Origin of the sequence: Nocardiopsis sp. CNT312 (assembly GCF_000515115.1) — a bacterium.
In the GTDB taxonomy this organism is placed as follows: Bacteria; Actinomycetota; Actinomycetes; order Streptosporangiales; family Streptosporangiaceae; genus Nocardiopsis.
In genome coordinates, this window is the sequence record NZ_KI911537.1 from 168,335 (window position 1) to 226,005 (window position 57,671).

The window sequence follows — 57,671 nt, forward strand, 5'->3', positions numbered from 1 at the left end:
TGATGCGGCGCCTGGACGAGGCGGGGATCGGGGTGCCCCGCACCTGGTCGGCCGAGGAGTGGCCCTCAGGTGCCGCGGCCTCCCCCGGCGGGTTCGTCGTCAAGCCGCGCACCGGCCGGGGCAGCCGCGGTGTGGCGGTCGCCCACTCCCCCGAGGAGGTGTCGCGTGTACTCTCCGAGAGCGGCTACGCGGCCGACGACCTCATCGTCCAGGAACGGATCGCCGGCCCCGAGTACACGGTGTCGGTGGTGGTGTGGCGCGACGGCGAGGTCCAGGCCGTGGTGCCCAAGGAGGTCGTCCTGAAGGAGGGCGTCACCCGGTACGCGGTGACCCGGCGCGTCCCCGAGGTCGCCGCCGTCTGCCGTAGGGTGCAGCAAGCCCTGCGCGCCGACGGCCCGTTCAACGTGCAACTGTGCCTGGACTCCGAGGGCCGTCCCCGGATCTTCGAGATCAACCCGCGCTTCTCCTCGACCACCGCGCTGACCGGCGCTTCCGGGGTCGACGAGGTGGCCGGGCTGCTGCGCCAGGCGCTGCACGGCGGCCCCCGGCTGACCGACGACTGGCACGAGGGCGTGGCCCTGGTCCGGCGGTGGGCGGACGAGTTCATCAGCGAGGAGGAGTTCACCTCCCACGGCCTGTCCCCCGCCCCCGCGGGCACCTCCCCCATCACCGCGGCGGACGCCGCCGTCCGGGCGGGGATCCAATGAGCACACCCGAGGACCTGCCCGGCGCGATGGCCGCCGCCGTCCGCGAGGTCGGTGCCCTGCTGCGGCGGTGGCGCTCGGACGCCGCCGCGCGCGAGGGCGTGTGGGAGGGCGGCCAGTTCAAGGCGCGGGCCGACTCCCTGGCCCACCGGGCGCTCGCCGAGCGCCTGACCGCGATCGACGCGGCGGTCTCCGTGGTCAGCGAGGAGGACCCGGAGTCGCTGGAGCGGGAGCGGCCCTCACGCTACTGGCTGATCGACCCCATCGACGGGACCGCCAGTTACGCGCACGGCTTCCCGGGCTACGTCACCCAGGCCGCCCTGGTCACCGACGGCCGACCGGAGGCGGCGGCGGTCTACGCCCCCGAGACCGACGAGCTGTACACGGCCGTGCGGGGCAAGGGCGCACTGCGCAACGCGCGGCCCCTTCCGGTGTGCGATCCCGCGCCACCCGGAGCGGGCGTGCTCACCGACAACACCCCCGAACCGCACGGGATCGCCCGCGAGGTCTATGAGCACTTCGGCTACCGGGGCTATCTGGAAAGCGGGAGCATCTCCCTGAAGCTGTGCCGCGTCGCCGAGGGCACGGCCCACCTGTTCGTCAAGGACGTGCCGGTGCGCGACTGGGACGTGGCCGCCCCGGCACTGCTCCTGGAGGAGGTGGGGGGCCTGCTCACCCGCCTGGACGGCACCGGTTTCCCCTACCGGGGAGGCTACGAGCACACCGGGCTGATCGGTGCGGCCGACCCGGCCACCGGCCGGGCGGTCGCCGCCTGGCTCTTCGGGTAGGGCCCGTTGCTCCGAGGGCGGCGGTCAGCCAGCGGCGTGCAGCCAGCGGACGGGGGCGCCGTCGCCCGCATACCGGAACGGCTCCAGCTCCTCGTCCCAGGAGCGGCCGGTGAGGAGTTCGACCTCCGAGGCCAGGTCCGTACCGCCGGCAGCCGCGCGCGCCACTGCGGCGCGCAGGCGCCCCTCGGGGACGAGTACCTCGCCCGCGGCGCTGGTGATGGCGGTGAAGATGCCCAGGGACGGGGTGTAGCTGTAGCGCGCCCCGTCGCATCCGGGTGAGGCCTCCTCGGTCACCTCGAAGCGCAGGCGCTGCCACGAGTTCAGCGCCGAGGCCATCTCCCCGGCGGTGCCCGGCCTGCCCTGCCAGTTCAGCTCGGCGCGGTGGTGGCCGGGGGCCGCCGGCTGGGCGACCCAGTCGAGTTTCACGGGTACTCCAACGACACCCGCGACCGCCCACTCGACATGCGGGCACAGCGCCGCGGGCGCTGAGTGGACGTACAAGACGCCACGAGCGGACACCGAACCTCCTGATACGAACGAGTGCGCTTCCCCGACGCTCTCGTACCACGAGAAGGTTGCAGACCCGCCTGGATACCTTCGGCCATTGTGCCCTAAAGGCACCCCGGTGACCACTGGTCACACCGCTTTGTGCAGTGTTTCCGCCATATTCGAGACGTCCAGAGACTAGCGTGGTCCCGGAACGGACAGGAAGTCCGATCATAGTGGGGGCCCGCGGTGCCAGACCAGTCATACGAGGAAGCGAACAGCCCTTCTCCCTCACGGAGAACCGTACTTTCCCGCATGCCCCGAGGTGGGACCGGCTCCCGGTTTCCGGTTCCACCAGGGTCGCCGACACCTCCCGCCGAGCTCTCCGACAGCGACCTCGTCCACGGTGCGCGCCGCGGCGACCCCCGCGCCTGGGAGGGCATCGTCGACCGCCACCTGCCCATGGTGAACGCGATCGCCCGTTCCCACCGCCTGTCGGCCGCCGACCGCGAGGACGCCGTCCAGACGGTCTGGCTCACCCTCAACCAGCAACTGCCCCGGCTGCGCTCACCCGAGAGCCTCCGCTCCTGGCTCCGCCGCGTCACCAACGACGTGTGCGGCCGACAGCGCAGGCAGGCGGCCCGCCACAGCCCCGTCGACCCCCACTCGCTCTCTCTCGCGGACCCCGGCCGCCTCCCCGACCCCGAGAGCCACGTCCTGGACCGGGAGGAACGCGAGGAACTGCACCGGGCGGTCGGGCGCCTGACCGACCCGCGCGACCGGAGCGCCGCCCTGGACTATCTCGGCCTCTCCCACAGCGGCCGGGACGGCCCCACCTCGGCCACGGCCGCCAACCAAAGGCGCCGTATGATCCGCCGACTCCGCCGCATCCTTGAGGAGAGCCCGTGAGCGGACGCGACGACGGTGCGATGGCCGGGCGCGCCGCCGCGCTGGCCGCCTTCGACCGCCGCGACGACAGAGCCGACCTGGCCGTGCTGACCGCCGAGGCCGCGCCCGCGGCGGAACCCTCGCGCGACCCCGGCGACGGACACCGCACGACCCTGCGGTTCGACCGCGACGGGCTGTCCCTGGACCTGCGGGTCCGCGCGCAAGGACCGCACCGCTCCCTCTCCGGTCTGGTCGGCGGAGACTTCACACACGCCGGGCTGGAGGTACGCCGACCCGGTTCCGTGGTGCGTGTGCGGGTGGGGGCCGACGGCACCTTCTCCGTGGAGGGCCTGGAGCGCGGTCCGCTCAGCATCGCGGTGCAACGGACGGGCCGCCGCCCCGTGGTGACGGGGTGGTTCACGGTCTGACACGGCGCCGACCGATGGAACCTTCCCAACGGTCACAGAACGGGTCGGCCCCAACCCCGGGTTCGGTCGGCACGGGAACCCGCCACCGGACACCCTTCTTCGCCCGCTTTCATCCGCCTTTCTCCCCCGAAGGTGCGAGCGGACCGGTGCCGGGCACTGCCGTCAGCACGCCCGCACTGTTATCACTGGTCTGGCGAAACCGAGCCCCCGACGAGAGGCGGCCGTAGGTGTCCTCCCAGTTGCGCAGCGCCCCCTTGCGGACCGGACCCGTGCACAGCGCGGCCCCACGGTCCGGCCACCGGATGCTGTCACAGGTCAGACACGGCGTCCTCCTGGCTCGCGCCGGACGGTTCGAGACCACCGCCGACCTGCTCGACGACATCCGCCACCGCATGCGCGGCCATCCCGTCGCCGAGGCGGCCCCGGTCCTTCCCGGGGTCCTGGCCAACCTCGGGCTGGCGCAGACGATGTGCGGCCGCTTCCCCCAGGCCGAGGACCACCTGGCCCGGGCCCACGCCCTCACCCGTGAGCGCGGACTGCGCATGCTGGGCCTGGTCACCCGGCAGAACCGTGGCTGCCTCGCCCTGTACCGGGGCGATGCGCCCACCGCGATCGACACCTTCCTCGGACTCCTGCCCCATCTGCCGGCCGGGCGCCGGGAGGCCCTGCACGTGGACCTGGCCGAGGCGTTCCTGGCGGAGGGGCTCGTGGAGGAGGCCGCGACGGCCCTCGACGACGGCCCTCGCACGGAACCGGGCTCGGCCACGGCCGGCGCCCTCCTGGTGGAGGCCAAACTGCGCCTGCTGGAGGGGGACCGCGCACGTACGGCCGAACTGACCCGCCAGGTCCGGGCCGTGTTCGGCCCCGGCTCGCTGTGGTACCGGCTTGCGGCCAGGCTCGAACACCTCGCCCTGCGCCCGGCCCGGCAGCGGACCCCGGCCGCCCGGGCCCGGGACCGCCTCGCAGTGCGCCTCCCGCTCGCCGCCCCCGCACCCGAGGCGCCCACCCCCGCCCACCGCGCCCTGGACGCCCTGGAGCGCGGTGCGCGCAGGGCCCCGGGCCCCTGGCTGGACGGGGCCGCTCACGATCCCCACGTGGTCCGTGCCGGTCTGGAGGGCTCCCTGGCGTCGGGGCGCCCCCGTGACGCACTGGAATGGGCGGAACTGACCCGCACATGGGCGCGGGGACACCTGCCCGGACCGCACGAACCCGCCACTCCCGCGCTCTCCGCGCTAGCGGGCGACTACCGCGCCGGGCTAGCCGGGGGCCGGGGGCCGGGCAGCGCATCCCGCGCCCTGGCCTGGGAGGCGGCCCGGTGGCGCGCCTGGCACGCGGAGGGAAGGCACCCGGACCCGGTGCCGCGGGACCGGATCTGCGACAGGCTCCTGGACCGCTTGGGGCCGGACCGGGGGTTCGTGCACTTCACCGCCGCCGACGGCACCGCCGTGGCACTGGTCGCGGCCGGGGGACGGGTCCACTCCCGCCCCTTGGGGCCGCTCACCGGTGCCGTCCGGGCGATCGCCCGGCTGGTCCACGTCCTCGCCGGGGACCGCGCAGGGTCCCCGCGGGTCCGCGCTGCGGCGGCCGAGGCCGCCCGGATCCTGCTGGGCCCCGTCCTGCCGCTGGTGGGCGACCGGCCGCTCGCGGTGGCCGCGGAGCCGTGTTTCGGTGATCCCCCGTGGGGGATGCTGCCCGCCCTGCGCGGGCGGCCCGTCCACCTCGTGTCCACGGCGCGCTCCTGGGTGGAGCGCGCCGACGCCCCCGACACGCCCGTCGGCCGGACGCTACTGGTGGCCGCCCCGGAACCGGAGGGGGCCCGGCGCGAGGTCGCCGCACTCGCACGCCTGTACCCCGGCGCGCGGGTGCTCAGCGGCGGGCAGGCGCGATGGGGCCGCGTGCTGGAGGAGGCCGCCGAGGCCGACTCGGTACACCTGGCCGGGCACGGCCACGTGCCGCGCCGCGCCCCCATGCTCGCCTCGGTCGGGCTGGGCGAAGAGCCCCTGCTCGCCCGCGACCTGGCCGGGCTCACCCGGGCGCCCTCATTGGTGACGCTCTCCGCGTGCTGGACGGGGCAGGGGTTCACCGCCGTGACCGGGGCACCGTCGGGCTTCGTGGGCGCACTGCACGCCCGGGGTGTGCGCACGGTGGTCGCCAGCCCCGTCCCGGTGGGGGACGCCGCGGTCGAGGCGGCCATGGTCCGGTTCCACCGCACGCTCGTCAGCGGGGTCCCGGTGGCCGAGGCGGTGGCCCTCCACCTCGGCCCGGTCGGCTTCTGCTGTTTCGGTGCCTGAGCGGCTACCAGCCGCGCTCGCGCCACTCCGGCAGGCTCGGGCGCTCCGCAGCCAGCGTGGTGTCGGCTCCGTGGCCTGGGTAGATCCAGGTGTCGTCGCCCAGCGCGCCGAACACGCGCTCGGACACGTCGGCGAGCAGGGAGCGGAAGTCCTCGTCGGACCAGGTGCGGCCGACCCCGCCGGGGAAGAGGCTGTCTCCGGTGAACAGGTGGGTGTGCCCGTCGGGGTCGTCGTAGCGCAGCGCGATGGATCCGGGGGTGTGGCCGCGCAGGTGGACCACGGTCAGGACGCTCTCCCCCACGGGGATGCGCCCGCCGTGCTCGACGGGCTCGTCCACAGAGACGGGGAGTTCCGCTCCGTCGGCGGGGTGGGCGACCGTGCGCGCCCCGGTCTGGCCGACGACCTCGGCCAGGGCCTGCCAGTGGTCCCGGTGGCGGTGGGTGGTGACCACGCGGGCCAGCCCGCGCTCACCGATGAGTTCGAGGATGCGGTCGGGCTCAGCGGCCGCGTCGATCAGCACACCCTCCCCCGTGGCCCGGCAGCGCAGCAGGTAGGCATTGTTGTCCATGGGGCCCACGGCCAGTTTGGCGATCGTCAGATGCGGAAGTTGGCGCAGGTCGGCGGGGCCACCGACCCTGGTATCTCCGGAGTAGCTCACCCCCCCATTGTGGCGTGTCGCCGAAAGGTGCGCGAACACACGCCGAGCACCGGGGAAAGGGGGGTCGGGGAAGAGGAAGGGCCGCGGCCGGAGGCCGTCCCTTGCGGGCGGTGTGGATCCGACATCGGGTGGTGTGATGTTCCCGGGAGAACGTCTCCGGGAACACCGGACCCTTGCCCGCGGTCAGGGCACCCAGCGGGGCTGGCGCTTGTCGAAGAAGGCGGCACGGCCCTCCTCGGCGTCGGCGCTCGCGAAGAACTCCGCCGACAGCTCCCCCATCCGGCCGAGCGCCTCCGACCGCTGTTCGGGCCCGGCGATCGCACCGGCCCCCAGCTCCCCCAGGAGTTCCTTGGTCCGCGACAGCGCGCGCGGGGCCGCCCCCCGCAGCCCTTCGAGGACCGCGTCCAGCGCGTGCGCCATCTCCCGGTCCGGGACTGCCTGCGTGATCAGCCCGGACTTGGCGGCGGCGGTGGCGTCGAACAGTTCCCCGGTGAGGAAGTAGCGGCTGAGCTGGCGCGAGTGCATCCTCGCGGCCACGGGAACGGAGATGATCGCGGGGACCAGGCCCAGACGCACCTCGGTGAAGGCGAACGTGGCGCTCTTGGGTGCCAGGGCGATGTCGGCGGCGGCCACCAGGCCGATCCCGCCGGCGCGGGCGGCCCCGTTGAGGGCGACGACGACGGGCTTGGGGGCGCCCATGATCTGCTCGAAGAGCTCGGGCATCCCCGGTGCCGGTGCCACCGGCTCCCCCCGCAGGGCCGCCCCCGCCTCCTTCAAGTCCGCGCCTGCGCAGAAGACCGACCCGGTTCCGGTGAGGACCACACCGCGGACGCTGTCGTCGGCCATGGCCTGGGCCAGGGCCTCGGACAGCTGCGAGCGCAGCCGCGCCGACAGGGCGTTGCGGTTGCCTGGGGAGTCGAGGGTGACCGTGGCTATGCCGCGGTCGACGGCCAGACGTACCAGGGGCGTGTCGACCGTGGGGACCGGCGACGTGTGCTGCGTCATCGCAGTGAGGCCTTTCTCCGTGTGAACGCGCGCGTCCCGGGGGACGGCGGGCACGCGCCCGGTCGGCGGCGGGCACGTCTTCACGTGTAGCGGTGTACGTGGATCCGGTTCAACTCTAGAGGGCCGGATTGTTAAGGCACCACACCTGTTCACACCGCGTTCGTTAAGTCCCTGTCACGCCCGTGTTTCGTCGAACTCACCGGTGCCGTCGCCCCCGCGTCAGTACCGTGCGGTGACCGCCGACAGAGCGTCGGCGAAGTGCATCATCGCCGCCACCGCGTCGGCGCCGTCGGCCGCCTCGCTCACCCGAAGCGTCAGGGGTTCGGCGGTGATCGCACCGGTGTACCCGTGGTCGAGTTCACAGGTCTCGTCGGCGCACGCCGCCGGTTCCAGGTCCACGTGCGCCACAGCGCCCCAGTTGGCAGACAGGTTCACGCTCAGTACCAGCTCGCTGGGCAGGCCGCCCGGCGTGTACTGGGCCGGGTTGGGGACCACGCGGGTGAGGGCGACCGACTGGACGTTGTCGATCTGGATGCTGTCGGTCGTGGTCGAGGCGTGCGAGACACCGCCCGGCTCGGTGGGCGGGTGCTCGTCGGTGTGGCAGACCACCAGCCGCGTCTCGGTCAGCAGCATCACGGTGATGTGCCGACGCATCTCCATGGCCGGGTCGAAGGTCGCCTCGTGGTGCACGATGAACGCCTTGACGCCCTCGCTTCCCAGGGTCGTGGCTACGGCGTCGATCACCAGCGCGGGATAGTACCCGCTGCGCTCGATCTCCAGCCGCCAGTCCGTGGACACGGCACGTGATTTCCTCATACCCCTATCCTGCCCTCTCCGTGCGGCACTCCGCGACCGGAAAGGCCGCGGCCGCCCGGCACCGCCCCCTGTTCAGTAGGTCACCCCGCGCAGCCGCCGCGGACCGGAGTCCGGCCGCACGTCGGGCGCCTCGCGCAGCCACATGCGCGCCCCCAGGACGTGCGCACCGGTGGCGTTGACCAGCACGGGGTCCAAGTCCACGTAGCCGATCTCGGGGAAGGCCTCCGCCAGGCGGGAGACCCGGATGAGCAGCTCCTCCAGAGCCTCCACGTTGGGCTGTTCGGCGAGCGAGGTCGCCCCCGCGGGCAGCCCGAACAGCAGGGGTGCCGCACGGACCGCGTGGATGAGGTCGGCGGCGTCCATGTCGGTGAGCGGTGCCAGGCGGAAGGAGCGGTCGTCGAGCAGTTCGGCGGTCACGTCCGCCAGGCCGAAGGAGACCACCGATCCGAAGGACTTGTTGTCACCCGCGCGGATCACCGTCGGCACGCCGGGGGCCGCCATCCGCTGCACGACCAGACCTGCCTCGCCGCCGAAGCGGTCGCTGAGGGACAGGTAGGCGCTACGGACGTCCTCGGGGGTACGCAGGTCGGCACGGACGAAGGTGCCCCCGGCACGGACCCGCAGGTCGGGGGCGTCGGCCTTGACCACCACGGGGTAGCCGAGCTCCCCGGCGACCCGGACGGCCTCCTCCGCCGAGGTGACGGCGAGGTCGGGGTAGGCGTCGATGCCGTAGCAGGCCAGCAGCTCGCGGGCGTCCTCCCCGGAGACCGCCGTCTCCTCGTCGTAGCGCCGTTCCCCGCCGAACCAGGCGACCTCGCGCGCGGTGCTCTCCGACTGCCGCAGGATCCGCGTGACGACGGCCCTCGCCCGGGCCCCGTCGATGTCGGGCAGCTCGGGGTGCCGCCCGGGCTTGCGGTCGCGCCAGATCGCGTACCGGGTGGCGTGGGCGAGAGCGCGCACCGCGTCCTCGGGCGCCGGGTAGGAGGGGACCGATCCGCGCAGGGTCTCACCCGTCTCCCCGACCACGCGCAGCTCCTCGGGGATCCCCTGGCGCGCCAGGTAGGTGGTGACGACCGGCTTGTCCGATCCCAGGGAGCGGGCGCGCAGCACGCGGGCGACATCGTCGCCGATGGGCTGGAGGGCGGGCACGAACACGACCACGACCGAGTGCACGTCGTCGTCGGCCAGGGCGGCCGCGAGCGCGGCGTCGAAGTCGTCGGCGGTGGCCTCGGGCCCCAGGTTGACCGGATCGTGCGGCTTGAGCCCCTGGCGGATCGCGGCGTCCTTGACCAGCAGCTCCAGTGAGTCCGAGTTACCGATGATCCCGATCCGCGGCCCCTCGGGCAGGGGCTGGTAGGCGAACACCTGGGCGGCGTCGAACATCTGCGTGATGTCGTCGACCCGCACCACGCCCGCCTGCTGGAAGAGCGAGGTGACCGCGTAGTCGGGCAGCGAGAGCCCGCCCGCGGCGTGCCCGGTGGGGGTGGCCTGCGCCGACCCTCCGCTGCGTACCGCCACCACCGGCTTCTGCTTGGCGAGGCGGCGGGCGAGCCGGGTGAACTTGCGGGGGTTGCCCAGGGACTCCAGGTACTGGAGGACCACCTCGGTGGCGGGGTCCTCCTGCCAGTACTGCATCAGGTCGTTGCCGGACACGTCGGCGCGGTTGCCCGCGGAGACGAACGTGGTCAGACCCATCCCCCGCTCGTCGACGCGCTGGAGGATGGCGCGGCCGAGGGCGCCCGACTGGGAGAAGAACCCGATGGGGCCGCGCGAGGGCATCTCCGGGGACAGGGTGGCGTTGAGGGAGACGGCCGGGTCGCTGTTGGCGATCCCCAAGCAGTTGGGGCCGACCACGCGCATGCCCGCCGCGCGCGCGGTGCGCACCAGTTCGTCCTGGCGGGCGCGGCCCTCGGGCCCCACCTCACCGAACCCTGAGCTGACCACGATGAGGCCGTGCACGCCCTTGTCCGCGCACTGTTCGACAACCTCGGAGACCGCCTCGGCCCGCACCGCGACCACGGCGAGGTCGACCTGGTCGGGGATGTCGAGCACGGAGGGGTAGGCACGCACGCCCACGACCGCCTTGGCCTCGGGGTGGACCGGGTAGACCGGTCCCTGGAACTCGCCGCCGAGCAGGTTGCGCAGCGCGGTCTGGCCGATGGTGTGCGCGGTGCGGCTGGCACCGATCACCGCGACAGAGGAGGGGAAGAGCAGGCGGGCGATCGAGCGCGACTCGGCGCGCTGCTCCCGGGCGCGCATGACCTCCTTGACGTCGTCCGTGGGCTGGAGGTCGAGGGTGAGCCGGATGACGCCCTCGTCGAAGGTCTGCTGGGCGGTGTACCCGGCCTCGCGGAAGACGTTGATCATCCTGCGGTTCTCCGGCAGGACGTCGGCGATGAACCGGCGCACGCCGCGTTCACGCGCGGCGGCGCCGATGTGCTCCAGCAGGACCGAGGCGAGCCCGCGGCCCTGCTGGGCGTCCTCGACGACGAAGGCGACCTCGGCCTCGTCGGGGGCGAGCTTGTCGTAGCGCACCACGGCGACGAGGACGCCGGAGATCGTGGCCACCAAAGCCACGCGGTCCTCGTAGTCGACGGTGGTGAAGCGCTCGACGTCGCGGTCGGACAGCCGCGGGTAGGGCGCGAAGAAGCGGTAGTAGATCGTCTCCGGAGAGAGCCGCGAGTGGAAGTCCCTCAGGAGGTCGGCGTCGTCTGCGGTGATGGGACGCAGGTGAGCGGTGCCTCCGTCGGTCAGGACGACGTCGGCTTCCCAGTGGTTCGGGTAGGACTGCACGCCCACGAGCCTAGACGACGATCGGCTGCCGCCAGGGGAGATCGGGGCCCGCGCACCGCCGTTCCGACGCGCCGCCCGGCGGATCTGCCGCGGCCCAGGCCCGGCCTTTTCGGAGCGTGGCCGCGCTGCTGTCACTTCGTTACACGCCGCTGATAGTTAACCTGTTACCGTCGTGCGGGCACGGATACTCATAACTCGGTGGTGGCTGGCGAAAATGACACGAGTGGTCGTAATCGGTGATCTCATGACCGATGCCGTCGCGCAGGCGTTCCACCCGCTGGCCCGCGGCAGTGACACCCCCGCGTCCGTGACCATGTACGGCGGCGGTTCGGGGGCCAACATCGCCTCGTGGCTGGCCGTGGGCGGCGTGGAGACCACGTTCGTGGGTCGCCGCGGCTCCGACATCACCGGCCGTACCCGCGAGATGGAGCTCATGGGCTACGGGCTGGACTCGCGCATGGTCATGGACCCCGAGCGGGCGACCGGCACGTGTGTGGTCATGATCACCCACAAGGGCGACCGGACGATGCTGAGCGACCCGGGCGCCAATGCCCGGCTCCAGCCGGAGGACCTGCCTCGCGACGTGTTCGGCCCCGACGCGCACCTGCACGTGTCGGGCTACACCCTGATCAACCCCGACTCCCGGCGGGCCGCGCGCGTGGCGCTGCGCATGGCGCGCGAGAGCGGTATGTCCATCTCGGTGGACGCAGGATCGCAGGCGCCCCTGAAGCGCGCGGGCGCGGACAAGTTCCTGGAGTGGACCCAGGGGGTGCGGCTACTGTTCGCCAACCTGGGTCAGGCCACGGTCCTGTCGGGGACGGACGACCCGGAGGCGGCCGCCAAGATCCTCACGGCGCGCTACCCCAACGTGGTGCTCAAGCTCGGTGCCGACGGCGGCCTGTGGGCGTCCAAGACGCGCGAGGGCGCCATCTGGGCCCCCGCCGAGGACATCGAGCCCAGGCCGGGGTCCGTGGGCGCGGGCGACGCCTTCGTGGCCGGGTTCCTGCCCGAGTGGCTGGCCGGCCGCCACCCCAAGGAGGCGCTGGGGCGGGGGCACCACCTCGCGGCGCGTGCCCTGCACCAGCCGGGTGCCCGGCCCGACCTGGGCGAGGACCAGCCGGTGCGCCGCGGTGCTCCGCGGGGGCAGCGCATCAGGTAGTCGGAGCCACGGCCTGTCGGCCCGCAGCAGGGATACCGGGGCTGGCGGGTCCCGGGCACGCCTACCGGACCGCCGGATGGCCGGGGGGCGCGTTCACGCGGGTCCCCGTGCCGTCCCGGAGCCCGGGTCGCGCACCGCGCCCAGGCGCCGCGCCCCGTTGCGGACGGAACCGTGCGCCGGGTCCAGGCCGGGTCTCCGCTCCGTCCTCACCGGGGCTCCGCAGCACCGGGGGGCGATTCGGCACGGGGCAGGGGCAGGGATACCGGGGTCGGCGTCACGCCCGGCCCGGATCCGGAGAGGCCACGGCCCCGGCAGCGGTCCGCACCCGGGCACGGTTCCCCGGCCCCAGGAGTACGGCCGAGCGGGACCGCCGGGAAACGGGTCCGCCTCAGCCGCCGGTCGTGGCCAACGTGAGCGGGAGCACCTCCGGGGCCCCCGCGCGCCGCAGCAGCGCGGCACCCACCGCCAGGCTCCACCCGGTGTCGGTGTGGTCGTCGACCAGCAGCACCGGCCCGGGCGTGCGCTCCATCAGAGCGCTGAGCCGCTCGCCGACCGCCTCCCCCAGGACCAGTTCCGCGTACACCTGCTGCAGGCGCAGGGCGCTGTTGTGCCGCCGCGGCCCCGGACCGGCCTCGCTGCGGTAGCCCAGTGTCCCGAGGGGGGCGAGCCGCCCCAGGTCTGCCAGCCGTGCCGCCAGGTCGGTGATCATCGCCGGACGGGTGCGTGAGGGCATGGCCACCACCCCGACCGGTCGGCGCTCCCAGCCCCAGGCGGCCAGCACCCGGACGATCCCCTGGAGCACGCGGTCGCCGACCGGCGCGTCGGGTGCGTCGACGGCCAGGATCCGCCGCAGTTCACCTCCCCAGCCGACGTCGGTGAGACGGCCGAGCGCCCGGCCCTCCCCGGCACGCAGGCCATCCTTGATCCGCCCCGACAGGGGAACGCCCAGGGTGTCCATACCTGTGGGCCACTGCCGCCGGGGGGCCACGGGAACACCGGGCCGGTCCAGGTGGCCCGCGGCCACCTCCCGCTGCGCGGGGTCGACGGAGGCGGGCCAGTACTCGCCGGTGCACACGTCGCAGCGCCCGCACGGCGCGGCCCCGTCGTCGTCGAGCTGGCGCCGGAGGAACTCCATGCGGCAGGTGCCGAGGGCCTGGTAGTCGAGCATGGCGCGCTGCTCGCGGGCGCGCGCCGCGGCGACGGCCTCGTAGCGGTGCGCGTCGTACTCCCAGGGGGTACCGGTGGCCGTCCACCCGCCGCGCACCCGTCGGACCGCCCCGTCCACATCCAAGACCTTGAGCATCTGTTCCAGGCGGGTACGGCGCAGGTCCACACGGGTCTCCAGACGGGCGACGGACACCGGGCCGTCCGCTTCCTCCAGGGCCGCTAGGGTGGCGCGCACGGTCTCCTCCGGCGGGAAGGACAGCCCCGCGAAGTACTCCCAGATCCGCTGGTCCTCCCGGCCGGGCATCAGGACCGCTTCGGCTCGCTCCACGCCCCGCCCAGCGCGTCCGACCTGCTGGTAGTAGGAGATCGGGGACTGCGGCGCGCCCAGGTGGACGACGAACCCCAGGTCGGGCTTGTCGAAGCCCATCCCCAGCGCGCTGGTGGCCACCAGTGCCTTGACCCGGTCGGCGAGCAGGTCGTCCTCGGCCTCCCGGCGTTCGTCGGGGTCGGTCTGGCCGGTGTAGGCACGCACGTCGAGTCCGCGTTCGGACAGGAAGCGGGCGGTCTCCTGGGCGGCGCTCACGGTGAGCGTGTACACGATGCCCGAACCGGGAATGCGGGGCAGGTGCTCGGACAGCCAGCTCAGCCGCGAGGCGGCGTCGGGCAGGTCCACGACGGCCAGGCGCAGGCTCTCGCGCTCCAGCGACCCGCGCAGGACGAGCGTCTCCCGGCGGTCCTCCCCCGACCGCAACTGCTCGGCGACGTCGTGGGTGACGCGGGCGTTGGCGGTGGCGGTGGTGGCCAGGACCGGAACGCCGTCGGGCAGGTCGTGCAGCAGGGAGCGGATGCGGCGGTAGTCCGGCCGGAAGTCGTGCCCCCAGTCCGAGACGCAGTGCGCCTCGTCCACGACCACCAGCCCGGCCCCCGCGGCGAGCGGGGGCAGGACGCGGTCGCGGAACTCGGGGTTGTTGAGCCGCTCGGGACTGACCAGCAGGACGTCCACCTCTCCGGCGGCCACGTCGGCGTAGGCGGACTCCCACGCCGTGGTGTTGGAGCTGTTGATGGTGCGCGCGCGGATACCGGCGCGTTCGGCCGCGGCGATCTGGTTGCGCATGAGGGCCAGCAGGGGGGAGACGATGACGGTGGGGCCGGCCCCCTGGGCGCGGCGCAGCGCCGTGGCCACGAAGTAGACCGCCGACTTGCCCCAACCGGTGCGCTGGACCACGAGCGCGCGGCGGTGCTCGGCGACCAGGGCGTGGATGGCCCTCCACTGGTCCTCGCGCAGCCGGGCCGTGTCCCCGGCCAGGGCGCGCAGGTGCCGTTCGGCGGCCTCGCGCAGGGCGTCGGTGGCGTGGGTGTCCCGGGTGAGGGCGGGTTCAGCGGCGGTCATGGAACCTTGGTACCAGAGCGGACCGTCCTTCGGACGGTCGTCCACAGGACCGGCCGGGGCCGGGCCTGTGGACGGAGACCGCCTCCGGTGGTTCCCGCTCCACCTGCTCGACCGTGGCACCGGGGTCGGCGACCGGGGTCGCCGGTGCGCCGTCCTCGGTGTTGCGCGTGGAGATCACCGGGCACCGGCGGCAGCCCCCGTGGCCGTCTGTGACCACCCGGTGCGCTTTCCGCGCAGGCGGCAGCGCGGTGCCCGCCCCTGCTTCCGGGCTCCCCGGTACAGCGCCGATCCGTCGGAGCGGCGTGCAGTCGTCGCCCCGGAGGTGCTTGCACTCGCTGACGCGGTGCGGAGCGAACCGCGTGACGCGCCCCGGTCCGCCGCCCTCGGGAACGCGGTCGAGGGCGGCGGAGGCCGGAGCGGGACGGCGAGGCGGACGAGCCCGTTCCCGACCGAGCGCACCCCGGGGGCGGCCGTGAGAAGTGCTGCGGACCCGGTGCGCTGCGCGAGGAATCGGCCATAACGACCCCTTCCATTCCCGGGTGGAGCAATCTCCCCACGAAAGCCGCAGAGAATATCGACGGATTCACCTGGGCGGACGATCAAATTCCGAGGACACTCGGCGGCGCTTCTCGCGGACACCTCGGCCCGAGCGCCGGTCGGGCCGTCTCGGGCAGAGGCTTCCCTGCCCTACCGGAGGTAGAACCAGGGGGCGTCCCGCGCCGGAGAGCAGCGCACACACGAGACCAGGTTTGGAAGACCCTGGCGACACAGGACATCCAGCGGCCCGGGCGGATGCCCCGCGCCGGTCCCCGGCCACGGCACCCCTTACCCCGCCAGCGCAAGATGACATTCCATTTTTTCGATTCTCGAACAAAAGGTTGCACCAATCCCTGTTCCGACATGGGCGGTCAGACATTGCCGAATCCTGGCGCTGACCCGCGCCCGGTTGCGGGGGGATAGCGACCGCGGCATCCCGACCCACAGCATCGGCACCAAAGGGGAATCGGGTTCCAATCGAACCCGGGAGCCATCTAAGGTAACGAAGAGGAAACTTTTCAAATCTCCCTCATTGTGCACATCCGCTCACTCACGGACACTCAACTTGACCCCCGGCCACGGGAGCGCTCCCATGCCCCGGATCCCCCAGCCGAGCGACAGAGAGGTGCACCACCGATGGACCATCCGAGATCGCCCTCCCCCCACCACCGGAGCAGATCCCGCCGACCCGGCCGCACCGCGTTCACCGCCCTCGCGGCCCTGGTGGTCGGCGGAGCCACCGCCCTCACCACCGCCGTACTGCCGACCGCCACGCCCGCCTCGGCCGCCTCCCTCGTCCCCGTGGGCTCCGGCAGCTACGACGACGCCCTCCCCGCCGGGGCCACGGGCCCCTCCGACCTCAACGGCGCACCGGTCGACCCCAAGGTCACCGAGGACTTCACCGGCCCGGCCCCCACCAACGAGTGGTGGTCCTCGCTGATCTTCCAGCGCTACCCGGGCAACCCGTACGGCGAGAACCTGTACGCCCACCCGGCCACCTACAAGCCCCACGCGGGCGGCCTGGAGATGGGCCACCCCCGCACCCCGGCCCTGGCCGGCGGCGGACTCAAGTACGAGTACCCGCACACCGCGGACCTGACCCTGGGCGCCGTCGGCCTGAACGCCCCGGCCACACGGGTCACCGACAGCGGCGACTGGACCGTGACCGCCCGTTGGGAGGGCGGACCCACCCTGGACGTCACCATCGGCCAGGGTCTGCCCTTCGCACACGCACGCACCGACGGCGGCGACGCCCGGGTCGCCTTCACCTCCTCCCCCGACATCTGGCACCAGGACGGATCCACCGTCGGTGCCACCGTGGACGGCAACCACTACGCGCTCTTCTCCCCCGTCGGAGCACCGTGGTCGCGCTCGGGGAACGCCTTCACCGCGCCCACGGGCGACGGCGGACACTACTCGGTGGCGCTGCTGCCCTCCCCCGACGCGCTGGCGGACTTCGCCCCCTACGCCCGCTCCGCCGTCACCGGATCGGTCGTCGAGTACGACTACGACCCGGGCTCGGCCACCCTGACCAGCACCTACCGGGTCCTGACCGAGTCCGTCGGCAGCGGCTCCGAGGGCACCGTCCTGGCGATGTACCCGCACCACTGGGACCACAGCGACGACGAGGTCCCCGGCCTCTCCTACCCCTCCCCCCGCGGGGAGATGAAGGTCGCCCTGGGCACCTCCTTCACCACCGAACTCACCACCCAGGGCATCATGCCGAGCCTGCCCACCGTGGACTCCGCCGACCACGAACGGCTGCGGACGCTGCTGGACGAGGTCCTGGCCGAGGAGGCGCACTTCCCCTCCCCCGGTGACACCTACTGGGACGGCAAGGCCATGGGCCGCCTGGCCCAACTGGTGCCCATCGCCGACTCCATCGGCCACACCGGGGCCCGCGACGAACTGCTCGCCCTGCTCAAGGGCCGGGTCGAGGACTGGCTGACCGCCGGAGGGAGCCGGGGACTGCACTACGAGTCCCGCTGGGGCACCCTGCTCGGCTACCCCGACAGCTTCGGAGCCACCACCGAACTCAACGACCACGACTTCCACTACGGCTACCTGGTGTCGGCCGCGGCCACCATCGCCCGCTACGACCGTGCCTGGGCGGACGAGGACGCCTGGGGCGGCATGGTGCGCATGGTCATCGACGACGTGGCCGCCACTGAGGAGGGCATGTTCCCGCGGCTGCGGTCCTTCTCCCCCTACGCAGGGCACGGCTGGGCCTCCGGCCACTCCGGGTTCGCCGCGGGCAACAACCAGGAGTCCTCCTCCGAGGGCATGCACTTCGCCTCCTCCACCGCTCTGTTCGGCGCGCTGACCGGTGACGAGGAACTCCGCGACCTGGGCGTCTTCCTGCACACCACCCAGGCCTCCACCGTCACCCGCTACTGGCAGGACCACGGCGGTCAGACCTTCCCCGACGGCTTCGAGCACGACGTAGCGGGCATGGTCTGGGGCGACGGCGCCGACTACCGCATCTGGTGGGACGGAGGCGACGAGGAGCACTACGGCATCAACTACCTGCCCATCACCGCCGGCTCCCTGTACCTCGGCTACGACCCCGAGCACGCCGGGGCGATGTACGAGTCCCTGGTGGCGCGCACGGGTGGCGCACCGCAGATCTGGCGCGACATCCACTGGGCGCACCGGGCCCTGTCCGACGGTGACGCCGCCCTGGACATGTTCGAAGCGCAGTGGCAGACCTACACGCCGGAGGCGGGCGAGTCCAAGGCACACCTCTACCAGTGGGTGTCCACCCTGGCCGAGGTCGGCACCGTGGACACGTCGGTCACCGCCGACACCGCGCACTACGCGGTGTTCTCCGACGGGGGAACGCGCGCCTACACCGCGTTCAACCCGGGCACCTCCCCCATCACCGTCACCTTCTCCGACGGCACCGAACTGGTCGTGGACCCGGGCTCTCTGGCCTCCACCGTCGGCGAGGGCGGTGGAGGCGACCCCGGTAACGGTGGAGGCGACCCCGGCAACGGCGGCGGCGACCCCGGCAACGGCAGCGGGGAGCTGGCCGACGGCCTGCTCCATCCGACGGCCGACGGCCTGGCCACCGGCCCGGTCGCCACCGAGGGCAGCGTCACCGTCCCCGACGCGGGCGGCGCCAACCGCGACGGCGCCCCGCCCGCCGACGCGGTCGTGCTCGAACTGGAGGGCGTGAGCGGCGCCTTCACCGGAGGGTCCACCGCCTTCACCCTGCCGGTGGACTCCGGAGACTCGGTCGCCAACGCCGTCCAAGCGCGTGTCGAGTACGACTTCGACGGCAACGGCACCGACGACCGGGTCGAGACCTACCACTACTTCGCCACCAACGACCTCTCCGGCTGGGAGGCCTACACCCAGGGCTCCGGCCCGTCCTCGACCACCGGATCCTTCGCCGACCTCGACGGAGGGACCGTGCGCCTGCGGATCTGGAGCGCCCTGGGATCGGCTGACTCCCAGATCAGGACCGGAGGTGGTGAGGGGGCGACCCTGACCGTCCCCTTCGCCCCCTGATCCGGAGCCCGGCCACGGCCCCGTTCCGGCACACCCGCCGGGGCGGGGCCCGGGCCGGTCGCGGCGCTCCGAAAGCGGGCGAAGCCCTCAGTCGCACGGTTCACATGCCGCCGACCACGGGTCCGTGTACATTTCAGTCCCCACTACAGGACAGAATGACGATCATGGCCCGTACTACTTCCCGTCCCCCCGAGGATCTCGCCGAGAAGATCATCGACATCGACGTCTCCGAGGAGATGCGCGGCAGCTTCCTGGAGTACGCGTACTCGGTCATCTACCAGCGCGCGCTGCCCGATGCCCGAGACGGTATGAAACCGGTGCAGCGACGCATCCTCTACCAGATGAACGAGATGGGGCTGCGCCCCGACCGCGGCCACGTCAAGTGCGCCCGCGTCGTGGGCGAGGTGATGGGCCGCCTGCATCCCCACGGCGACAGCGCCATCTACGACGCCCTCGTCCGCCTCAGCCAGTCCTTCGCCATGCGCGTGCCGCTGGTCGACGGCCACGGCAACTTCGGCTCGCTCGGCGGCGACGACGCCCCCGCCGCGATGCGCTACACCGAGGCGCGCCTGGAGCCGAGTGCCGAACTGCTGGTCTCCTCCATCGACGAGGACGTCGTCGACTTCAAGCCCAACTACGACGGCCAGGAGACCGAACCGGAGGTCCTGCCCGCGGCCTTCCCCAACCTTCTGGTCAACGGCACCTCCGGCATCGCTGTCGGCATGGCCACCAACATGGCGCCCCACAACCTGGGCGAGGTCGTGACCGCCGCGCGCCATCTGATCGCGCACCCCGACGCCTCCTTGGACGAGCTCATGGAGTTCGTGCCCGGCCCCGACCTGCCCACCGGCGGCACGATCGTGGGCCTGGACGGCGTCCGGGACGCCTACAGGAAGGGCCGCGGCACGTTCAGGACCCGGGCGACCGTCGCCATCGAGAAGGTGTCGGCGCGCCGCACCGGCCTGGTCGTCACCGAACTGCCCTACAGCGTGGGCCCGGAGAAGGTCATCGGCCGCATCAAGGAACTGGTGCAGTCCAAGAAGCTCCAGGGCATCTCCGACCTCAAGGACCTCACCGACCGCAACCAGGGCCTGCGCCTGGTCATCGAGCTCAAGAACGGGTTCAACCCCGAGGCCGTCCTGGAGGAGCTCTACCGGCTCACTCCGATGGAGGAGACCTTCGGGATCAACAACGTCGCCCTCGTCGACGGCCAGCCCCAGACCCTCGGCCTGCGCGAGCTCCTCCAGGTCTACGTCGACCACCGCCTCGAAGTGGTGCGGCGCCGCAGCGAGTTCCGCCGCCGCAAGCGCCAGGAGCGACTGCACCTGGTCGACGGCCTGGTCGTGGCCCTGCTGGACATCGACCGCGTCATCGCGCTGATCCGGGAGGCCGACGACACCGCGGCCGCCCGGGAGGCCCTCATGGGCGCCTACGAGCTGTCCGAGGTCCAGGCGCGCTACATCCTGGACACCCCGCTGCGCCGCCTCACCCGCTTCGACCGTCTGGAGCTGGAGGCCGAACGCGACAAGCTCAACAAGGAGATCGCCGCACTCACCGCGGTCCTGGAGTCCGACAAGAAGCTGCGCCGCCTGGTCTCCAAGGAGCTCGCCGACGTCTCCAAGAAGTTCGCCACCCCGCGCCGCACCCGGCTGCGGGAGAGCGACGGTGCCACCCGAGGCGCGGTGATCCCCCTGGAGATGGCCGACCAGCCCTGCCACGTCCTGCTCGACACCGAGGGCGCGATCGGCCGCAGCAAGGGCGCCACCGTGCCCGCGATGTACGAGGGCCTGCGCACCAAGCACGACTCGATCGCCGTCTCCGTGCCCACCACCTCGCGTTCGGACGTGGGCCTGGTCACCGACCTGGGCCGGATGATCCGCCTGCCGGTCGTGGAACTGCCGGAGCTGCCCGATGAGGACACCGGGAGACCGCCGCTGGCGGAGGGGATGAACGTGACCGAGTTCGTCGAACTCGACGAGGGGGAACGGGTCGTCTCGGTGGTCTCGATGGACGCCTCCGGCCCCGGGTTCGCGGTCGGCACCAGCGGGGGCGTGGTCAAACGGGTCTCGCCCGACTACCCTCCCAACAAGGACGACTTCGAGGTCATCGCGCTCAAGGACGGCGACCGCGTGGTCGGTGCCGCCCAGTTGTCCACCGGCGAGGAGGACCTGGCCTTCATCACCACCGAGGCCCAATTGCTGCGCCTGTCCGCCTCAGCCGTGCGTCCGCAGGGCCGGACCGCCGGCGGGGTCGCGGGCATCCGCCTGTCGGAGCAGGCCCGGGTACTGTGGTTCGGCTCCGTGCCCTCCCCAGAGGACTCGGTGGTGGTCACCGTGTCGGGCTCCACGGGCGCCCTGGAGGGCACCCAGGCCGGATCGGCCAAGGTCACGCCGTTCGAGTCCTACCCGGCCAAGGGCCGGGCGACCGGCGGCGTGCGCTGCCACCGCTACCTCAAGGGCGAGGACACCCTGCTGTTCGGCTGGATCGGGCGGGCCCCGGCGCGCGCCTCCCGCGAGGACGGCAAACCGGTGCGGCTGCCCGACGCCAGCGAGCGCCGCGACGGGTCCGGCGAGGCCCTGCCGCGCGCCATCACCACGGTGGGCAGCGGGCGGACGGACTCGGGGATCACCGCCCCCCAGCAGAGCGATTGAGCATGTCGCAACACGCCGTGCACACGGTTCTGGTTCCATGTGCACGGCCCCGCGACCGTCGAGCAAGGAGAGAAACGTGAGCCAGACCCCAAAGCCCGGTGTGCCCGATACCGCGGCCGCCTTCGAGGACGTGTTCACCGCCAACGGCGCCTACGTGTCCGAGTTCGCGCTTCAGGGCCTCAAGCCCGCCGCGGCACGGGGTCTGGCCCTGGTGACCTGTATGGACTCCAGGATCGAGCCGCTGGACACGCTCGGTCTGAAGCCCGGCGACGCCAAGATCCTGCGCAACGCGGGGGCCCGCGTCACCGACGACACCCTGCGCACCCTCGTCCTGGCGGTGTACCTGCTGGAGGTGGACCGGGTCCTGGTCATGCCGCACACCAAGTGCAAGATGGCGTCCGTGGAGAGCGACGAGGCGGTCCACGACCTCATCCTGGAGGAACACGGGGTCGACACACGCAGCCTGGAGTTCCACACCGACAACGACCAGCTCGGAGCCCTCGAGCACGACCTGGAGCGGATCCGCCACCACCCGCTGCTGCCCCAGGGCCTGCCCGTGGCCGGTGCGATCTACGACGTGGACACAGGCAGGGTCGCCCCCGCCGACCTCTGAGCGCGGTGTGCCCTCGGGCGCGTGTGCCCGCGGCCCTCTCCGGGGATCCTTCTCTAGGGGACGGGAACGGTAGGGCGTTCCCCCGGTCCGTTCCGGACCGCTCCCGTCCCCTCGTGTGTCGTCTGGGAATGCGGTCGCTCCCGTGACCGTTGTGATCCCAACGCGGCACAGCCGTCGAGAGGAGCACCGTGAAAGAGAACACCTACGACACCTTCAACCGGGCTCGCATGTTCATGGAACTGGGCGACCCGATCTACGCCGCCCGCACCCTCGAACCGGCCGTCGAGGCGGAACCGGAGAGCCGCTCCCTCCTGGAGCTCCTGGGCCGCGCCTACTTCCACTCCGCGCAGCTCAACAAAGCCGAACAGACCTTCCGCCGGATCATCGAGCTCGACCCCGTCGACAACTGGGCCCACATCGCCCTCGCCCGCACCCTCGAACGGCAGAGCCGGAGCGAGGAGGCCGCGATCTACCGGCGCATGCACGCCGCTATGTCCGGCGGGTCTTTGGACTGACCCCTGTTCATGGTCCCTCGCAAGCTCGGGACGCCGCTCGCGGCACGGAGAACCAGCCCCTCCGTCCTCGCCCGCCCGCCACCACCCCCAACCGACACCTGCGGCGCCCTCGTGCTGCTCCCACCCCTCACCTGAAGCCAGACGACTGCGCCCCCGCTCCCCCTCAGGCCCGGGAGGTGCCCGTCGGCCGTGAGCGCCCCGGTGGTCGGGGCTACGCTGCTGAACATGACACGTCCCTCAGATCCCGACGGCCCCGGACCCGCCGACGGCACGGCGTGGGTGGAGCGCTCCGGCCCCTCCGCCCGCTCCTGGGCCGACGAGGCGGTACGCCAGGTCGTCGCGGACGCCAACCGTTCGGCCGACACCCACCTGCACGTGTTCCCCCTGCCGCCCGCATGGGGGATCGACCTGTACCTGAAGGACGAGTCGGTCCACCCCACCGGCAGCCTCAAGCACCGGCTGGCGCGCTCACTGTTCCTCTACGGCCTGGCCAACGGCTGGATCGCCGAGGGCACCACGATCATCGAGGCGAGTTCCGGATCCACCGCCGTGTCCGAGGCCTACTTCGCCCGGCTGCTCGGCCTGGACTTCGTCACCGTCGTGCCGCGCAGCACGAGCCCGGAGAAGATCGCGCTGATCGAGCGGTACGGCGGACGGTGCCACTTCGTCAACGCCCCGCCCGACATGTACACCGAGGCCGAGCGCCTCGCTCGTGAGACGGGCGGCCACTACATGGACCAGTTCACCTACGCCGAGCGGGCCACCGACTGGCGGGGCAACAACAACATCGCCGAGTCGGTCTTCGAGCAGCTCGCCCTGGAGCGCTACCCCTGCCCCGAGTGGATCGTGGTGGGCGCGGGGACCGGGGGCACGTCCGCCACCATCGGCCGCTACCTGCGCTATCGCCGTCTGCGCACCCGCCTGGCCGTGGTGGACCCGGAACACTCGGCGTTCTTCCCCGGCTGGGTGGCCGGTGCCCCCGACTACTCCACGGGTATGCCGTCCAGGATCGAGGGCATCGGCCGTCCCCGCGTGGAGCCGAGCTTCGTGCCCTCGGTCATCGACCTGATGGTGCCGGTTCCCGACGCCGCGAGCATCGCCGCGATGCGCCACCTGCACGACGTGACCGGCCTCAGCGCAGGCGGCTCCACGGGGACCAATCTGTGGGGCGTGTGGCACCTGGTCGCCAGGATGCTCCGTGAGGGGCGCCGGGGCAGCGTAGTCACGCTGATCTGCGACGGCGGCGAACGCTACCAGCACAGCTACTACGACGACGCGTGGGTGGCGGGCCAGGGGCTGGACCCCGCCCCCTACCGCGCGGCCGTGGAGCGGCTGCTCTCCGACGGGGCCTGGTCCCCGCCCGGCCCCTAGCGTCAGGTGTCGATGCGGGCGGCGTCCAACTCCTGGGCACCCGCCTGGATGAACTTGCGCCGGGGCGCCACCTCGTTGCCCATCAGCAGGTTGAACACGGCCGAGGCCTCCTCTGCCTGCTCCACCCGGATCCGCCGGAGGGTGCGTCGGCGCGGGTCCATGGTGGTCTCCGCGAGCTGGTCGGCGTCCATCTCACCCAGGCCCTTGTACCGCTGGACCGGCTCCTTCCAGGTGATCTTGCGCTTCTCCAGGTCCAGCAGGGTACGCGTCAGCTCGGCGTCGGAGTAGGTGTAGACGTAGCGGTCCTCGGGCCTGGCCCCGCGCTTGCGGCGGACGTTGGTGAGCTCGATGCGGTGCAGCGGCGGCACCGCGGCGAACACCCGGCCCGCCTCCAGCATGGGCCGCATGTACCGGTAGATGAGCGTGAGCAGCAGGCAGCGGATGTGCGCGCCGTCGACGTCGGCGTCGGCCATGAGGATGATCCGGCCGTAGCGGGCGGCGTCGATGTCGAACGTGCGGCCCGACCCGGCGCCGACCACCTGGAGGATCGCGGCGCACTCAGTGTTCTTGAGCATGTCGGCCACCGACGACTTCTGCACGTTGAGGATCTTGCCCCGGATCGGCAGGAGCGCCTGGAACTCCGAGTCGCGGGCGAGCTTGGCGGTGCCCAGCGCCGAGTCCCCCTCGACGATGAACAGTTCGCTGTGCTCCAGGCCCTCGCTGCGGCAGTCCACGAGCTTGGCGGGCAGCGCCGAGTTCTCCAGGGCGTTCTTGCGCCGCTGGGTCTCGCGCTGCTGGCGTGCGGCCAGACGGGCCTTGGCCGCGCCCACGACCTTCTCCAGGACGGTGCGCGCCTTGGCCTTCTCGACCTTCCTCGTGGAGGTGAGGAACTCCTTGAGTTCTCGGCCCACCACCTGGGAGACGATCCGGGAGGCGGCGGAGGTGCCCAGGATCTCCTTGGTCTGCCCCTCGAACTGGGGCTCGGGGAGGCGGACGGTGACGACCGCGGTGAGCCCCTCCTGGGTGTCGTCCTTGGTGACGGGGTCGTCGCTGTTCTTCAGCAGTTTGGTGGCGCGCAACTGCTCGTTGATCACCCGCACCAGGGAGCGCTCGAAGCCGTTGATGTGCGTGCCGCCCTTGGGGGTGGCGATGACGTTGACGAAGGAGCGGACCGTGCTGTCGTAGCCGGTGCCCCAGCGCAGGGCCACGTCCACGTCCAGGCGGCGCTCGACGTCGGAGGGGACCATGTGACCGGCCTCGTCCAGGACCGGGACGGTCTCGGTGAAGGTTCCGCTGCCCTGGATGCGCAGGACGTCGCTGACCGGTTCGTCCGGGGACAGGAAGGTGCAGAACTCGCTGATGCCGCCGTCGAAGCGGAACTCCTCGGTGTGGGCCGACTCGCCCTCCACGCGCTCGTCGCGCACGGCGATGGTCAGCCCCGGCACGAGGAACGCGGTCTGGCGGGCCCGGTCCAGCAGGGACTGGCGGGCGATCTCGGCGTCCTTGAGGAAGATCTGCATGTCCGGCCAGAACCGGATGCGGGTTCCGGTGATCGTGGTGGCGACCTTGCGGACCTGCTCAAGCCCGGAGACGGGTGTGAATTCGGCGTCGGGTCCGGCCCCGGCGAAGCGGCCCGGGATGCCGCGGCGGAAGCTGATCGCGTGGGTGCGGCCCTGGCGGTCGACCTCGACGTCCAGCCGGGCGGACAGGGCGTTGACGACGGAGGCGCCGACGCCGTGCAGGCCGCCGGAGGCGGTGTAGGAGCCCGAGCCGAACTTGCCGCCGGCGTGGAGCTTGGTCATGACCAGTTCAACGCCGGACAGACCGGACTTGGGCTCGATGTCCACGGGGATACCGCGGCCGTCGTCGCTGACGGAGACGGAGCCGTCGGTGTGCAGGGTGACGTCGATGCGTTCGCAGAAACCGCCCAGGGCCTCGTCGACGGAGTTGTCGATGACCTCCCACATGCAGTGGGTGAGGCCACGGCTGTCGGTCGACCCGATGTACATGCCCGGCCGTTTGCGGACGGCCTCGAGTCCCTCCAGGACCGACAGGTGCCGAGCGGAGTAATCCTCGGGGTCGTGGACGGCGGCGGTCAAGGCGGTCACTCGGACATCTCCTGCGTCTTGAAGGGCCAGAGGGGCGGTGATGCGGTGCGTGCCCTTTGTACCGCGCCGCACCGACGAAAGGGGGCAGGCCACGGCGCGTTCGGCCGCTTCCTCCACCCCGGGGCGTGGGCCGGACGGGGGCCGTGGGCCGCGGGTGGCGCCCGGGCCGGTGAGGCGGTCGGATGGACCCCGCCCCGCGCGAGACTACCACCTCCTGTCGATGCGACCTGGATACTCCCGTTTCCTTCCGTCACAGACTCCACAAGAGGGACCTCAGAGGTATAAAGTGCATGAAAAGTGACTTACTACCCATTCGGCGCACCCCCGGAATCCTTCGGACCGATTCCGCTGTCGGCGTACACCAGGCCTGGTTGGGAACGTCCCAGTCCGGTTAGGTGTTCTGAGAGGTGACTAACGCCGAGTATTGAGGATGGCGAAGTGACTGGAACCCTTGCCCCCACCCAGCCGCTGACGGCTGCTGACCGTTGCGACCGCTGTGGTGCACAGGCCTACGTCCGAGTGCTCCTGAACTCCGGCGGCGAGCTTCTGTTCTGCGCGCACCACATGCGCAAGCACGACGAGTCCCTGCGCAAGATCGCCACGGACATCCAGGACGAGACGGACAAGCTCCACGAGAGCAAGAACACCGCCGACGAGCGTTAGCCACCAGGCAGCGATGAACGGGGGGCGGCGGCCCGGCCGGGCCGCCGCCCCCCGCCTGTCCGGACCTCAGCGGGCGAGGACCCGGTAGTGGTACCGGTCCACCACCGCGAACCCTGCCCTTTCGTAGACCCGGCGCGCCGCGGCGTTGCCCTCCTCCACCAGCAGGTACGCGCGCTCGGCACCCCCGCCCTGCCCCCAGGCCAGCAGCGCGCCGACGATACCGCCGGCCAGGCCGCGCCCCCGCTCCCGCGGGTCGGTGAACATGGCGTAGATCCCCACCGTCGCACCAGAGAGCGCCGCACACCCCCGCGCGGCCCCGGAAGACTCGACCGCGTAGCCCATCACGGGGACGCGGTCCATGATCCGGTGCTGTCCCCGGGCGACCCGCCGCGAGGCGCCCTCGGCCGACCACAGCGCACGCCAGCGCCCGTCCGGACGCGACAGGACCTCGAAGCGCTCTCCAGGACCAGCCGCGTCGGTCAGGTGCCGCTCCATGACCAGGCTCGGCCCGCCCCGCTCATAACCCCGTTCCGCCAGCTCGCGGTCCAAGCCCTCCATCCCCGGCCAGACCTGGACCACGGCGGGCAGGCCCCGGTCGCGGTAGAAGCACTCGACGGTCTCCGGACTCGCGCCCGGCTCCAGGCGCACCGCCGAGTTGGCGCGCTTGGTCACACCCCCCGCGTACCCCAGGCGCCACCCCCTGGTGACCTCCGTCTCCTCCGGGGGCCAGTCCTCGGCGACCCTGCGCGCCCACTCGTGCATCCTCTGCCCCTCCACGCGTCCGACGACCCGGTGCCACCACCGGCGGAGCCCTACTATGGCAGGGGCCGCTCCGGCCCCTCCCCCGCTGTACCAGGAAAGTTCCGCGATGCTCATCTTGCTGCCGCCCTCCGAGGGCAAGGCCGCCTCCGGCGACGGCCCGGGGCTGGACCTGTCCGCACTGACCCTCCCCGAACTGGCCCCCGCCCGCGAGAAGGTCATGGCGGCCCTGGCCGACCTGTGCTCGGGACCGGAGGAGGAGGCCCTGAGGGTGCTGGGCCTGTCGGCCTCCCAGGCCGAGGCCCTCAAGCGCGACCTGGACACGGCCACCGCACCGACCCTGCGCGCCGCCGACCTGTACACCGGGGTGCTCTACGACCGCCTCGGGCTCCCCGGACTGCTCGACTCCCCCGCCGCCGACCGCGTGCGCGAGCGCGTCCTGGTCTTCTCCGGCCTGTGGGGCGTGGTGGGGCCCGAGGACCGGCTGCCCCCGTACCGCCTGTCCATGGGGGTCAGGCTGCCGCCGCTCGGCAGCCTGGGGGCCTACTGGCGGCACGCGCTGAAGGGGCCGCTGGAGGCGCTGTCGGAGGGGCGGCTGCTGGTGGACTGCCGCTCGTCGGCCTACGCCGCGGCGTTCAAGCCCTCGGGCACCGCCGCCGCGCGGACCGTGGCGGTGCGGGTTCTGCGCGAACGCGTGGTCGGGGGCCGGGTACGCCGCTCCGTGGTCAGCCACATGGCCAAGGCCACACGCGGCGACATCGCCCGCGCCCTGCTGGCCGAGGGCGTGGCGGCGGCCACGCCCGAGGAGTTGGCGGCGGCCCTGGCCGATCTCGGGTACACGGTGGAGCTCCAGCCCGGCCCCCGGCCCGGGGCCGCACGCACCCTGGACGTCCTCAGCGCTGACTGAAGACCCGGCCACGACGGGTTCGGGGGGCTTTATGCCGCACCTACACGGCGTGCGCCACGATGGGTCCCGTCGGACGGGCATCGGCGTGAGGCGGGGGCTGCGCCCGATTCGCCGACGGGGCGCACCGAGGTGACGTCGCAGGACAGCACGAACCGGTGCGGCCTCCCGAAGGGTCGGGCTGCCGCACCGGCACGGGGCCTCTCAGGTCGTCTCCGCCCGGACCGGCCTAGTCCAGGTAGTCACGGAGCACCTGCGAGCGCGACGGGTGACGGAGCTTCGACATCGTCTTGCTCTCGATCTGCCGGATACGCTCACGAGTGACCCCGTAGACCTTGCCGATCTCGTCTAAAGTCTTGGGCTGTCCGTCGGTGAGCCCAAAGCGCATGGAGACCACGCCGGCCTCACGCTCGGAGAGGGTGTCGAGCACCGAGTGCAACTGCTCCTGGAGCAGCGTGAAGCTGACCGCCTCACCGGGCTGGATCGCCTCGGAGTCCTCGATGAGGTCGCCGAACTCGCTGTCGCCGTCCTCGCCCAGCGGGGTGTGCAGGGAGATCGGCTCTCGGCCGTACTTCTGCACCTCGACGACCTTCTCCGGGGTCATGTCGAGTTCCTTGGCCAGCTCCTCCGGGGTGGGCTCGCGACCCAGGTCCTGGAGCATCTGGCGCTGGACGCGGGCCAGCTTGTTGATGACCTCGACCATGTGCACCGGGATACGGATGGTGCGGGCCTGGTCTGCCATGGCGCGGGTGATCGCCTGACGGATCCACCAGGTGGCGTAGGTGGAGAACTTGAAGCCCTTGGTGTAGTCGAACTTCTCCACCGCGCGGATCAGACCGAGATTGCCCTCCTGGATCAGGTCCAGGAACAGCATCCCACGGCCGGTGTAGCGCTTGGCCAGCGAGACCACCAGACGGAGGTTGGCCTCCAGCAGGTGCTTCTTGGCCCGGCCGCCGTCCTCGGCGATCCATTCCAGCTCGTCGCGCAGCTCGAAGGTGAGGACCTCGCCCTCCTCGGAGAGCTTCTCCTCGGCGAACAGGCCGGCCTCGATCCGCTTGGCGAGCTCGACCTCCTGCTCGGCGTTGAGCAGCGGCACCTTGCCGATCTGCTTCAGGTAGTCCTTGACGGGGTCGGCGGTGGCACCGGCCGCGACCACCTGGGCTGCGGGAGCATCGTCGTCATCGTCGTAGAGGACGAAGGACTCGTCCTCGGACTTGGGCGCGACCGGCGATCCCACGGCTTCGGGCTTGGCCGGCTTGGCGGGCTCCGCGGGGTCCTCGACCAGCTCCAGCTCGGCACCGGTGTGTTCGAGGTCGTCGTCGATACCGCCGTCCGCGAGACCCCCGGGCGCGGGAGCGAGCTCGAGGTCCTTCTTGTTGGCCGCGGTCTTGGTCTTGGCCGGGGCGGCGGCCTTCTTCGGAGCCGCCTTCCTGGCGGTGGTCTTGTTGGCCGCGGTCTTGGTCTTGGCCGTCGCGGCGGCCTTCTTCGGAGCCGCCTTCCTGGCGGTGGTCTTCTTGGCCGCCGCGGTCTTCTTCGCAGCACCGTCGGCGGACTCGGCGGAGCCGACCACAGCGGTGACCCGCTCCGGCTGCTCCTGGGCCGCCGCGGCGCGGACCGGCTTGGCCGCGGCCTTGGTCTTGGCCGGGGCGGATCGGGTGGCCGCCGCCTTGCGCTTGGGAGCCTTGCGCCGGGAGGAGGCCGACTCGGGAACGAGCACGGTCACGTCCTCCTTTGCGAGGGTACGAAGCACGGACTGCGCCTGCGACATCGGGATCTCGGCCTCTTCGAAGGCACGGCGCACGTCCTCGGGCTCAAGGAAGCCCTGGGACCGCCCACGCTCGATCAGCTGCTGAATGACGGGCTCTTGCAGTGACTCGGACTGCTTCGAGCGAGTCGAACTGGCAGATGACACAAACACCTCTCGAACGGACGTGTGGTGAGACTGTCGGACCCATTGGCCCGCCTGTCCGGGACCGGGCACAGGCCCCCTCCCACCTGCGGCCTGGGATCGTCCCCACCAGGGCGGGGAAGCCGTTTGTTATCAAGCGTATGCGCTCTCGGAGGTCACCCCCCTGGAGGATCACCCCCGCGTCGCGAGGCGGAACGGCTTCTTCACTGTAGGCAAGGCAATGGACTTGTTCGTACGGTTTACCGCTCCGGCCCGGAGTCGATCACCGGAAGCTGAACGGCGAGCAGAGTGACGTCATCGTCCTGCTCGTACCCTTCGAGCATGCTCTCAACAAGGTACTCCAGCATTTGCTGTGGATCGCCCACCGCCTCCGCCGGAGCCGACGCGGCCACGGTGACCAGTTCGTCGAGCCCGCGTGCGACGGACCGTTTGCGGTTCTCAACCAGTCCATCGGAGTAGAGGGCGATGGTGTTACCGGGTTGGACGAAGAATTTGTGGTGGCTCCGCGGGGTGCTGACGCCGAGCGGGGTGTCGGGCTCGCTCTCCAGCAGGGAGGGGCCCGCGTTGCCCGCCACCACCAGCGGGGGCAGATGGCCCGCGTTGCTGAGGTCGAGTTGCCCGGTGACCGGGTCCAGGACGAAGTAGACCAGGGTGGTCACCTGGTCCGTGCCCTCGGTGGCGGAGAACATGCGGTCGAGTCCGGTGAGGACGTCGACGGGTTCGGGCATGGAGAAGGCCAGGGCGCGCAGTGCGCTGCGGATGCGGCTCATTCCCGAGGCGGCGGGGATGCCCTTGCCCATGACGTCGCCGAGCACCCCGGCGACCCTGCCGTCAGGCAGCGGGAAGGCGTCGTACCAGTCGCCGCCCACCTGCACGTGCCGGGAGCCGGAGCGGTAGTAGGCCGCCAGGCGTACCCCACGGACCACGGGAAGCTCCTCCGGCAGGAGGCTGTGCTGGAGCGCCTGTGCGGTGTCGTGTTCGCGCTCGTAGAGCTGGGCGCGGCCGATGGCCAGAGCGCACTGCCCGGCGAGCGCCTCCAGGAACACCCGTTCCTCGTCGGTGACTTCGCGGGGCTGGTGGAACGCCAGGCGCAGGGCTCCGATGGCACGGCCCGCGACCATCATCGGCAGTGCGGCCCAAGCACGCTCCGGAGTGGTCTCCAGCAGTTCGTCGATCTCGGGCGCGTCCTCGAACAGGGCGCGCAGCTCGCCGGGGTCTGCGGCCCAACAGGGAGCCTGGTCCGCGGCGGCCCGGGCCGCCGTGTCGGGGTGGTCCAGGGAGAAAGAGGCCCCGGGGGACCGGCGGTCCGCCGCCATGGGGTGCAGCCGCAGCCCGTCTCGATCGAAGAGCACCAGGGAGGTGTGCCCGGCCCCGACGTCGGTACGGCCGATGGCGGACATCGCCTCGACGACGTCGTCGACGGTGAGCGCCTCAGCGAGGTCGGATGTGGCCTTCTGGAGGCGGACCGTGCGCATGGCCGCCTCGGTGAGCTGCTGGTTGAAGCGCTGGCGGAGTTCGTCGGCCTCGCGCTCGGTGGTGACGTCGACGAACGTGCCGATCCACTCCACGGTCTCGGCCCCGTCCACGATCGGGTGGGCGCGCGCCCGGTAGTGGTCGTAGCCGCCCGATCTGGTGCGCACGCGGAACATGGCGTCGAAGGGGGTCACGTCAATGACGGCGTCGTCCCAGGCGCGTTCGACGCGGGGGCGGTCGTCGGGGTGGATCGCCTCCAGCCACCCCCGGCCGAGGTAGAACTCGCGCTCCTGGCCGGTGACGGCGCGCCACTGGGGGCAGTCCTCGTGCATGCCGCCGTCGGGCCCGGCCGCCCAGAGGATCTGGTGGCCCACCTGGAGCAGGGCGCGCAGGCGCTGCTCGTCGAGCCGGGAGGCGCCGGTCTCGTGCTCGCGCAGGGCGATGACCGCCACTTGCCCCTCGCTGGTTCCGGGGTCGGCGACGGGGAACCAGGTCAGGTCCCAGGCCTGTCCCCGGGCGGGGCGGAAGCGGCTGCGGACTGCCTGGCCGCCGGCTCGCACAGCCTCCAGGGAGGCCCGCTGGTCGGCCGCCCCGGCCGGGTCGCCGGCCTCGTCGAGCAATTCGGCCGGGCCGCGTCCCAGACACCGGGCCGGTGCCGCGCCGAACAGCGCGGCGAGCCGTGGGTTGACGGCGGCCAGGCGGTCGTCGGGACCGATCAGGCCGAACCCTATGGGCGCGTCGGCGAGAAGGGACTTCACCGCGACCGGCAGTTCCGCTCCGTCAGCCCTGGGGGGCGGAATGGACGTCTCGGCGCTCAACTGCTCGACACCTCCGAAAACCCTCGGGTTCCCCACCCGTGTCCCGCTGGGGATGCTGCCTGGCCCGCCATGTCCCCCGAGGGTCGGACCGGGCCGGCGGCGAGCGCCGGAAGGGTTCGTCGCCGAAGCGCGTCGGGGGCTCCGCGACCCTCGGGAGCCACACTCCAGGACTCCTCTCGGCCGCTGTCACCGCTCAAGCATAAGACACAGAGCCCCAGGCGCAACGGCCGCTGTGGACCGCGCCCCGGAGAACCGGAGGTCAAGCGTCGTCCATATCCCGGTCCCGGAATGGTCGCCCGAGGGCATTCGACCCGTGTACTACTTGAGCCACCCGCAATGCATGTGTTCGACTGTTCTGTACGCGGGTTCTCAAAGTGGAGCCCCTTCCATGACTGAGAAGTCCACTTTCTCCACGTCGGTGCGGCCCAACGGTCGGACCTGGGGCAACGCTGCTCTCCGAGTTTTCATCCCCGGCGCTCCGGGACGGGGGTTGACAGTGCGTCCAGAACAAGTGGAATGGGTGGAGGTCACCGTCCAGGCCATCGTCACCAAAGGGGTGTGAGCGAGAATGCTCCAGACCTTCCCGGTCCAGGATCTCCGGCGGATCTCGGCGCGGCTCCACAATGAGTTCAGCGCCCTGCCCCACCGCTGTGTCGAGCGCTGCGTGAGCGACACCTGGAACTGTGTGGAGCATCTGGGCATCACGGTCACCCCCCACCTGGTCGAGCGGGTCGCTCGGGAGCACCTGGAGGCGATGGTCAACTCCGTACCGCCCTCCCAACCCGAAACCGTACTGTCTCGTTTGTCAGGAAAATCCCTTACCGGGTATGGGGCGGTCCCCAAACCGCGATGACCTCTCCGAACCCGCGCGGAGCGGAATCCGTCGTCGCTGGCATACCCTCGGATGGTGCCCTCCCCGACACCTCCCACACCCACAGGACCCGAACCCGTACCCGGCGCCGTCTTCGAACAGATGCTGCGCGCGGCCAGGGAACTGCTGGCCATGCGCCACCCGCTCGACGCGGAACTGGCCTTCAGCGAGATGCTCGGCTCCTGGTGGGGGCAGCGCATCCCGGGGGTGGACGTCGAGCGCCTGCTCGGTGAGGGCCTGGTCGTGCACGCCACGGCCTCCGGAAACCCGGCGGGCCTGGGCGTCCTGGCGGCCGTCGGAGCTCTGGGCACGTCCGCCCCGCAGCGGCACCTGGCCGAACAGGGGATGATCGCGCTCCAGGAACGCGGCCTGCAGACGCCCGAGTGGGCCTCCCAGCTCGGCGCGGTCACGCCCCTGTCCGCCCACGTCCACGGGGACCGGTTCGGCGATACCGACGACGTGGTGTGCGTCTTCGGTCGGGGGCCGGCCGACGGATCCGCCCCGCCCGCTCCCGAGCACGCGATGGTGCTGGTCGTGGACCACAACGGCGGCGGCCTGCTGCGCGACGCCTGGGTCACGTCCCAGGTCGGCGAACTCCTCGACCAGTGCGAGCGCAGGGCCGCGCGGGACACCTTCCTCCGCTTCTCCGAGGTGGGCCTCTCCGAGGCGCGGGCGATTCTGGAACGGGCCCTTGAACGCACCAGCCAGGTGGTGGACGAGCCCGGCACCGGCCACGGCGCGGGTCCTGCCGTACACCCCGTGGGCCTGACCGCAGCCGACCTGGCCGGCGGATCCCTCGCCGCCCACTTCGCCCTCGCCCGCTCGCGTATCGAGGCCCTTCCCAGGGAGAGGGGCCGGTCCGCCGCCACGGTGTGGCGGCGCGACCAGCGCGCCGTCTTGGCCGCGCGCTTCCTCGCCTCGGATGAGGCGACCGAACTGTCCGACTCCTACGCCGCGAGCCGCTGCGCGGACCACATCATCACCCACGGGTGCGATGTGGACGCGGGCCGCCCGCTGCGCGTCAGCCCGCGCAAGGCGGAGTCGTTCCTACTGCACTGGCTGCCCGGACGCGTCGTTCTGCTCCCCGAGGAGCAGGAGGCCATGCCGCACGTGCTGGCCGCGTGGGTGCGGTGGGCGGCGGCCGAGAGCGGAGAGCTTCCGGAGGTCGCCGTGGGGGCGACCCTCGACGCCGTGTGGGAGTCCACCGCCGCCTTCGCCCGCACCTACCGCGACCCCGCCAGACCGCTGGGACTGAACGAGAAGGCGGTGCGCCGCCTGCTGCCCGACGGGGACTTCTCCTCGCTCGCCCGGCGGATCTTCGCCTTCCCTCTGTTGGCCAGCGACCTCGTCTCGTGGGACGTGGAGGAGTTCGACCCCGCCACCTCGCGTGGTCGCCGGGCCCTGCTCAGGCTGGACCACTACGGAGAGTACGAGGCCTCGACCCCGCACAACGGCCGCCACTCCAGCGGCCAGGACCACTGGTACCGCCCGGTCGCCGGCACCGGTCCCGAACGCGCTCGGGACCTGGACCGCCACGAGCGGCTGGCCGAGCGCCTCTGGAACGGACGCCCCGCCGAACTGTGGAGCGCCGCCCAGCGCATGCTCGACCAGGGGACGGACCGGGCCGCCGTGCTCACCGCGCTGAGCGCCGAGCTGGAGTCGGCCGCCGACGAGGCCGACCTGCGCCGACGGCTGCGCTCCCTCCCCTAGCACCCGGCGGACAGGAACCGCGCCGCAGGCGACCCATGAGGGTGGCGGTGGGCGACGGACGAACAGGAACCGCGCCGCAGGCGACCCATGAGGGTGGCGGTGGGCGACGGACGAACAGGAACCGCGCCGCAGGCGACCCATGAGGGTGGCGGTGGGCGACGGGCGGGCAGGAACCGCGCCGCAGGCGACCCATGAGGGTGGCGGTGGGCGACGGGCGGGCTTAGTTCAGCAACCGCTCACGGAGCCGCTCCACGGTCCGGCCGGAGATCCCGAGCCCCTCCGCCACGTAGCCGTCGAAGGACCCGTACACCTCGTCGACGCGGGCCAGCGCGGTGTCGAGGTACTCGGCGCGGACGCGTGCCATGGGCACCAGGTCCGCCCAGTCCAGGCCGCTGCCCGCCGCGAGCCGCCGCATCCATATCTCGGTGGCCGCCTGGCGTTCGTTGCTGGCCAGGTAGTCGGCGAGGACGTGTTCGTGCTCCACCCCGAGCAGCCTCAGGATCAGGGCGGCGCCCCACCCGGTGCGGTCCTTGCCCGCGCTGCAGTGGAAGACCAGGGCCGTGGGCCCCTCGGCAGCGCGTTCGATCAGTTCGCGGTAGCCCTTCAGGGCGACGGCGTCAGTGACGAGTTCCTCGTACACGGCGAACATGAACCGTTCGGCCCCGCCGTTGCCGAACACGGCCCTGGCCTGCTCGGGGTCGGCGAGCAGGTCGGCGAAGTTGGCCCCGGCCGTCTTCACTCCCTGGACGGCGACGGCGGCGTACTCGGCGCCCTCAGGGGTGACGTCGGGGAGGCGGCCCCGCTCGTGAGGCGTGCGGAAGTCGACGATCTGGCGGATGCCCAGGCCGTTGTAGGCGACCAGTTCCTCGTCGGCGACGGAGTGCAGGGCGTCGGAGCGGAAGAGGAGACCGCTGCGGACGGTCCGCCCGGAGGCGGTGCGGTGTCCACCGATGTCACGGAAGTTGGGGGCGCTGGAGAAGATGAATCCGTCACTTGTCACGAAAGTGACAATACCCACGCGCCCAAGCACCCCCACCGCCCACATCCGACATCCGGGCGAAGACGCCCTGAACGTCAGTTCCTCAGCGCGGTGATCTCCGCACCGGCCTCCTTCACGTCCTTCACGGTGTCCACCCCGCGCCAGAACCCGTCGATGCGGTAGGCCGTCAGGCGGCCCTCCCCGGCCAGCTCGGGGAAGGTGGAGGACTCGTGGTCGCCCTTGAGGGGCAGCAACGGGGTGATCCCGGGCTCGAACAGATAGACGCCCGCGTTGATCCACACGGGCAGCAGCGGGCTCTGGGTGAACCCCTCGACCCGGTCCTGGTCGTCGACGTCCACGATGCCCCACGTCGTACGGAAGCGCGCCAGGGCCAGCGTGGCCAGCCCCCCGCGCTCGCGGTGGTGGGCGGCCATCTCGTCCAGTGGGAACCAGGTGAGCACGTCGCCGTTGAGCGCGAAGTAGGGGGCGCCCTGGTCGCGCAGTCCGGTGGAGGCGTACCGCAGCGCACCGCCGCGGCCGAGCGGCTCGTCCTCCACCAGGAGGGTGGTCTCGGGCCCCCCTTCGCGGTCCGCCAGGTGCTCCTGCAGGACCTCGGCCTTGTAGCCGCAGGAGACGACGGCCTGCTCGACCCCGTGGGAGGCCAGCCAGTCCAACTGGTAGTCGATGATGGGCCGGCCCGCCACCTCCACCATCGCCTTGGGACGGGTGTCGGTGTAGGGCCGCAGACGGGTGGCCTGGCCCCCGGCGAGGATGAGCGCCTGGGTGACGGGGGCCGCGGTGGGAGAGGACGAAGCGGTCATGGCCCGGACACTAGCACCCGACCGCGCGCCCCGGGCCGGTGAGCGCCGCTCATGCCCCCTGGGTGACATCGGTGTAGGCCAGCCGCACGTCGGCGCTGGTGACGACGGTGAGCTGGGCCGCTGTGGCCTCCTCGCCCAACTCCTGGGACACCCTCAGGTCGCGGCGGGAGCACGCCTTCTCGAACAGGGAACGGGCGAAGCGGCCGTTGCCGAGCTCGTCGATCCATCCGCTCGCGCACACGTGCGCGAAGATGCTCCGCAGGTCCTCCAGGGCCGTGTCGTCGAAGGTGTCGCCGGTACGGGCGGCCACCTCCTGGGCGATCCGGGTGAGCTCGTCCGCCGAGTAGGAGGGAAACCGGACGCGCACGTGGAACCGGGAGGCCAGGCCGGAGTTCGAGGCCAGGAAGCGCTCCATCTCGGCCGGGTACCCGGCCAGGACCACCACGAGCCGCTCCCGGTCGTCCTCGGCCCGCTTGAGCAGCGTCTGCACCGCCTCGGAACCGAAGGCGTCGCCGCCGCTGTAGCCGGGGTTGACCAGGGAGTAGGCCTCGTCTATGAACAGCACCCCGCCCAGGGCGCGGTCCACGAGACGGTTGGTCTTGAGGGCCGTGGCCCCCAGGTGCTCGCCGACCAGATCCGCCCGCTGCGCCTCGACCACCTCGGCCCGGCCCAGGAGCCCCAGCGCGGAGAAGACCCGGCCGAGGACCCGTGCGACCGTCGTCTTGCCGGTGCCAGGGGGGCCGGAGAAGACGAAGTGGCGCATGGGCGCCTGGTTGGGCAACCCCTGCTCCTCGCGAAGCCGGGCCACCCGCAACTGGGCGACGATCGAGCGGACCTGCTCCTTGACCGGCTCCAGACCGATCATGGCGTCGAGCTCGGCGAGCGCCTCGTCGATACCGGGCACCTCGCCGAACCCGGGCAGGTGGGCGGTGAGCTCGCCGTAGGCCGCCTCCACGTCGGCGGCACGGACGGTGATGAGGTCCTCCGCGCCCGGCTTCTGCGCGGGCGCACCGACCCGTGCCCCCGAGGTGACCACCCGCACGTCCCTGGCCTGGGCCGCCTTCTCCACGACCGAGCGGGCGAAGCGGCCGTTGCCGAGCTCGTCGACCGCCTCGATCCGCACGGCCTGGTCGAACCCGCGCCGCAGTGCCCGCTTGGCGTCGGCGTCGAGGCCGTCCCCGCGTCGGCGCACGAGGGACTCGGCGATACGGAGCAGCTCGTCCGCGGAGTAGCTGGGGAAGCTGATACGGGTGGCGAACCGGGAGGCCAGACCGGGGTTGGAGGCCAGGAAGGCGTCCATCTCCTGCTCGTAGCCGGCCAGGACCACCACGAGGCGGTCCCGGTCGTCCTCGGCCCGCTTGAGCAGCGTCTGCACCGCCTCGTTGCCGAACCGGTCCGGCTGGCCGTCGCCCTCGTTGACCAGGGAGTAGGCCTCGTCGATGAACAGCACCCCGCCCAGGGCGCGGTCCACGAGCTCGTTGGTCCTGATCGCGGTGGCCCCCAGGTACTCGCCGACCAGGTCCGCCCGCTGCGCCTCGACCACACGGGAGGTGGGCAGCAGTCCGAAGGAGTGGAAGATCGTGGCCAGGGTCCGGGCGACGCTGGTCTTACCCGTGCCGGGCGGGCCCGAGAAGACCAGGTGGCGCAGCGGACGCTCGACGGGGAACCCGGCGTCGGCGCGCAACCGGGCTGCCTCGATGGAGGCGGCCAGCCCCCGGACCTGTTGTTTGACGGGGTCGAGCCCGATCATGGCCTCCAGTTCGGCCAGCGCCTGGTCGACCGGCACCGGCGCGTCGTCCTCACCGGAACCGCGACCGCCCGCCGAGCGAGAGGCCTCACCCGTCCTGGCACGCACCCGAGGCGGGTTCCCCGTGCCCCCGTCCTCGCCGGTGCGGCCGCCGGACGCGGTGTCCTTGACAATCCGGCGGGCGGCGGCCAGCCGCCAGACGAGGCAGGCCCCGGCCGCGGCGTAGAGCACGCCGATCCCCCAGGAGGGTGCGAGCACCGGAAGGGCCATCCCGGACAGGGCGACGGTGAACCCGGCGGCGAGCCCGGCGGTGAGGGCGAGCACCGACGTGTGCCACACGGGGAACTCGCGCACACGCCCGGCAACGAGAACGGCCAGCGCGGGCGCGGGCAGCAGCAGGAGGGTGAGGGGCTCGCCGGTGAGCGGGATCTGGAACAGGGGGAAGGCCACCGCCAGCCACAGCACACACACCATCACGGTGGCGAAGGCGTCGAGGGAGCGCATGAGGGAGGCCAGCAGCACCAGCAGGACGAGGACGGCGCTCGCCGTGGTGAGCACGGAAAGGCCCGCCACCAGCGCGCCCACGGAGACCGCCGTGACCAGGGCCAGCCCGGCGGCCAGTCGACGGCCCAAGGGGATGCGGTGATAGCTGGCTCGCAGGCGGTCGAGCCCGGACACGCCGTCGGGAGCCGCGGCGGTGGAGCGCGTCTGGCGCGTCATCCGTACCCTTCCTGCCGGGGGCGGGTGGACGGTCGGCTCTCCGGTCCGCCGAGCGGATCCGGGAGGGGGTCGGGGGACCGGCGTTCACGCCTCAGCCTTGCCCGAACCGGTGTCGTATGTCCAGTGCGGGGCGGCGTGTCGCGCCCGGCGGGCCTCATTCCCGTGGGCGGTTCACAGCAGGGGAAGCTGCTCTCCGCCGGGGGCGTCACGGCGGACGCGCAGGTGGCGCCAGCGCGGGAGGGCGTCCAGGTAGGACCAGCTCATCCGGTGCTGGGCGGTGGGTCCGGACTCGGCGAGCGCGGCCCGGTGCACGGGCGAGGGGTACCCGGCCGCCCGGTCGAAGCCGTAGCCGGGGTGGTCGGCGGCCAGTTCGGCCATGAGGGCGTCGCGGCGCACCTTGGCCAGGACGGCGGCGGCGGCCACACTCACGCAGGTGAGGTCGCCCTTGACCTGGGTCCGGACCCGCCAGGGAGGTCCGATGAAGTCGTGGCGGCCGTCGAGGACCACGGCGTCGGGGCGCACCGACAGGCCCTCCAGGGCGCGCAGTGCGGCGCGGTGCAGCGCCTCCGTCATTCCCACCTCGTCGATCTCGGCCGGCTCGGACCAGCCGAAGGCGTGGTCGGCCACCCACGGCTCCAGGCGCGCGGCGAGGTCGCGGCGGCGCCGGGGTGTGAGGCGTTTGGAGTCGGTCAGGCCCTCGGGAGGGGCACCGGCGCCCGGCACCGCCGCGCAGACCAGCAGCGGACCGGCCCAGGCACCACGGCCCACCTCGTCCATCCCGGCGACGGTGCGGGCTCCTCGGGCACGGAGCCGGTCCTCCACCTCGGACGTGGGGCCGGTGGGGGCGGCGCGTTCGGATGATGTGGTCACGCCACCACCTTAGAAGAGTTTCCCCAAGCCCCCGCGGGCATGGCGGAGGACTCCCCCGCTCCGAACCCTCCTGCGGTGCGGGGCTCGGGTGCCCGCCGTTCCGGTGCCCAGAACGGCCCGGGCACGCTCCGCGACTGCTCTATCCTTTGGTTGAAGGCCGTGCTCACACGGCCGTCGCGACTGTGGCGCGTCCGTGTGCGGCCCCGCCCCGGCCGCGTCCCGATCACGCGGATTCGACGAAGGGGAGCGTATGCCCGCCGCAGGTTCCGACCCGTCCGACGGATCGGTCGCCAAGCTGATCGAGCTGGCCGGGAAGCCGACGCTCGGTGAGCGCCTGACGGAGTGGGGGTCCCGGCCGCCCGGCCGCCTCTACATCCCCGCCTGCGGTCTCCTCGGGCTCGTTCTCCTCTTCGAGGACAGCGTTCCCGGCGGCCACCTGGCGGCGTTCTCCTTCGGATTGGCCGGGGGTCTGTTCCTGGCCGCGATGGGCGCCCTGCGGTTCGGGATCGCCCTGTCCGTGGCCCGCCCGGTGATCCGCCGCCACTGGCTGCGCTGGGTCTGCCCTCCGCTGATCGCGGCGACGGCCCTGGGCCTGGCCGTCACCGGCGTTCCGTTGCAGGCCCGGGTGCTCCCCGCAGCCGACGATCTCCTCGCGCTGCGCGAGGGCCTCAGCGAAGGGGAGCGTGTGGGCCTGGAGGGCGCCACCACCGGTTCGTACGCCCTGCGCGAGGTCTCGGTCTCCGGCGGTATCGCCCACTACGCGGTGGAGGGCGCGGGACTGTTCACCCCGGCGGGCCTGGCGCACAGCCCGGAGGAGGACCTGCCCGAAGGGGTGTTCGTGCCCGGTCAGGGCTCCAGGATCTACGAACACGTGGACGGAGACTGGTACGTGTGGGTGAACCACTGACCGGTGCCGCGGGAGAGCACGGGCCCTGGCCGGTCACCACCGGTCAGGGCCCGTTGCCCGTTCCGAGCGGGTGTCAGCGGCGTCCCTGTGAGCGACCGTAGCCCTCGCCGCGCTCGAACTGCTGCTGCATCTGCTCGCTCTGCTGCCGCTGGTACTCGTCGGCCATGCGCTGCTGGCGCTCGGCCGCCGCGGCGATCGTGCCCTGCGCCGAGTCCAGCGCCTCCCGGGCCGTGTCGCCGCCGCCGGTGCGGGGCCCCGCACCGTCGAGCATCTGCGGCAGCAGTTGCGCGGTGAGCAGGGTGGACAGTGCGGATGAGTCGCCCGCCCCCGGCTCGGTCTGCACCACCACCGGACGCGGCGCCCGCTCGGCCAGTACCGCGCCCACGTCCAGGCGGCGGCGGGCCAGCTCGTACTCCAGCACGGCCCGGTTGTCCCGGTAGGCCGTGGCCAGGCGCCGCTGCGCCTTGGCCTCGTTCTCCGCCGCGACCAGGTCGGCGCGGCCGTGCGTCTCGATCTCGTAGCGGACCCGCTGCGCCTCGGTCTCCTGCTCCTCCAGCATCTGGGCGACGTCCTTGCGCGCCTTGTTGAGGGAGGCGTTGACCTCGACGATCTTGGCGTCGCGGGTCTTCTTCGAACGCTCGATGTCCATGAGCAGGGTGTCGATGCGGCGTTTGCGCGTCAGCTCCCACTCCTGCTCATAGGCGACGAGTTCCTTGGCGACCCGTTCCCGGGTGGCCAGGTGCTGCTGGTACTGGTTGGGCAACTGCACGTCGGGGATGTTGCAGCCGGTGATCCGCACCCCGTACTTCTCCAGGTTGGTGTTGAGCAGGCGGCGCATGTCCTCGACGTTGGATCCGCGCAGGTCGTAGGCGGACTCGGTGTTGACCATGCGGCTGCGCTGGCGGATGGCGTCCTGGACCGCGCTGGAGAGCACGAGGTCGAAGTTGCTGGCGCCGATGATGGTCACGAACCGGATCGGGTCGATGATCTGGAACTTGAGGAAGAACTCGATCGACTTCAGCGGCACGTTCTCACGGGTGGGGCAGGCCACCACCGGAGCGGTGTAGGGAATCTCCGTGCGGGTGTCCACCACGAAGTCCACGCGCGACCACGGGTGCCACAGGTAGTGGCGGCCCGGGCCGATCGCCCGCACGATCGCTCCGTACTTGGTGAGCACGCCGTGGGTGCCCTCCTCGATCTCCACGATCGACCCCCGCCACCACCACAGCACGGCGGCGGCGAGGCTGAGCAGCCCGACGAGCATCGTGGGCAGCGCGAGCAGGCTGTAGCCGAACTCGCCGACCACGGTGGAGCTGGTCATGGCGTTGACCGTCATCACCAGGGCCGAGGTGAGCGCGAACAGGCCGAACCAGACCAGCACCATCCAGCGCAGGCCGCGGTTGTCGCGCGGGATGACGACGGGGACGATCGAGCCCTGGTCACCGCCGCGCAGCAGGCCGGCCAGGTCGCCCCAGGAGGCGAGGGACTCCTTGATGCTGGAGCCGCCTCCGGCGTTCACGGACTGGTTCATCTAGAAGCCTCCCTGGTCCGGGCCGTCGGTCGCGGGCCCCTGCGGGTTCTCGGTGAGGCGCTCGTCGATGGCCTCCTCCGAGACGGACTGGCGGATCTCCTCCACCAGGTCCTCCCCGGGGTCCTCCCCGTTCGGCTGTCGGCCGCGCTCGGTGCCGGGGTCCTCGACGAGCGCGGTGATCTCCTGCTCGCGTTCGGCGATCCGGCCGGTGATCTCGCCCAGGCGGTCGCGGATGGCCGCCATGTCCTCCTCGGAGAACAGGGCCGCTTCGCTCTGGCCGATGATCTGCTGGGCGATGCGCAAGTAGTCGACGCTGGCGGTGTCGCCCGAGCCGATCCTCAAGACCCGCGGGAGGCTGTCGGCGACCGCCTCCAGCTTGTCCAGGAGGTTCTCCCGGAAGCGGTAGTTGAGGATCTCGGGGGCCTCGGCGGCGCTGACGGCCCGGATGTCGAGCGCCTGCGCCTGCAGGAGTGCCGCGTTGGCGTTGGCCTCGGACTCGGCCTCGACGAAACGCTGGCGGGCCAGGGCGCGCGCCCGGTTGGTCTCCCGCTCCAGCGCGGTGTCCATCTGCGCCTGGTACTGGGCGATGTCGGCCTGGATGGCGGAGAGGGTCTCGTTGAGGGTCGCCAGCTCCTTGTTGAGGTCGCCCTCGTTCTGCTCCTTGCGCAACTGGAGCTCGTACTCGAAGGTGTAGGCGTCCTTGGCGACGCGGACCATCTCCGGCGCCGCCAGGTCCATCCGGTACTCCTGGCTGGAGGGCTCGGCGTGGGTGATGTTGGCGCTGGTCAGGACCACGATCCCGCTGAACTGGCGGTTGAGCTGCTCCAGCAGGGTGTGGGTGCTCTCCCCGACCATGTCGTAGATGGCCGAGGCCTCCTGCTCGTAGATGAGGCTGCGGGTGGTCTCGCTGATGGCGTTGTTGAGCTTCTCCTGGAAGCCGTGCACGCCGCCCAGCGTGTACACGAAGCTGGTCGCGTCCGCGATGCGGAACTGGACGAACAAGTCGACCGAGGCCTGTACACCGCTCTTGGTGGGGGCCGAGCGGATGGGGGCGTTGAAGGGGTACTCACGCGTGGTGTTGACGATGTAGGACACGCGCTTCCACGGGTTGAACAGGGTGACCCGGCCGGGCCGGTAGTTGTCCTCCCGCTTGCCGAACCGCGTGACGATGGCCTCGCACCCCTCGGGCACCATCACCATGCCCTGGCGCCACCACATGAAGGCGGTGATCGCCAGGGTGACGATCCAGTAGTGCATGCCGAAGAGCGGGTTGAGGAGGGGGTTGGCACCGGTGAGGGAGGACTGGGCGGCGACGACGAGGGTGCCGACGAGTCCCAGTGCCAGCAGCGCGATCGCGGGGAGCATCGTGAGGAGCGTGCGGCCGCGCGGGATCACCATGGGACAGATGACGTGGACCGGCCCGCTCTGCCCCCGCTCGTAGTAGCTGCGGTTGATCGCCTCTCCGGCGTTGTCGAGCGAGGTGGTCTTCTGCTCGATCCGGGTACCGACGGAGGCGCCCTGCTCCCGGGCGGCGATGAAGTCCCCGGGGTCCAGACCGCCCCCTCCCTCGGTCCGGCCTGCGGTCTGCTGCACGGCGTCGGTGATCGCCTCGCGGGGGTCGGCCCCTTGAACGATGGCTCCTGCGGCGCCGCTCACGGTCTGCGCGAACGACATAGACGTGGGCTCCTTGCTGGAGAAGTTCGGAAACTGTCGTATTCGACGTCACGCACACCTCTACGGTTCCGGTCTGACGCCGGTGACAGTATGGCGGTGGCCGCAACGGACGGAACCGACTCTGGCACGAACCTCGTCCGAACCCCAGAGGTCGCGCCCTGAGCGTGACGTGGGAACAGGTGCCGCACGGGGCGTGCCCGCTGGCGAGGCGGATGGGCTCCCGGCCCGCCGTGCTGGGCGTGACCGCCGCCACCGCGGCCCTGGCGGCCGCCGCCGGGGACGGCTGCGCGGAAGAGGGCTCAGGCCGTGGGAACGGTCAGGTCCGCTCTCCCTGGATGTAGGCCTCCAGTGCCGCCCGGTCGTTCTCCAGCACCGTCATGCGGCTCTTGACCACGTCGCCGATGCTGACGATGCCGACGAGGCGCCCGTCGGCGAGCACCGGCACGTGGCGGAACCTGCGCAGGGTCATCACCTCGCCGACGTCCTCGACGGTGTCCTCGGTGGTACAGGTGAAGACCTCGCCGGTCATGATGGCGGCGACGGGTTCGGTGAGGAGTCCGGGCCCGCGGCTGCGCAGTCCGCGGACGACGTCGCGCTCGGAGACGATGCCGACCACGGCACCACCCTCGGTGACCACGGCTGCGCCGATGTCGTGGATGGCGAGTTCGGTGAGCAGTGACGCGACGGTCGTGTCGGGGGCGACACCGACCACCTCCGAGCCCTTGGCCCGGAGGATCGCTGCGATGAGCATGGGGACCACCTTCCGCGGATGGGGCGATCTCGACGACGCTGTGCTACCCGCTCCTGCTCCAGAGCAACCACAGGTCTGGACCACGCCCGTCCCCTGTTCCAGAGCCGGTCGGCCCCCGCTCCGCCTGGTCGCCACGGCTCCGCGGTCGGCCATGCCGCCTCCGGCGGGATCAGACCGTACCGCTCCCCAAGAATCGCCGGAGGCTTCTTCCAACAGGTTTCGCTCGAACCCGCGCGTCACCGCCTCAGCCGTATCATGGTCGAACGCTCCCTTGCCGACCCTTCGCTGAACGGCCGCGGCCAGCCCTTCCGGCATGGAGACACCGACCTTGCGCGCCCGCTTCCGTACCCTGGCCCGGGACTCCGCATCAGTGCCGGAGAGGGCCGGGACAACGCCTCCGCGACCGTTTCGGTATCGACGCCTCCCCTTGCTCCCTCTGGGGGACCCGGCCCTGGACAGGGTTTCCCGCAACGCGGGGACCTGCGCCTCATCCAGCACCTCGACACCCCTGGAACCCATGGCCGCACCCTCTGCGACCCTAACGTGACGCTACCAGCGGTAGGAGGAGGATTCCCGGTCTTCTCCGGTTCCGATCGCGGACAGGCCACCGCACCGGCTCCACCGGCGGCGGCCCGGCACGGGCCGCCGCCCCTCTCCACGCGGCTAACTGCATCCGCTGGTGGCTCCGCAGCCCTCGCACACGTAGCAGCTGCCCGACGGGAGCATCTTCGTGCCGCAGGTCAGGCACAGCGGTGCGTCGGCGGTGAACCCCTGGGTGCGCTCGACCAGCTCAGCGGTGGAGTGCGCCGCGCCCGCCCCCGTATCGCCGTCGCGCTCAGGAGCCCACTCGGACGCCGCCGCGTCCCGGGTGGCGGCCGACTGCGCGTAGGACTCCACCTGGGCGGCGACCTGCGCGGAGTCCTCACCCGCCACCTGCGCCGTGCGCTCGGGGGCCGACAGCACGCCCAGGGCCGCGCGCTCCTCGTGGGGCAGGTGGTCCAGGGCTAGGCGGCGGAAGATGTAGTCCACCACCGACTGCGCCATGGGGACGTCGGGGTCGTCGGTCATGCCCGCCGGGTCGAAGCGCATGTTGGTGAACTTCTCCACGTAGGTCTCCAGCGGCACCCCGTACTGGAGGGCGACGGAGACCGCTATGGAGAAGGCGTCCATCACGCCGGCCAGGGTGGAGCCCTGCTTGCCGAGCTTCATGAACACCTCGCCCAGGCCGTCGTCGGGGTAGGAGCCCGCGGTGATGTAGCCCTCGGCCCCGCCCACGGAGAACGAGGTGGTCTCGCTGCGGCGCTTCTTGGGCAGACGGCGGCGGACCGGGCGAACGGCCGTGTCGTCGCCCGCCTGGCCCTTCCCGTCACCGGAGCCGGTGGACAGCGGCTGGCCGACCTTGCAGTTGTCGCGGTAGACGGCCAGGGCCTTGAGACCCCGCTTCCAGCCCTCGAAGTAGAGGTGCTCGAAGTCGGCGACGGTGGCCTCCTCCGGCACGTTCACGGTCTTGGAGATCGCGCCGGACAGGAACGGTTGGACCGCGGCCATCATGCGCACGTGCCCCATCGGTGCGATGGAGCGGCGTCCCATGGCGCAGTCGAACACCGGGTAGTGCTCCGGGTCCAGGCCGGGCGCGTCCACCACGTGGCCGTGCTCGGACACGTACTCGACGATCGCCTCGACCTGCTCGCCCCGGTAGCCGAGGTGGCGCAGGGCGCGCGCCACCGACCGGTTGACGATCCGCATCGAGCCGCCGCCGAACAGCTTCTTGAACTTGACCAGCGAGAAGTCCGGCTCGATCCCGGTGGTGTCGCAGTCCATCATGAACCCGATGGTCCCCGTGGGCGCCAGCAGGCTGGCCTGGGCGTTGCGCCAGCCGTGGCGCTCGCCCTTCTTGAGGCACTCGGCCCACGCTCGCGTGGCCGCCTCGTGGACGGGCCCCTCCAGCTCGGTGACCGTGCGCAGGTCGTCGTTGGCCGCGGCGTGCTTGCGCACGACGCGCTTGTGCGCCGACTTGTCGCGCTCGTAACCCTCGTAGGGGCCGACGACGGCCGCGATCTCGGCGCTGCGCCGGTAGGCGGCGGCCGTCATGAGCGAGGTGACCGCGGCGGCGACGGCCCGGCCTCCCTCGGAGTCATAGGCGTGGCCGGTGCTCATCAGCAGGGCACCCAGGTTGGCGTAGCCGATGCCGAGCTGGCGGTGGGCACGGGTGTTCTCGGCGATCCTCTCCGTGGGGAAGTCGGCGAAGGTGATGGAGACGTCCATCGCCGTGATGACCAGCTCGGTGAGGGCCGTGAACGCCTCGGTGTCGAAGGTGCCGTCCTCACGCAGGAACCTGAGCAGGTTGATCGAGGCGAGGTTGCACGACGAATCGTCCAAATGGACATATTCCGAACACGGGTTGCTTGCGCTGATCCGTCCGGCTTCGGGGTTGGTGTGCCACTCCTGGATGGTGCCGTCGTACTGGAGGCCCGGGTCGGCGCACTCCCACGCGGCCCTGGCTATGCGGTGCAGGAGCCCCCTGGCGTCGACGGCGGCGATGGCCTCGCCGGTGGTACGGGAGGTCAGTCCGAAGTCGGATCCGGTCTCCACGGCACGCATGAAGGCGTCGGAGACCCGAACCGAGTTGTTGGCGTTCTGGTACTGGACGCTGAACATGTCGCCGCCGCCCAGGTCAACGTCGAAGCCCGCGTCGCGCAGCGCGCGGATCTTGTGCTCCTCGCTCGACTTGGTCTCGACGAACTCCTCGATGTCGGGGTGGTCCACGTCCAGGACGACCATCTTGGCGGCCCGGCGCGTGGCGCCGCCGGACTTGATGGTCCCGGCCGAGGCGTCGGCTCCGCGCATGAAGGAGACGGGGCCGGAGGCGGCTCCGCCTGAGGAGAGCAGTTCCCTGCTGGAACGGATCCGCGACAGGTTCACCCCCGTCCCGGAGCCGCCCTTGAAGATGAGCCCCTCCTCCTTGTACCAGTCCAGGATCGACTCCATCGTGTCGTCGACGGAGAGGATGAAGCACGCCGACACCTGGTTCCTGGAGGCGGTCCCGACATTGAACCAGACGGGTGAGTTGAAGCTGAAGAGCTGGTGGACGAGGGCGTGCTTGAGTTCGTGGTCGAAGATCTCGGCGTCCTCGTCCCCGGCGAAGTAGCCGTGCCTGCGGCCCGTCTCGGTGTAGACGCCGACGACGCGGTCGACGAGCTGTTTGAGGCTCCACTCGCGCTCGGGGGTGCCGACGGCACCTCGGAAGTACTTGCCGGCCACGATCTGGGTGGCGTTCATCGACCAGGAGGCGGGGAACTCCACGCCGCGCTGCTCGAAGTTGACCGTGCCGTCGCGCCAGTTGGTCATGACGACATCGCGCCGCTCCCACTCGACGGAGTCGTAGGGATGGACCCCCGGGGCGGTGAAGACGCGCCGCATCCTCAGCCCCTTGGCCCTGCCGTCCGCCTTGGTCTTGCCGTCCGCCTTGGTCTTGCGGCCGGTCGTGCTGCTGGTGGTCTCCGTCATGGCACGCGTCCCCCCATACTGCGCGGCCGCGGCTCCACGGCCGCGCGGCGTCTCCGGTTCGGCGGGCCCGCGACGTGCGGCGGGCCCTGCACCCCGGTGCCCCATGTTCCCCGACCGGCCCCGCCGACGGCCGGACCCGCGTCAGGCCGTGGCGGTCGTGTCGGTGTCGGCCCCGCGCTCCCCGCGCAGGGCGGCGATCTCGGCCTCGAAGTCGGCGAGGCTCTCGAAACCGCGGTAGACACTGGCGAAGTGCAGGTAGGCCACCTCGTCCAGCTCGCGCATCGGGCCGAGGATGGCCAGCCCGATCTCGTGGGCGGGGACCTCCGCCAGGCCGCGGCTGCGGATCTCCTCCTCCACACGCTGCCCGAGCTGCGCCAGCGCGTCCTCGGAGACGGGACGCCCCTGACAGGCCCTGCGCACCCCGGCGATGACCTTGGTGCGGCTGAAGGGCTCAGTGACGCCGGAACGCTTGGCGACCATCAGGAGCACGGTCTCCTGTGTGGTGAATCGGCGCTCACACTCGGGACACGACCTGCGGCGCCGGATGGCCGCGCCATCGTCGGTGGACCTGCTGTCGATCACCCGTGTGTCCGGATGGCGGCAGAACGGACAATGCATCCCTGATCACCTGATCCCCTCGCCATGCGCACACCTCATGAGACCACTAAACCACAACTTCTGGGACAATGCCTCGATCGACACACCTAGATGTAGTGGTCGAACACCAGTGCCCCTGGTTCATGCCCCCGCCCCACGCCCCGCAGGCGGCAACAGAGGGGGACAGCCCCGCGTAAGCGGATCGGAATGCCCGAAACCGCCGTTCAGGATACCGTCGGCACCCATGCCACGAAATCCGCCCCGAGGGTCGACAGAACGCCGGGAAGCACCGCGCCACAAGGGTTTCCGGGCGCCGCCGCAGATCCTCGCCGACGCCCCAGCGCACACGGCCCCGCCACGAGTTCCCGCGTTCCCAAGACAGCGGTACGGGTACACGTGTACACGTGTAAGCGAGAGGAACGGAGATAGGCCAGCGCAGACCATTCCCCGACCTCGAACGCTTGTTTGATATCACCGTCTGCAACGACTAACGTTGATGTTGATTTCACTCCGGTTTCGCCCCGCCCCGGCCCCACATCCGGCGCGATCACGAACCGGTGGCGGCACTCACGCAAGCAGGCCCACGACCCAACCGAGCACCGAGGAGGCCCGGCCGTGCCGGAGGAGAATCCCGGAACCACCACCGTCCTCTCACCCATGGGAAAGGACGGTGAGACGACACCCGCAGCCCCCAAACTCACCGCGCGCCAGCAGAGCGTGCTGAACTGCATCCAGCGCTATGTCCGTGAACGCGGATTCCCTCCGTCGATAAGGGAGATCGGCGACGCGGTCGGCCTGTCCAGTCCCTCCAGTGTGGCGCACCAGCTCAAGGTGCTCCAGCGCAAGGGGTACCTGCACCGCGACCAGAACCGCCCCCGCGCCGTCGAACTGCGCACCCCGGGCCGCTCCGGCACGACGCACTTCGACCCCGAGGCACTGGCCGCGAACCCGACCCGCGCGGCCTCCGTACCGCTGGTCGGCCGGATCGCGGCCGGCGGCCCGATCCTGGCGGACGAATCGGTGGAGGAGGTGCTCTCCCTGCCGCGCCAGCTGGTCGGCGAGGGGAAGCTGTTCATGCTCACCGTCGTCGGCGACTCGATGGTGGACGCAGCCATCACCGAGGGCGACATGGTGGTGGTCCGCCAGCAGCCGCAGGCCGACAACGGTGACATCGTCGCCGCGCTACTGGACGAGGAGGCGACCGTGAAGGTCCTGCGCCGCGAGGACGACGGACACGTGTGGCTCATGCCCCGCAACAGCGCCTACCAGCCCATCAACGGCGATCGTGCCACCATTCTCGGTAAGGTCGTCGCGGTCATGCGCCGCGTGTGAGCACCGGTCCCGGCGTCCCCGCCCCCTGGGGGCGCCCCAGGACCGTCCGAGGGCACGGCGCTCGCCCTGGGGCGCATCCCCTGGCGGACACGCCCTAAGGTGAGGGCTGTGTCCACACCAGTACCCGCCTCCGCCCGGCTGCGCGTCCTGACCGCGGCCGCCGCCGTCCTGCTGTTCACCTCGGCCTGCACCGCGGAGGAACGGTCGGTACCGTCCCCGGGGGTCGACGGCCGCACGCGGGACCTGTCCTTCTCCGTGGACGACAGCGCCGTGTTCGCCACCTTCACCGCCCCCGACAGCACGGTGGGGCCGGTGCCCGGTGCCCTCATCATCTCCGGCAGCGGCGGAACGGACCGTGACGGCAACGCCGAGGTCCGCCCCGACGCGGACACCAACCTCAACTTCTCCCGGCTCTTGGCCGAGGCCGGTGTGGCCTCGCTGCGCTATGACAAGCTGGGCAGCGGAGAGACCGGGTTGGGCGGCCTGGATCCGGACGCCGAGGTGGACCCGGAGGTCTTCGACCGGCAGATGACCGCGGCCTACGAGGAGCTCCTCTCCCAGCCGGAGGTAGACCCCGAGCGCACGGTGATCGTCGGGCACAGTGAGGGCTCCCTGTACGCCCTGCGCGCACACGAACTCCTGGAGGGGTCCCCCGCGCTGGTCCTGGCAGCCCCGCCGGGCACCCGCATGCTGGACGTCATCGACCGCCAGCTCACCGAGCAGGTCCGCCGGGCCGAGGCCTCCGGGCGGCTCGACGGGTCCGAGGCCGTCGACACGCTCTCCTACGCGCGCGCGGCGCGGGCCGCCCTGCGCGGCGGCCGGGATCTACCCGAGGACGCCGACCAGCTCTCGGGGATCTTCTCCGAGAACAACATCGGCTTCCTGCGCTGGATCGACGCCTTCGACCCGGTGGATCTGGCCCGGGACCTGCCTGCGGACACCCCGGTCCTGGTGCTGTGGGGTGAGGAGGACGCCCAGATCACCCGGGAGGAGGTCGACCGCCTCATGACAGGGCTCAGCGGCGCCGAGCGCGTCGATGTTCCGGGTGCCGACCACATCTTCCGGGAGTTCGAGGACGAGCCCGGGGCGACCGTCCTGGACGCCGACCGGCCCTTCGCCCCCGAGGTGGCACCCGCTCTGGAAGGCTTTCTCGACGACGCGTGGTGATGACCGCGCCGGGCTCCCGGAGCCCAGCCGTCCGGCTTTGGCCCGCGGCCGGAAGCGGAGCGGGGACACCGCCGGTGTCCCGCAGGACGAGACGAGCCGCAGCAAGGAACGGGCAAGGCGCCGTCGAGGGCAAAGAACGTCTGGCCTCGGGGCCACCCGGGCGCCCCGGAAGAGAACCGCGCCGCAGACGTCCTTTGCGGGCGGTGGCGTGCGGCGGACGGACCTGTGAGAGAAGCATGAATACCGTCAGTCGGACAGGGCGGCCACCGCTGCGCGGGCGAGCTCTTCGGCGCCCTCCAGCGCCCGTTCCTCATCCACGGAGTTCCTGACGGCGTAGTCGGCGGCGGCCCCGTAACAGGTCTCCAGGTACAGGTTGGACTCCCGGACACCGACGCACCCGGCGGGAAAGCCCCCGGCCCGGTACCAGGCGGCCGCCTCGTCTCCGAGGTCGGCCACCAGCGCGGTCTGGGGGTTCGCGGTGGTGTGCGCGAAGTTGTCCTCTGCGGTGAGCACACCGCCCGGCCCCGGCGAGGCGACCACCACCAGAGTGGCGAAGGCCGGTACGGCCTCCCCCTGCCCCTCGGGGGTGGCCCAGCGGCACTGCCACCCCTCACCGAAGGCGTGCTGACCGTTGCCGACCGGTTCCTCCAACGCCAGCTCGTAGCCGGGCACGAGGCCCGCGAGCGCCTCGGTCTCCCCTTCGGCGCACACCGGCGCGGCTTCGAAGCGGCCGGTTTCCAGGCGCTCCCGGGACAGCAGGAACCAGACCCCGCCGACCACGCACAGGACCGCCAGCAGGGTCAGGACCACCACGCCCGCAGCGGCGCAGCCCCGGCTCCGGGGCTGGACCGACGGCACGACCGGACGCTGGTACGGGTGGTTCACAGGGCCTCCGCGAGTCGTTCGGCAAAGGCCACCACGATTTCGCGGGCCTGTTCGGCCTGGTCGGGTCCGCTTCCGGCGGTGTCGGCGTAGGACAGGCGTACCAGGAGGTTGTCACTGCGAAAGGCCAGGTCGGCCGTTCCGGAGACGCGTTCCAGCCATACGTGGGCCTCGGGCCCCGAGGACAGTTCCACGGTGTGTCCGTGTTCGGGGACCAGCGCGGCGAGGAGGCCTCCGGCGTGCCCGGTTCCGGGGAGGGGGGTGTCCTGCTCCGTGTCGGTGAGCAGCGCGGAGAACTCGACCCGAAGCGTGCCGGGGGTCTCGGACCGGCCGAGCGAGGTCCAGGCGCACACGGTGTTCTCACCGTCCGGCAGCGGGCCGGAGGCCGCGGTCTCGGGCAGCGCGCCGGGCAGTGCCTCCTCGACAGCGGCCGCGGGGACCACGGAACACGCGGGTGCGGACGTGTGGACGTCACCCGAGGGGATCCCGGCCTCGTCCGCGGCGAGCACCAGGCCGCCGGTGATCGCCGCGGCGGACAGGACCGCGGCTCCGCCCACGACGAGGACGCCGCGGATCAGCGCACCGCGCACACCACCGGACGGGGGCATATCCGGTCACCGCCTCCCTGATCGGTCGTCACGCTGTCCCTGGCGCGCGGCGGTGGCCGTACCCGGCCGCCGCCGCGCCGACGGGTCAGCCGACGACGATGTTCACCAGCTTCGGTGCGCGCACGATCACCTTGCGGATCTGCTGGTCACCGATGAACCCTTGGGCCTTCTCCGAGGCCAGTGCCAGCTTCTCCAGCTCTGCCGGGTCGATGTCGGGGGCCACGGTGAGCTTGTCGCGGACCTTGCTCTGCACCTGCACGACGCAGGTGACCGACTCCTGGACCAGCAGCTCGGGGTCGGCCTCGGGCCAGTTGCCGACGGCCACCGAGCCGGTGCGGCCCAGCTTCTCCCAGCCCTCCTCAGCAACGTAGGGCGCGAACAGGGACAGGGCCACGGCCGTGAACTCGGCCGCCTCACGCACGGCCGGGTCGGCGGCGCCGGGGCCGGAGTCGATCGCCCGGCGCGTGGCGGAGACCAGTTCCATGATGCGGGCGATGGCCACGTTGAACCGGCGGGTCTCGACCAGAGAGGTGATCTGGTCGATGGCGCGGTGGGCGGCACGGCGCAGTTCGGTGCTGCCCGAGGCGGGGTCGGTGCCGGGCTCACCGGCCGCGCCCGCCTCGCACATCACCCGGTAGGCGCGGTTGAGGAACTTCTGCGCGGCGGTCACGGACACGTCCGCCCAGTCGACGTCCTCCTCGGGCGGGCTGGCGAAGAGCATGGTCAGGCGGACCGCGTCCACGCCGTAGGTGTCGATCTCCCGCCCCAGGTCCACGCCGTTGCCCAGGGACTTGGACATGGCCTTGCCCTCGTTGATGACCTGGCCCTGGTTGGTCAGGCGCCGGAAGGGTTCGTCGAAGGCGACCATGCCCAGGTCGTGGAGGACCTTTGTGAAGAAGCGCGCGTACAGCAGGTGCAGCGTGGCGTGCTCCTTGCCGCCGATGTAGTGGTCGACGGGGCCCCACTTGTTGACGGCGTCGGTGTCGAAGGGCGCTGTGTCCAGCCGCGGCGAGCAGTAGCGCAGGAAGTACCAGGACGAGTCGACGAACGTGTCCATGGTGTCGGTGTCACGCTGGGCGGGCCCGCCGCAGGAGGGGCAGGCGGTCTCGACCCAGTCGGTGGCGGCGGCCAGCGGAGAGACGCCCCTGGGGGCCAGTTCGGCGCCCTTGAGCTCGGGCAGGGTGACCGGAAGCTGGTCGTCGGGGACGGGGACCTCGCGGCAGGAGGGGCAGTGGACGATCGGGATCGGCGTGCCCCAGTAGCGCTGGCGGGACAGCAGCCAGTCGCGCAGGCGGTAGTTGACGGTGCCGGCTCCGGTGCCGCGCTCGGCCAGCACCTCGACGATGCGGTCGAGGGCCTCGGCCTTGCTCATGCCGTCGAGCGGGCCGGAGTCGCGCAGGGTGCCCTCACCCGCGGTGGCCGTCCCGGTCTCGGCGGGGTCGGGCTCACCGGTCTCCACCACGACCCGCACGGGCAGGTCGAAGGCCAGCGCGAAGTCGAGGTCACGCTGGTCGTGCGCGGGCACGGCCATGATCGCGCCGTGGCCGTAGTCGGCCAGGACGTAGTCGGCGGCCCAGACCGGCATGCGCTCGCCGTTGACCGGGTTGATCGCGTGGCGGCCCAGGAACACACCGGTCTTGGGGCGCTCGGTGGCCTGGCGCTCGATGTCGGAGAGCCTGGCGACCTCGGCGCGGTAGGCGTCGAAGGCCTCGCGCTGCTCGGGCGCGCACAGTTCGTCGGCCAGGTCGGCGTCGGCCGCCACGACGAAGAAGGTGGCCCCGTAGAGGGTGTCGGGGCGGGTGGTGAAGACGGTGACCGGCTCGTCGCGGCCCTCGATCCGGAAGTGGACGTCGGCGCCTGTGGAACGTCCGATCCAGTTGCGCTGCATGGCCAGGATCTCGTCCGGCCAGCGGCCGCCGTCGAGCTGGTCCATGTCGTCCAGCAGGCGCTGGGCGTAGTCGGTGATCTTGAAGTACCACTGGTTCAGGCTGCGGCGCACGACGTCGGAGCCGCACCGCTCGCACCGGCCCTGGACGACCTGTTCGTTGGCGAGCACGGTCTGGTCCTTGGGGCACCAGTTGACCCGGCCGTCCTTGCGGTAGGCCAGTCCGCGCTCGAAGAAGCGCAGGAACAGCCACTGGTTCCACTTGTAGTACTCGGGGTCGCTGGTGTGCAGGCGGCGCGACCAGTCGACGCCGATTCCGTAGCGGCGGAACGAGGAGGCCTGGGTCTCGATGTTGGCGTAGGTCCACTCGGCGGGGTGGGAGTCGTTCTTGATGGCCGCGTTCTCCGCGGGCAGGCCGAAGGAGTCCCAGCCGATGGGGTGGAGGACGTTGTCGCCGCGCTGGAGCCGGTAGCGGGCGATGACGTCGCCGATCGCGTAGGCCTCCGCGTGGCCCATGTGCAGGTCCCCGGAGGGGTAGGCGAACATGTCGACCACGTAGCTGCGGGGGCGTTCGTCCCCCGCCTCCTCGTCGGCCTGGAACGGAAGCTCGGCGGCCCAGCGCGCCTGCCACTTGTCCTGGAGGGCGCGGGCGTCGTAGGTGTCGCCCGTCCTGTGGTCGCCGTCTACCGCTGTCATCGGTGAATGTTCCCTAACCGGTCTCTCGGGTGGATTGCACGCGGTGGGGGCCCGTGGCGACGGTGCCGCGGGGCACGCGCGTTCGCCCCCAGGTTAGCGCCACGCAGCGGACAGCGACGAACGGATACCACAGACCTGTGGACGGGGGGCGTCCGGGCTGCCCTGGCACCCTTTTCCGAACACCGTTAGGTTTCAACTGCGTAGCGGACAGCCAAACCGACCAGCTGGTTTGTTACCCTTCCGTTTCAGTGACGCAGAACACGAGATTCAGATCACATCCGAATCTTTCCTCACCATGTAGCGGGAGGCCCCCTCAATGCTCAACCTGTCCGTGATCCTGGAGGACGGAGCCCGCGCGGTTCCGGAGAAGGATTGTCTGGTCTCCGGCGACCTTCGCCTCAACTACGCGACCGTCAACATGATCGCCGACCAGGTCGCCAACCTCCTGGTCTCCCGGGGCGTCCAGCCCGGCGACCGCATCGCGCTCGCCAGCCCGAACACCCCCTACTTCCCCTTCGTGTACTTCGGCGCCCTCAAGGCCGGCGCGGTCGTGGTCCCTCTCAACGTGCTGCTGACCGCTCCGGAGATCCAGTACCACCTGGAGGACTCCGGGGCCAAGGCGATCTTCGCCTTCACCGGCAGCCCTGAGCTCCCCCTGGGCGAACGCGCCTTCGAGGCCTTCGGCAACGTGGACTCCTGCGAGTTCTACGTCGACCTGCCCGCCGCGGCCGGCTCGACCGAGTCCAGCATCGAGGGCGCCGAGACCCTGTGGTCTGCCCTGGCGGGGCAGCCCGGCACGTTCGAGTCGGTGCAGTCCGACTCCGAGGACACCGCCGTCATCATCTACACCAGCGGCACGACCGGTCGGCCCAAGGGCGCTGAGCTGAGCCACAACAACCTGCTGCTGAACGCGGTCGTCGCCGACCGCAACGCCGACAAGTCCCCCGACGGGCGCGACGTGGCCCTCACCGTCCTGCCGCTGTTCCACATCTTCGGACAGACCGTCATGCTCAACTCGGTGCTGTACCGGCACGGGACGATGGTCCTCATGCCGCGCTTCGACGGCGCCGAGGCGCTCAGGCTCATGGAGAAGGAGGGCGTGACCGCGTTCGCCGGCGTCCCCACCATGTACTGGGGCCTGCTGACCGCAGTGCAGTCCGCCGAGCCGGGCACCTACGACGTGGAGAAGATTACGAGCACCGTCGTCGACGCGGCCTCCGGCGGCTCCTCCCTGCCCCAGCAGCTCTCCGACGACTTCACCGAGGCCTTCGGCATCGGGATCAAGGAGGGCTACGGCCTGTCCGAGACCTCGCCGATCGTCTCCTTCAACAACCCCAACATCAAGGCCAAGGCCGGCTCCATCGGCCTGCCGGTGTGGGGTGTGGAGATGAAGCTCATCGACTCCGAGTGGAACGACGCCGAGAGCGAGGGCGAGATCGCCGTCCGCGGCCACTGCGTGATGAAGGGGTACTACAACCGTCCCGAGGTCAACGCCGAGGTCCTCAACAACGGCTGGTTCCGCACCGGCGACATCGCCCGCCGGGACGAGGAGGGCTTCTACTTCATCATCGACCGCTCCAAGGACATGATCATCCGCGGCGGCTACAACGTCTACCCGCGCGAGGTCGAAGAGGTCCTGATGACCCACCCGGAGATCAGCCTGGCCGCCGTGGTGGGCGTCGAGCACGACACCCACGGCGAGGAGGTCAAGGCGTTCATCATCCGCGAGCCCGACGCCGACCTCGACGAGCAGTCGCTCATCGACTGGTCCAAGGAGCGCCTAGCCGGGTACAAGTACCCCCGCCTCGTGGAGTTCCGCACCGAGCTGCCCATGACCGCCACCGGGAAGATCCTCAAGCGCGAACTGCGCTAGAGGGCTCCTCCTCCGCCCGCGTCCCAGGGGGCAGGCGTGCGGGCGGGCCCGCCCGCACGCCTGCCCCGGCGCGCCGGGCGGCGAGGTCTCTGACGAATGGAGTGTGGACCGTGCCTGGGTGCGGTTTGGGAAGCGG

41 protein-coding genes (1 of these 41 cut by a window edge) are annotated in these 57,671 nt (G+C 71.6%); 19 read left to right on the top strand and 22 right to left on the bottom strand.

Going from position 1 to position 57,671, the window contains the following annotated elements:
• Positions 1 to 707, top strand: partial view of an ATP-grasp domain-containing protein gene (locus tag B042_RS23960; RefSeq protein WP_051415839.1) — the 3' portion only. 319 nt of this gene lie to the left of the window's left edge; only the last 707 of its 1,026 coding nucleotides appear in the window; its start codon lies off the left edge, out of view; it ends in the stop codon at positions 705 to 707.
• Entirely contained in the window at positions 704 to 1,492 is a 789-nt protein-coding gene (locus tag B042_RS0119665; RefSeq protein ID WP_028649777.1) for an inositol monophosphatase family protein, read from the top strand. Before B042_RS23960 ends, B042_RS0119665 begins: the two co-directional genes overlap by 4 nt.
• 24 nt (positions 1,493 to 1,516) lie before the next feature.
• Here the strand turns inward: B042_RS0119665 and B042_RS0119670 are convergent, their stop codons facing one another.
• Positions 1,517 to 2,011, bottom strand: coding sequence for a DUF3145 domain-containing protein (locus B042_RS0119670; RefSeq protein WP_028649778.1), 495 nt, complete (start codon positions 2,009 to 2,011; stop codon positions 1,517 to 1,519).
• Positions 2,012 to 2,293: 282 nt separating this feature from the next.
• On the opposite strand from B042_RS0119670, the gene B042_RS0119675 reads away from it, so the two are divergent.
• From B042_RS0119675 to B042_RS26965, 3 genes are all read left to right on the top strand, one after another.
• Positions 2,294 to 2,887, top strand: a complete 594-nt coding sequence (locus B042_RS0119675; protein ID WP_081748894.1) for an RNA polymerase sigma factor — start codon at positions 2,294 to 2,296, stop codon at positions 2,885 to 2,887.
• The gene (locus B042_RS0119680; protein ID WP_028649780.1) at positions 2,884 to 3,294 is read left to right on the top strand and encodes a hypothetical protein; all 411 of its coding nucleotides are present in this window, start codon (positions 2,884 to 2,886) and stop codon (positions 3,292 to 3,294) included. The genes B042_RS0119675 and B042_RS0119680 overlap by 4 nt, the downstream gene beginning before the upstream one ends.
• 302 nt (positions 3,295 to 3,596) lie before the next feature.
• On the top strand, positions 3,597 to 5,585 hold the full coding sequence (locus B042_RS26965) for a CHAT domain-containing protein (protein ID WP_155989255.1): 1,989 nt from the start codon (positions 3,597 to 3,599) through the stop codon (positions 5,583 to 5,585).
• 4 nt (positions 5,586 to 5,589) lie between these two features.
• On the opposite strand, the gene B042_RS0119690 is transcribed toward B042_RS26965, so the two are convergent.
• The 4 genes from B042_RS0119690 to B042_RS0119705 all read right to left on the bottom strand — a co-directional run bounded on the left by B042_RS0119690 (position 5,590) and on the right by B042_RS0119705 (position 10,857).
• Positions 5,590 to 6,243, bottom strand: coding sequence for an MBL fold metallo-hydrolase (locus B042_RS0119690; protein WP_028649782.1), 654 nt, complete (start codon positions 6,241 to 6,243; stop codon positions 5,590 to 5,592).
• 183 nt (positions 6,244 to 6,426) lie between these two features.
• Positions 6,427 to 7,248 (bottom strand): enoyl-CoA hydratase-related protein, encoded by an 822-nt coding sequence (locus tag B042_RS0119695; protein ID WP_028649783.1) that lies wholly within the window; start codon positions 7,246 to 7,248, stop codon positions 6,427 to 6,429.
• A 219-nt stretch (positions 7,249 to 7,467) separates the two neighbouring features.
• The gene (locus tag B042_RS0119700) at positions 7,468 to 8,064 is read right to left on the bottom strand and encodes a DUF5998 family protein (protein ID WP_036555649.1); all 597 of its coding nucleotides are present in this window, start codon (positions 8,062 to 8,064) and stop codon (positions 7,468 to 7,470) included.
• 72 nt (positions 8,065 to 8,136) lie between these two features.
• Entirely contained in the window at positions 8,137 to 10,857 is a 2,721-nt protein-coding gene (locus tag B042_RS0119705) for a bifunctional GNAT family N-acetyltransferase/acetate--CoA ligase family protein (RefSeq protein WP_028649785.1), read from the bottom strand.
• A gap of 223 nt (positions 10,858 to 11,080) precedes the next feature.
• Between B042_RS0119705 and B042_RS0119710 the strand changes: the two genes are divergently transcribed.
• Positions 11,081 to 12,016 (top strand): carbohydrate kinase family protein, encoded by a 936-nt coding sequence (locus tag B042_RS0119710; protein WP_028649786.1) that lies wholly within the window; start codon positions 11,081 to 11,083, stop codon positions 12,014 to 12,016.
• 388 nt (positions 12,017 to 12,404) lie between these two features.
• Here the strand turns inward: B042_RS0119710 and B042_RS0119715 are convergent, their stop codons facing one another.
• Positions 12,405 to 14,573 carry an ATP-dependent DNA helicase RecQ gene (locus B042_RS0119715; protein ID WP_028649787.1) on the bottom strand — a complete coding sequence of 723 codons (2,169 nt, stop codon included), beginning with the start codon at positions 14,571 to 14,573 and terminating at the stop codon, positions 12,405 to 12,407.
• A 1,173-nt stretch (positions 14,574 to 15,746) separates the two neighbouring features.
• On the opposite strand from B042_RS0119715, the gene B042_RS23965 reads away from it, so the two are divergent.
• The 5 genes from B042_RS23965 to B042_RS0119740 all read left to right on the top strand — a co-directional run bounded on the left by B042_RS23965 (position 15,747) and on the right by B042_RS0119740 (position 23,773).
• The gene (locus B042_RS23965) at positions 15,747 to 18,623 is read left to right on the top strand and encodes a glycosyl hydrolase (RefSeq protein ID WP_051415817.1); all 2,877 of its coding nucleotides are present in this window, start codon (positions 15,747 to 15,749) and stop codon (positions 18,621 to 18,623) included.
• Between the two features lie 164 nt (positions 18,624 to 18,787).
• Positions 18,788 to 21,274: a DNA topoisomerase (ATP-hydrolyzing) subunit A gene (locus B042_RS0119725; RefSeq protein WP_028649788.1), complete on the top strand. Its 2,487-nt coding sequence runs from the start codon at positions 18,788 to 18,790 to the stop codon at positions 21,272 to 21,274.
• Between the two features lie 37 nt (positions 21,275 to 21,311).
• Positions 21,312 to 21,887 carry a carbonic anhydrase gene (locus B042_RS0119730; RefSeq protein ID WP_081748895.1) on the top strand — a complete coding sequence of 192 codons (576 nt, stop codon included), beginning with the start codon at positions 21,312 to 21,314 and terminating at the stop codon, positions 21,885 to 21,887.
• A 188-nt stretch (positions 21,888 to 22,075) separates the two neighbouring features.
• Entirely contained in the window at positions 22,076 to 22,402 is a 327-nt protein-coding gene (locus tag B042_RS0119735; RefSeq protein ID WP_028649790.1) for a tetratricopeptide repeat protein, read from the top strand.
• 225 nt (positions 22,403 to 22,627) lie between these two features.
• Entirely contained in the window at positions 22,628 to 23,773 is a 1,146-nt protein-coding gene (locus B042_RS0119740; protein ID WP_028649791.1) for a PLP-dependent cysteine synthase family protein, read from the top strand.
• Between the two features lie 2 nt (positions 23,774 to 23,775).
• Here the strand turns inward: B042_RS0119740 and B042_RS0119745 are convergent, their stop codons facing one another.
• Positions 23,776 to 25,881 (bottom strand): type IIA DNA topoisomerase subunit B, encoded by a 2,106-nt coding sequence (locus tag B042_RS0119745; RefSeq protein WP_028649792.1) that lies wholly within the window; start codon positions 25,879 to 25,881, stop codon positions 23,776 to 23,778.
• A gap of 438 nt (positions 25,882 to 26,319) precedes the next feature.
• Here B042_RS0119745 and B042_RS0119750 point away from each other — a divergent pair, with 438 nt between their 5' ends.
• Positions 26,320 to 26,544 carry a hypothetical protein gene (locus B042_RS0119750; protein ID WP_028649793.1) on the top strand — a complete coding sequence of 75 codons (225 nt, stop codon included), beginning with the start codon at positions 26,320 to 26,322 and terminating at the stop codon, positions 26,542 to 26,544.
• A gap of 66 nt (positions 26,545 to 26,610) precedes the next feature.
• Here B042_RS0119750 and B042_RS0119755 read toward each other — a convergent pair whose 3' ends face one another.
• On the bottom strand, positions 26,611 to 27,306 hold the full coding sequence (locus tag B042_RS0119755) for a GNAT family N-acetyltransferase (protein ID WP_028649794.1): 696 nt from the start codon (positions 27,304 to 27,306) through the stop codon (positions 26,611 to 26,613).
• 106 nt (positions 27,307 to 27,412) lie between these two features.
• Here B042_RS0119755 and yaaA point away from each other — a divergent pair, with 106 nt between their 5' ends.
• Positions 27,413 to 28,210, top strand: a complete 798-nt coding sequence (yaaA, locus tag B042_RS0119760) for a peroxide stress protein YaaA (RefSeq protein WP_028649795.1) — start codon at positions 27,413 to 27,415, stop codon at positions 28,208 to 28,210.
• Between the two features lie 226 nt (positions 28,211 to 28,436).
• On the opposite strand, the gene B042_RS0119765 is transcribed toward yaaA, so the two are convergent.
• Both B042_RS0119765 and B042_RS0119770 read right to left on the bottom strand, forming a co-directional pair.
• Positions 28,437 to 30,119 (bottom strand): RNA polymerase sigma factor, encoded by a 1,683-nt coding sequence (locus tag B042_RS0119765; protein WP_155989235.1) that lies wholly within the window; start codon positions 30,117 to 30,119, stop codon positions 28,437 to 28,439.
• 236 nt (positions 30,120 to 30,355) lie between these two features.
• Positions 30,356 to 32,407 carry a SpoIIE family protein phosphatase gene (locus B042_RS0119770; RefSeq protein ID WP_028649797.1) on the bottom strand — a complete coding sequence of 684 codons (2,052 nt, stop codon included), beginning with the start codon at positions 32,405 to 32,407 and terminating at the stop codon, positions 30,356 to 30,358.
• A 568-nt stretch (positions 32,408 to 32,975) separates the two neighbouring features.
• Here B042_RS0119770 and B042_RS25405 point away from each other — a divergent pair.
• Together B042_RS25405 and B042_RS0119780 are read left to right on the top strand one after the other, a co-directional pair.
• Positions 32,976 to 33,260, top strand: a complete 285-nt coding sequence (locus tag B042_RS25405; RefSeq protein ID WP_028649798.1) for a hypothetical protein — start codon at positions 32,976 to 32,978, stop codon at positions 33,258 to 33,260.
• 120 nt (positions 33,261 to 33,380) lie between these two features.
• Positions 33,381 to 34,988, top strand: a complete 1,608-nt coding sequence (locus B042_RS0119780) for a hypothetical protein (RefSeq protein ID WP_028649799.1) — start codon at positions 33,381 to 33,383, stop codon at positions 34,986 to 34,988.
• A gap of 220 nt (positions 34,989 to 35,208) precedes the next feature.
• Here the strand turns inward: B042_RS0119780 and B042_RS0119785 are convergent, their stop codons facing one another.
• The 4 genes from B042_RS0119785 to B042_RS0119800 all read right to left on the bottom strand — a co-directional run bounded on the left by B042_RS0119785 (position 35,209) and on the right by B042_RS0119800 (position 40,125).
• Positions 35,209 to 36,006 carry a tyrosine-protein phosphatase gene (locus tag B042_RS0119785; RefSeq protein ID WP_028649800.1) on the bottom strand — a complete coding sequence of 266 codons (798 nt, stop codon included), beginning with the start codon at positions 36,004 to 36,006 and terminating at the stop codon, positions 35,209 to 35,211.
• A 56-nt stretch (positions 36,007 to 36,062) separates the two neighbouring features.
• Positions 36,063 to 36,788, bottom strand: a complete 726-nt coding sequence (locus tag B042_RS0119790) for a nucleotidyltransferase family protein (protein ID WP_028649801.1) — start codon at positions 36,786 to 36,788, stop codon at positions 36,063 to 36,065.
• 49 nt (positions 36,789 to 36,837) lie between these two features.
• On the bottom strand, positions 36,838 to 39,255 hold the full coding sequence (locus B042_RS0119795; RefSeq protein WP_028649802.1) for an AAA family ATPase: 2,418 nt from the start codon (positions 39,253 to 39,255) through the stop codon (positions 36,838 to 36,840).
• A 171-nt stretch (positions 39,256 to 39,426) separates the two neighbouring features.
• Positions 39,427 to 40,125, bottom strand: coding sequence for a ribonuclease HII (locus tag B042_RS0119800; RefSeq protein ID WP_028649803.1), 699 nt, complete (start codon positions 40,123 to 40,125; stop codon positions 39,427 to 39,429).
• 250 nt (positions 40,126 to 40,375) lie between these two features.
• Between B042_RS0119800 and B042_RS0119805 the strand changes: the two genes are divergently transcribed.
• Positions 40,376 to 41,032, top strand: coding sequence for a hypothetical protein (locus tag B042_RS0119805; protein WP_028649804.1), 657 nt, complete (start codon positions 40,376 to 40,378; stop codon positions 41,030 to 41,032).
• A 73-nt stretch (positions 41,033 to 41,105) separates the two neighbouring features.
• Here the strand turns inward: B042_RS0119805 and B042_RS0119810 are convergent, their stop codons facing one another.
• The 5 genes from B042_RS0119810 to nrdR all read right to left on the bottom strand — a co-directional run bounded on the left by B042_RS0119810 (position 41,106) and on the right by nrdR (position 49,113).
• Entirely contained in the window at positions 41,106 to 42,563 is a 1,458-nt protein-coding gene (locus tag B042_RS0119810; RefSeq protein WP_028649805.1) for an SPFH domain-containing protein, read from the bottom strand.
• Positions 42,564 to 44,237: an SPFH domain-containing protein gene (locus tag B042_RS23970; protein ID WP_081748896.1), complete on the bottom strand. Its 1,674-nt coding sequence runs from the start codon at positions 44,235 to 44,237 to the stop codon at positions 42,564 to 42,566.
• A 316-nt stretch (positions 44,238 to 44,553) separates the two neighbouring features.
• A complete protein-coding gene (locus B042_RS0119820) occupies positions 44,554 to 44,988 on the bottom strand; it encodes a CBS domain-containing protein (RefSeq protein ID WP_028649806.1) in 435 nt (144 codons plus the stop codon).
• A 663-nt stretch (positions 44,989 to 45,651) separates the two neighbouring features.
• On the bottom strand, positions 45,652 to 48,495 hold the full coding sequence (locus B042_RS0119825) for a vitamin B12-dependent ribonucleotide reductase (RefSeq protein ID WP_028649807.1): 2,844 nt from the start codon (positions 48,493 to 48,495) through the stop codon (positions 45,652 to 45,654).
• Between the two features lie 141 nt (positions 48,496 to 48,636).
• On the bottom strand, positions 48,637 to 49,113 hold the full coding sequence (nrdR, locus tag B042_RS0119830; protein WP_028649808.1) for a transcriptional regulator NrdR: 477 nt from the start codon (positions 49,111 to 49,113) through the stop codon (positions 48,637 to 48,639).
• Between the two features lie 636 nt (positions 49,114 to 49,749).
• On the opposite strand from nrdR, the gene lexA reads away from it, so the two are divergent.
• The gene (gene lexA / locus B042_RS0119835) at positions 49,750 to 50,424 is read left to right on the top strand and encodes a transcriptional repressor LexA (RefSeq protein WP_197024371.1); all 675 of its coding nucleotides are present in this window, start codon (positions 49,750 to 49,752) and stop codon (positions 50,422 to 50,424) included.
• Between the two features lie 108 nt (positions 50,425 to 50,532).
• Complete coding sequence (locus B042_RS0119840; protein WP_081748897.1) at positions 50,533 to 51,591, top strand: S9 family peptidase; 1,059 nt, start codon at positions 50,533 to 50,535, stop codon at positions 51,589 to 51,591.
• A gap of 246 nt (positions 51,592 to 51,837) precedes the next feature.
• Here B042_RS0119840 and B042_RS0119845 read toward each other — a convergent pair whose 3' ends face one another.
• The 3 genes from B042_RS0119845 to leuS all read right to left on the bottom strand — a co-directional run bounded on the left by B042_RS0119845 (position 51,838) and on the right by leuS (position 55,662).
• A complete protein-coding gene (locus tag B042_RS0119845; RefSeq protein WP_028649811.1) occupies positions 51,838 to 52,476 on the bottom strand; it encodes a hypothetical protein in 639 nt (212 codons plus the stop codon).
• Positions 52,473 to 53,081, bottom strand: a complete 609-nt coding sequence (locus B042_RS0119850; protein WP_036555655.1) for a hypothetical protein — start codon at positions 53,079 to 53,081, stop codon at positions 52,473 to 52,475. Before B042_RS0119850 ends, B042_RS0119845 begins: the two co-directional genes overlap by 4 nt.
• A gap of 85 nt (positions 53,082 to 53,166) precedes the next feature.
• Positions 53,167 to 55,662, bottom strand: a complete 2,496-nt coding sequence (leuS, locus tag B042_RS0119855; protein WP_028649813.1) for a leucine--tRNA ligase — start codon at positions 55,660 to 55,662, stop codon at positions 53,167 to 53,169.
• Between the two features lie 316 nt (positions 55,663 to 55,978).
• Between leuS and B042_RS0119860 the strand changes: the two genes are divergently transcribed.
• Entirely contained in the window at positions 55,979 to 57,535 is a 1,557-nt protein-coding gene (locus B042_RS0119860) for a long-chain fatty acid--CoA ligase (protein ID WP_028649814.1), read from the top strand.
• The last annotated feature ends 136 nt before the right edge of the window (positions 57,536 to 57,671 follow it).

Coding starts and splice junctions, on each gene's coding strand:
- B042_RS0119790 (WP_028649801.1), bottom strand. CDS start 36,788: ATGACCGCTTCGTCCTCTCCCACCGCGGCCCCCGTCACCCAGGCGCTC.
- B042_RS0119715 (WP_028649787.1), bottom strand. CDS start 14,573: ATGACCGCCGCTGAACCCGCCCTCACCCGGGACACCCACGCCACCGAC.
- B042_RS0119740 (WP_028649791.1), top strand. CDS start 22,628: ATGACACGTCCCTCAGATCCCGACGGCCCCGGACCCGCCGACGGCACG.
- B042_RS0119795 (WP_028649802.1), bottom strand. CDS start 39,255: ATGACGCGCCAGACGCGCTCCACCGCCGCGGCTCCCGACGGCGTGTCC.
- B042_RS0119695 (WP_028649783.1), bottom strand. CDS start 7,248: ATGACGCAGCACACGTCGCCGGTCCCCACGGTCGACACGCCCCTGGTA.
- B042_RS0119700 (WP_036555649.1), bottom strand. CDS start 8,064: ATGAGGAAATCACGTGCCGTGTCCACGGACTGGCGGCTGGAGATCGAG.
- B042_RS23970 (WP_081748896.1), bottom strand. CDS start 44,237: ATGTCGTTCGCGCAGACCGTGAGCGGCGCCGCAGGAGCCATCGTTCAA.
- lexA (WP_197024371.1), top strand. CDS start 49,750: ATGGGAAAGGACGGTGAGACGACACCCGCAGCCCCCAAACTCACCGCG.
- B042_RS0119820 (WP_028649806.1), bottom strand. CDS start 44,988: ATGCTCATCGCAGCGATCCTCCGGGCCAAGGGCTCGGAGGTGGTCGGT.
- leuS (WP_028649813.1), bottom strand. CDS start 55,662: ATGACAGCGGTAGACGGCGACCACAGGACGGGCGACACCTACGACGCC.
- B042_RS0119780 (WP_028649799.1), top strand. CDS start 33,381: ATGCTGCGCGCGGCCAGGGAACTGCTGGCCATGCGCCACCCGCTCGAC.
- yaaA (WP_028649795.1), top strand. CDS start 27,413: ATGCTCATCTTGCTGCCGCCCTCCGAGGGCAAGGCCGCCTCCGGCGAC.
- B042_RS0119805 (WP_028649804.1), top strand. CDS start 40,376: ATGCCCGCCGCAGGTTCCGACCCGTCCGACGGATCGGTCGCCAAGCTG.
- B042_RS23965 (WP_051415817.1), top strand. CDS start 15,747: ATGGACCATCCGAGATCGCCCTCCCCCCACCACCGGAGCAGATCCCGC.
- B042_RS0119725 (WP_028649788.1), top strand. CDS start 18,788: ATGGCCCGTACTACTTCCCGTCCCCCCGAGGATCTCGCCGAGAAGATC.
- B042_RS0119755 (WP_028649794.1), bottom strand. CDS start 27,306: ATGCACGAGTGGGCGCGCAGGGTCGCCGAGGACTGGCCCCCGGAGGAG.
- B042_RS0119675 (WP_081748894.1), top strand. CDS start 2,294: ATGCCCCGAGGTGGGACCGGCTCCCGGTTTCCGGTTCCACCAGGGTCG.
- B042_RS26965 (WP_155989255.1), top strand. CDS start 3,597: ATGCTGTCACAGGTCAGACACGGCGTCCTCCTGGCTCGCGCCGGACGG.
- B042_RS0119665 (WP_028649777.1), top strand. CDS start 704: ATGAGCACACCCGAGGACCTGCCCGGCGCGATGGCCGCCGCCGTCCGC.
- B042_RS25405 (WP_028649798.1), top strand. CDS start 32,976: ATGCTCCAGACCTTCCCGGTCCAGGATCTCCGGCGGATCTCGGCGCGG.
- B042_RS0119860 (WP_028649814.1), top strand. CDS start 55,979: ATGCTCAACCTGTCCGTGATCCTGGAGGACGGAGCCCGCGCGGTTCCG.
- B042_RS0119850 (WP_036555655.1), bottom strand. CDS start 53,081: ATGCCCCCGTCCGGTGGTGTGCGCGGTGCGCTGATCCGCGGCGTCCTC.
- B042_RS0119730 (WP_081748895.1), top strand. CDS start 21,312: ATGTGCACGGCCCCGCGACCGTCGAGCAAGGAGAGAAACGTGAGCCAG.
- B042_RS0119810 (WP_028649805.1), bottom strand. CDS start 42,563: ATGAACCAGTCCGTGAACGCCGGAGGCGGCTCCAGCATCAAGGAGTCC.
- B042_RS0119825 (WP_028649807.1), bottom strand. CDS start 48,495: ATGACGGAGACCACCAGCAGCACGACCGGCCGCAAGACCAAGGCGGAC.
- nrdR (WP_028649808.1), bottom strand. CDS start 49,113: ATGCATTGTCCGTTCTGCCGCCATCCGGACACACGGGTGATCGACAGC.